This window comes from Paracoccus isoporae (assembly GCF_900101865.1).
Taxonomy (GTDB): domain Bacteria; phylum Pseudomonadota; class Alphaproteobacteria; order Rhodobacterales; family Rhodobacteraceae; genus Paracoccus; species Paracoccus isoporae.
In genome coordinates this window covers 1-53108 of sequence record NZ_FNAH01000011.1, presented here as the reverse complement: position 1 = coordinate 53108, position 53108 = coordinate 1, and the positions used below count along the sequence as shown (strand labels likewise).

General features: G+C 61.5%; 69 protein-coding genes (1 of these 69 running past the window's edge). 49 read left to right on the top strand and 20 right to left on the bottom strand.

What is annotated here, in order from left to right:
* The 13 genes from BLT73_RS14685 to BLT73_RS14625 form a co-directional block, all read left to right on the top strand.
* Positions 1 to 390 carry the 3' portion of a DUF411 domain-containing protein gene (locus BLT73_RS14685; RefSeq protein WP_090525103.1) on the top strand. Its footprint begins 108 nt before the window's first position, so the window shows 390 of its 498 coding nt (coding positions 109–498); the start codon falls outside the window, past its left edge; its stop codon occupies positions 388 to 390.
* A 4-nt stretch (positions 391 to 394) separates the two neighbouring features.
* On the top strand, positions 395 to 523 hold the full coding sequence (locus tag BLT73_RS17800; protein WP_274591164.1) for a hypothetical protein: 129 nt from the start codon (positions 395 to 397) through the stop codon (positions 521 to 523).
* Positions 520 to 1005: a c-type cytochrome gene (locus BLT73_RS14680; RefSeq protein ID WP_090525040.1), complete on the top strand. Its 486-nt coding sequence runs from the start codon at positions 520 to 522 to the stop codon at positions 1003 to 1005. Before BLT73_RS17800 ends, BLT73_RS14680 begins: the two co-directional genes overlap by 4 nt.
* A complete protein-coding gene (locus BLT73_RS14675) occupies positions 1002 to 1571 on the top strand; it encodes a DsbE family thiol:disulfide interchange protein (protein WP_027263677.1) in 570 nt (189 codons plus the stop codon). The genes BLT73_RS14680 and BLT73_RS14675 overlap by 4 nt, the downstream gene beginning before the upstream one ends.
* Positions 1568 to 2092 carry a TlpA family protein disulfide reductase gene (locus tag BLT73_RS14670; protein ID WP_027263678.1) on the top strand — a complete coding sequence of 175 codons (525 nt, stop codon included), beginning with the start codon at positions 1568 to 1570 and terminating at the stop codon, positions 2090 to 2092. Before BLT73_RS14675 ends, BLT73_RS14670 begins: the two co-directional genes overlap by 4 nt.
* Positions 2093 to 2404: 312 nt before the next feature.
* The gene (locus BLT73_RS14660; RefSeq protein ID WP_074837417.1) at positions 2405 to 2677 is read left to right on the top strand and encodes a hypothetical protein; all 273 of its coding nucleotides are present in this window, start codon (positions 2405 to 2407) and stop codon (positions 2675 to 2677) included.
* A 52-nt stretch (positions 2678 to 2729) separates the two neighbouring features.
* Complete coding sequence (locus BLT73_RS14655; RefSeq protein WP_090525038.1) at positions 2730 to 3494, top strand: DsbA family protein; 765 nt, start codon at positions 2730 to 2732, stop codon at positions 3492 to 3494.
* Entirely contained in the window at positions 3475 to 4116 is a 642-nt protein-coding gene (locus tag BLT73_RS14650; RefSeq protein ID WP_090525036.1) for an SCO family protein, read from the top strand. Before BLT73_RS14655 ends, BLT73_RS14650 begins: the two co-directional genes overlap by 20 nt.
* A 17-nt stretch (positions 4117 to 4133) precedes the next feature.
* Positions 4134 to 4577, top strand: coding sequence for a copper chaperone PCu(A)C (locus tag BLT73_RS14645; protein WP_048535557.1), 444 nt, complete (start codon positions 4134 to 4136; stop codon positions 4575 to 4577).
* Positions 4574 to 5134 (top strand): cytochrome-c oxidase, encoded by a 561-nt coding sequence (locus BLT73_RS14640; RefSeq protein WP_090525034.1) that lies wholly within the window; start codon positions 4574 to 4576, stop codon positions 5132 to 5134. Before BLT73_RS14645 ends, BLT73_RS14640 begins: the two co-directional genes overlap by 4 nt.
* A 20-nt stretch (positions 5135 to 5154) precedes the next feature.
* Positions 5155 to 5655 carry a hypothetical protein gene (locus BLT73_RS14635; protein WP_090525032.1) on the top strand — a complete coding sequence of 167 codons (501 nt, stop codon included), beginning with the start codon at positions 5155 to 5157 and terminating at the stop codon, positions 5653 to 5655.
* A complete protein-coding gene (locus BLT73_RS14630; protein ID WP_090525030.1) occupies positions 5649 to 6383 on the top strand; it encodes a cytochrome c biogenesis CcdA family protein in 735 nt (244 codons plus the stop codon). Before BLT73_RS14635 ends, BLT73_RS14630 begins: the two co-directional genes overlap by 7 nt.
* A gap of 193 nt (positions 6384 to 6576) precedes the next feature.
* Positions 6577 to 7242, top strand: coding sequence for a L,D-transpeptidase (locus BLT73_RS14625; protein WP_090525027.1), 666 nt, complete (start codon positions 6577 to 6579; stop codon positions 7240 to 7242).
* Between the two features lie 47 nt (positions 7243 to 7289).
* On the opposite strand, the gene BLT73_RS14620 is transcribed toward BLT73_RS14625, so the two are convergent.
* Complete coding sequence (locus BLT73_RS14620; RefSeq protein WP_012187176.1) at positions 7290 to 7562, bottom strand: hypothetical protein; 273 nt, start codon at positions 7560 to 7562, stop codon at positions 7290 to 7292.
* 192 nt (positions 7563 to 7754) lie between these two features.
* On the opposite strand from BLT73_RS14620, the gene BLT73_RS14615 reads away from it, so the two are divergent.
* Both BLT73_RS14615 and BLT73_RS14610 read left to right on the top strand, forming a co-directional pair.
* The gene (locus tag BLT73_RS14615; RefSeq protein ID WP_245727352.1) at positions 7755 to 10109 is read left to right on the top strand and encodes a heavy metal translocating P-type ATPase; all 2355 of its coding nucleotides are present in this window, start codon (positions 7755 to 7757) and stop codon (positions 10107 to 10109) included.
* 66 nt (positions 10110 to 10175) lie between these two features.
* A complete protein-coding gene (locus BLT73_RS14610) occupies positions 10176 to 10685 on the top strand; it encodes a L,D-transpeptidase family protein (RefSeq protein ID WP_037953501.1) in 510 nt (169 codons plus the stop codon).
* A gap of 3 nt (positions 10686 to 10688) precedes the next feature.
* Here the strand turns inward: BLT73_RS14610 and phnE are convergent, their stop codons facing one another.
* The 4 genes from phnE to BLT73_RS14590 are packed head-to-tail and all read right to left on the bottom strand — an operon-like array spanning position 10689 to position 14966.
* Entirely contained in the window at positions 10689 to 11447 is a 759-nt protein-coding gene (gene phnE / locus BLT73_RS14605) for a phosphonate ABC transporter, permease protein PhnE (protein WP_048535504.1), read from the bottom strand.
* Positions 11447 to 12229, bottom strand: a complete 783-nt coding sequence (locus BLT73_RS14600; RefSeq protein ID WP_067920024.1) for a phosphonate ABC transporter ATP-binding protein — start codon at positions 12227 to 12229, stop codon at positions 11447 to 11449. Before BLT73_RS14600 ends, phnE begins: the two co-directional genes overlap by 1 nt.
* A complete protein-coding gene (locus tag BLT73_RS14595; RefSeq protein ID WP_009824424.1) occupies positions 12226 to 13101 on the bottom strand; it encodes a phosphate/phosphite/phosphonate ABC transporter substrate-binding protein in 876 nt (291 codons plus the stop codon). The genes BLT73_RS14600 and BLT73_RS14595 overlap by 4 nt, the downstream gene beginning before the upstream one ends.
* Positions 13101 to 14966: a cytochrome c peroxidase gene (locus tag BLT73_RS14590; RefSeq protein WP_067920027.1), complete on the bottom strand. Its 1866-nt coding sequence runs from the start codon at positions 14964 to 14966 to the stop codon at positions 13101 to 13103. Before BLT73_RS14590 ends, BLT73_RS14595 begins: the two co-directional genes overlap by 1 nt.
* A 109-nt stretch (positions 14967 to 15075) precedes the next feature.
* On the opposite strand from BLT73_RS14590, the gene mntR reads away from it, so the two are divergent.
* Entirely contained in the window at positions 15076 to 15534 is a 459-nt protein-coding gene (gene mntR / locus BLT73_RS14585) for a manganese-binding transcriptional regulator MntR (protein ID WP_067920029.1), read from the top strand.
* Between the two features lie 261 nt (positions 15535 to 15795).
* Here mntR and lnt read toward each other — a convergent pair whose 3' ends face one another.
* The 10 genes from lnt to BLT73_RS14530 are packed head-to-tail and all read right to left on the bottom strand — an operon-like array spanning position 15796 to position 23248.
* Entirely contained in the window at positions 15796 to 17367 is a 1572-nt protein-coding gene (gene lnt, locus BLT73_RS14575) for an apolipoprotein N-acyltransferase (protein ID WP_090525019.1), read from the bottom strand.
* Positions 17364 to 17837, bottom strand: coding sequence for a signal peptidase II (lspA, locus tag BLT73_RS14570; RefSeq protein ID WP_048535494.1), 474 nt, complete (start codon positions 17835 to 17837; stop codon positions 17364 to 17366). Before lspA (BLT73_RS14570) ends, lnt begins: the two co-directional genes overlap by 4 nt.
* 4 nt (positions 17838 to 17841) lie before the next feature.
* A complete protein-coding gene (locus BLT73_RS14565) occupies positions 17842 to 18624 on the bottom strand; it encodes a ZIP family metal transporter (protein WP_090525017.1) in 783 nt (260 codons plus the stop codon).
* 22 nt (positions 18625 to 18646) lie between these two features.
* The gene (locus tag BLT73_RS14560) at positions 18647 to 19105 is read right to left on the bottom strand and encodes a DUF411 domain-containing protein (protein WP_050532589.1); all 459 of its coding nucleotides are present in this window, start codon (positions 19103 to 19105) and stop codon (positions 18647 to 18649) included.
* A gap of 3 nt (positions 19106 to 19108) precedes the next feature.
* Positions 19109 to 20482: a M23 family metallopeptidase gene (locus tag BLT73_RS14555; protein WP_090525015.1), complete on the bottom strand. Its 1374-nt coding sequence runs from the start codon at positions 20480 to 20482 to the stop codon at positions 19109 to 19111.
* Positions 20479 to 21105 carry an SCO family protein gene (locus tag BLT73_RS14550; RefSeq protein ID WP_067920035.1) on the bottom strand — a complete coding sequence of 209 codons (627 nt, stop codon included), beginning with the start codon at positions 21103 to 21105 and terminating at the stop codon, positions 20479 to 20481. The genes BLT73_RS14555 and BLT73_RS14550 overlap by 4 nt, the downstream gene beginning before the upstream one ends.
* Entirely contained in the window at positions 21105 to 21575 is a 471-nt protein-coding gene (locus BLT73_RS14545; protein WP_008327335.1) for a copper chaperone PCu(A)C, read from the bottom strand. Before BLT73_RS14545 ends, BLT73_RS14550 begins: the two co-directional genes overlap by 1 nt.
* Before the next feature lie 22 nt (positions 21576 to 21597).
* Positions 21598 to 22257 (bottom strand): DsbA family protein, encoded by a 660-nt coding sequence (locus BLT73_RS14540; RefSeq protein ID WP_090525012.1) that lies wholly within the window; start codon positions 22255 to 22257, stop codon positions 21598 to 21600.
* Complete coding sequence (locus BLT73_RS14535) at positions 22254 to 22676, bottom strand: disulfide bond formation protein B (RefSeq protein ID WP_046002647.1); 423 nt, start codon at positions 22674 to 22676, stop codon at positions 22254 to 22256. Before BLT73_RS14535 ends, BLT73_RS14540 begins: the two co-directional genes overlap by 4 nt.
* 5 nt (positions 22677 to 22681) lie before the next feature.
* Complete coding sequence (locus BLT73_RS14530; RefSeq protein ID WP_090525099.1) at positions 22682 to 23248, bottom strand: SCO family protein; 567 nt, start codon at positions 23246 to 23248, stop codon at positions 22682 to 22684.
* 213 nt (positions 23249 to 23461) lie between these two features.
* Between BLT73_RS14530 and BLT73_RS14525 the strand changes: the two genes are divergently transcribed.
* The 11 genes from BLT73_RS14525 to BLT73_RS14475 all read left to right on the top strand — a co-directional run bounded on the left by BLT73_RS14525 (position 23462) and on the right by BLT73_RS14475 (position 31337).
* Entirely contained in the window at positions 23462 to 23890 is a 429-nt protein-coding gene (locus tag BLT73_RS14525) for a MerR family transcriptional regulator (RefSeq protein WP_090525097.1), read from the top strand.
* A gap of 82 nt (positions 23891 to 23972) precedes the next feature.
* Positions 23973 to 24593 carry a cation efflux transmembrane domain-containing protein gene (locus BLT73_RS14520; protein WP_067920036.1) on the top strand — a complete coding sequence of 207 codons (621 nt, stop codon included), beginning with the start codon at positions 23973 to 23975 and terminating at the stop codon, positions 24591 to 24593.
* Between the two features lie 69 nt (positions 24594 to 24662).
* Positions 24663 to 25433 carry a transglutaminase-like domain-containing protein gene (locus BLT73_RS14515; protein ID WP_067920038.1) on the top strand — a complete coding sequence of 257 codons (771 nt, stop codon included), beginning with the start codon at positions 24663 to 24665 and terminating at the stop codon, positions 25431 to 25433.
* The gene (locus tag BLT73_RS14510; RefSeq protein ID WP_007803480.1) at positions 25423 to 26388 is read left to right on the top strand and encodes a cation diffusion facilitator family transporter; all 966 of its coding nucleotides are present in this window, start codon (positions 25423 to 25425) and stop codon (positions 26386 to 26388) included. Before BLT73_RS14515 ends, BLT73_RS14510 begins: the two co-directional genes overlap by 11 nt.
* The gene (locus BLT73_RS14505) at positions 26360 to 26722 is read left to right on the top strand and encodes a SpoIIAA family protein (protein WP_050532584.1); all 363 of its coding nucleotides are present in this window, start codon (positions 26360 to 26362) and stop codon (positions 26720 to 26722) included. Before BLT73_RS14510 ends, BLT73_RS14505 begins: the two co-directional genes overlap by 29 nt.
* Positions 26723 to 27024: 302 nt before the next feature.
* Complete coding sequence (locus tag BLT73_RS14500) at positions 27025 to 27720, top strand: hypothetical protein (RefSeq protein ID WP_236628310.1); 696 nt, start codon at positions 27025 to 27027, stop codon at positions 27718 to 27720.
* 313 nt (positions 27721 to 28033) lie between these two features.
* Positions 28034 to 28612 carry a DsbE family thiol:disulfide interchange protein gene (locus tag BLT73_RS14495; protein WP_236549773.1) on the top strand — a complete coding sequence of 193 codons (579 nt, stop codon included), beginning with the start codon at positions 28034 to 28036 and terminating at the stop codon, positions 28610 to 28612.
* A complete protein-coding gene (locus BLT73_RS14490) occupies positions 28609 to 29130 on the top strand; it encodes a TlpA family protein disulfide reductase (RefSeq protein WP_067631003.1) in 522 nt (173 codons plus the stop codon). Before BLT73_RS14495 ends, BLT73_RS14490 begins: the two co-directional genes overlap by 4 nt.
* Before the next feature lie 115 nt (positions 29131 to 29245).
* The gene (locus BLT73_RS14485; protein ID WP_348348220.1) at positions 29246 to 29947 is read left to right on the top strand and encodes a cytochrome c biogenesis CcdA family protein; all 702 of its coding nucleotides are present in this window, start codon (positions 29246 to 29248) and stop codon (positions 29945 to 29947) included.
* A gap of 4 nt (positions 29948 to 29951) precedes the next feature.
* Complete coding sequence (locus tag BLT73_RS17660) at positions 29952 to 30311, top strand: class I SAM-dependent methyltransferase (protein WP_245727350.1); 360 nt, start codon at positions 29952 to 29954, stop codon at positions 30309 to 30311.
* Positions 30312 to 30677: 366 nt separating this feature from the next.
* Complete coding sequence (locus BLT73_RS14475; protein WP_082849320.1) at positions 30678 to 31337, top strand: cation diffusion facilitator family transporter; 660 nt, start codon at positions 30678 to 30680, stop codon at positions 31335 to 31337.
* On the opposite strand, the gene BLT73_RS14470 is transcribed toward BLT73_RS14475, so the two are convergent.
* The 3 genes from BLT73_RS14470 to BLT73_RS14460 are packed head-to-tail and all read right to left on the bottom strand — an operon-like array spanning position 31321 to position 33923.
* The gene (locus tag BLT73_RS14470; RefSeq protein WP_067921147.1) at positions 31321 to 32568 is read right to left on the bottom strand and encodes a cytochrome P450; all 1248 of its coding nucleotides are present in this window, start codon (positions 32566 to 32568) and stop codon (positions 31321 to 31323) included. The genes BLT73_RS14475 and BLT73_RS14470 overlap by 17 nt on opposite strands.
* 3 nt (positions 32569 to 32571) lie before the next feature.
* A complete protein-coding gene (gene lspA, locus BLT73_RS14465; RefSeq protein WP_090525010.1) occupies positions 32572 to 33072 on the bottom strand; it encodes a signal peptidase II in 501 nt (166 codons plus the stop codon).
* Positions 33069 to 33923, bottom strand: coding sequence for a cation efflux transmembrane domain-containing protein (locus BLT73_RS14460; protein WP_036708216.1), 855 nt, complete (start codon positions 33921 to 33923; stop codon positions 33069 to 33071). Before BLT73_RS14460 ends, lspA (BLT73_RS14465) begins: the two co-directional genes overlap by 4 nt.
* Before the next feature lie 56 nt (positions 33924 to 33979).
* Here BLT73_RS14460 and BLT73_RS14455 point away from each other — a divergent pair, with 56 nt between their 5' ends.
* From BLT73_RS14455 to BLT73_RS14435, 5 genes are all read left to right on the top strand, one after another.
* Positions 33980 to 34324 carry an ArsR/SmtB family transcription factor gene (locus BLT73_RS14455; protein ID WP_090525009.1) on the top strand — a complete coding sequence of 115 codons (345 nt, stop codon included), beginning with the start codon at positions 33980 to 33982 and terminating at the stop codon, positions 34322 to 34324.
* Entirely contained in the window at positions 34257 to 34556 is a 300-nt protein-coding gene (locus tag BLT73_RS17820) for a DUF6691 family protein (protein ID WP_322630180.1), read from the top strand. Before BLT73_RS14455 ends, BLT73_RS17820 begins: the two co-directional genes overlap by 68 nt.
* Before the next feature lie 2 nt (positions 34557 to 34558).
* Positions 34559 to 35470 carry an MBL fold metallo-hydrolase gene (locus tag BLT73_RS14445; RefSeq protein ID WP_067921155.1) on the top strand — a complete coding sequence of 304 codons (912 nt, stop codon included), beginning with the start codon at positions 34559 to 34561 and terminating at the stop codon, positions 35468 to 35470.
* Positions 35471 to 35496: 26 nt separating this feature from the next.
* Entirely contained in the window at positions 35497 to 35871 is a 375-nt protein-coding gene (locus BLT73_RS14440; protein WP_067921159.1) for a rhodanese-like domain-containing protein, read from the top strand.
* A 192-nt stretch (positions 35872 to 36063) separates the two neighbouring features.
* Complete coding sequence (locus tag BLT73_RS14435; protein WP_090525006.1) at positions 36064 to 37476, top strand: multicopper oxidase family protein; 1413 nt, start codon at positions 36064 to 36066, stop codon at positions 37474 to 37476.
* Between the two features lie 679 nt (positions 37477 to 38155).
* On the opposite strand, the gene BLT73_RS14425 is transcribed toward BLT73_RS14435, so the two are convergent.
* Together BLT73_RS14425 and BLT73_RS14420 are read right to left on the bottom strand one after the other, a co-directional pair.
* Positions 38156 to 38413 carry a helix-turn-helix domain-containing protein gene (locus BLT73_RS14425; protein ID WP_040610014.1) on the bottom strand — a complete coding sequence of 86 codons (258 nt, stop codon included), beginning with the start codon at positions 38411 to 38413 and terminating at the stop codon, positions 38156 to 38158.
* Between the two features lie 124 nt (positions 38414 to 38537).
* Positions 38538 to 38789 carry a hypothetical protein gene (locus BLT73_RS14420; RefSeq protein ID WP_036562850.1) on the bottom strand — a complete coding sequence of 84 codons (252 nt, stop codon included), beginning with the start codon at positions 38787 to 38789 and terminating at the stop codon, positions 38538 to 38540.
* Between the two features lie 210 nt (positions 38790 to 38999).
* Here BLT73_RS14420 and BLT73_RS14415 point away from each other — a divergent pair, with 210 nt between their 5' ends.
* From BLT73_RS14415 to BLT73_RS14340, 17 genes are all read left to right on the top strand, one after another.
* Positions 39000 to 39368, top strand: coding sequence for a hypothetical protein (locus BLT73_RS14415; RefSeq protein ID WP_067923892.1), 369 nt, complete (start codon positions 39000 to 39002; stop codon positions 39366 to 39368).
* Positions 39369 to 39411: 43 nt separating this feature from the next.
* Positions 39412 to 40032, top strand: a complete 621-nt coding sequence (locus BLT73_RS14410) for a lytic transglycosylase domain-containing protein (protein WP_090525005.1) — start codon at positions 39412 to 39414, stop codon at positions 40030 to 40032.
* An 89-nt stretch (positions 40033 to 40121) separates the two neighbouring features.
* On the top strand, positions 40122 to 40424 hold the full coding sequence (locus BLT73_RS14405) for a TrbC/VirB2 family protein (RefSeq protein WP_067923895.1): 303 nt from the start codon (positions 40122 to 40124) through the stop codon (positions 40422 to 40424).
* Positions 40417 to 40695, top strand: coding sequence for a VirB3 family type IV secretion system protein (locus BLT73_RS14400; RefSeq protein ID WP_040104433.1), 279 nt, complete (start codon positions 40417 to 40419; stop codon positions 40693 to 40695). Before BLT73_RS14405 ends, BLT73_RS14400 begins: the two co-directional genes overlap by 8 nt.
* Positions 40685 to 43060 carry a VirB4 family type IV secretion/conjugal transfer ATPase gene (locus BLT73_RS14395; protein WP_090525004.1) on the top strand — a complete coding sequence of 792 codons (2376 nt, stop codon included), beginning with the start codon at positions 40685 to 40687 and terminating at the stop codon, positions 43058 to 43060. Before BLT73_RS14400 ends, BLT73_RS14395 begins: the two co-directional genes overlap by 11 nt.
* Positions 43057 to 43224, top strand: a complete 168-nt coding sequence (locus tag BLT73_RS17365; protein ID WP_176805116.1) for a hypothetical protein — start codon at positions 43057 to 43059, stop codon at positions 43222 to 43224. Before BLT73_RS14395 ends, BLT73_RS17365 begins: the two co-directional genes overlap by 4 nt.
* A gap of 55 nt (positions 43225 to 43279) precedes the next feature.
* Positions 43280 to 44368, top strand: a complete 1089-nt coding sequence (locus BLT73_RS14390; protein ID WP_090525002.1) for a lytic transglycosylase domain-containing protein — start codon at positions 43280 to 43282, stop codon at positions 44366 to 44368.
* Complete coding sequence (locus BLT73_RS14385) at positions 44368 to 45177, top strand: type IV secretion system protein (protein WP_090525096.1); 810 nt, start codon at positions 44368 to 44370, stop codon at positions 45175 to 45177. The genes BLT73_RS14390 and BLT73_RS14385 overlap by 1 nt, the downstream gene beginning before the upstream one ends.
* A 17-nt stretch (positions 45178 to 45194) precedes the next feature.
* The gene (locus BLT73_RS14380) at positions 45195 to 45848 is read left to right on the top strand and encodes a VirB8 family type IV secretion system protein (RefSeq protein ID WP_090525000.1); all 654 of its coding nucleotides are present in this window, start codon (positions 45195 to 45197) and stop codon (positions 45846 to 45848) included.
* Between the two features lie 2 nt (positions 45849 to 45850).
* Positions 45851 to 46546: a TrbG/VirB9 family P-type conjugative transfer protein gene (locus BLT73_RS14375; protein ID WP_090524998.1), complete on the top strand. Its 696-nt coding sequence runs from the start codon at positions 45851 to 45853 to the stop codon at positions 46544 to 46546.
* A complete protein-coding gene (locus BLT73_RS14370; protein ID WP_090524996.1) occupies positions 46543 to 47922 on the top strand; it encodes a TraB/TrbI/VirB10 family type IV secretion system protein in 1380 nt (459 codons plus the stop codon). The genes BLT73_RS14375 and BLT73_RS14370 overlap by 4 nt, the downstream gene beginning before the upstream one ends.
* 4 nt (positions 47923 to 47926) lie before the next feature.
* Entirely contained in the window at positions 47927 to 48913 is a 987-nt protein-coding gene (locus BLT73_RS14365) for an ATPase, T2SS/T4P/T4SS family (RefSeq protein ID WP_090524994.1), read from the top strand.
* Positions 48910 to 49104: a DUF4177 domain-containing protein gene (locus BLT73_RS14360; protein ID WP_012187154.1), complete on the top strand. Its 195-nt coding sequence runs from the start codon at positions 48910 to 48912 to the stop codon at positions 49102 to 49104. Before BLT73_RS14365 ends, BLT73_RS14360 begins: the two co-directional genes overlap by 4 nt.
* Entirely contained in the window at positions 49101 to 49511 is a 411-nt protein-coding gene (locus BLT73_RS14355) for a hypothetical protein (RefSeq protein WP_090524992.1), read from the top strand. Before BLT73_RS14360 ends, BLT73_RS14355 begins: the two co-directional genes overlap by 4 nt.
* 12 nt (positions 49512 to 49523) lie before the next feature.
* Entirely contained in the window at positions 49524 to 50600 is a 1077-nt protein-coding gene (locus BLT73_RS14350; RefSeq protein WP_090524990.1) for a TrbL/VirB6 family protein, read from the top strand.
* 160 nt (positions 50601 to 50760) lie between these two features.
* Positions 50761 to 52083: an XRE family transcriptional regulator gene (locus BLT73_RS14345; RefSeq protein ID WP_218132554.1), complete on the top strand. Its 1323-nt coding sequence runs from the start codon at positions 50761 to 50763 to the stop codon at positions 52081 to 52083.
* Positions 52052 to 53050, top strand: coding sequence for a beta family protein (locus BLT73_RS14340; protein WP_090524987.1), 999 nt, complete (start codon positions 52052 to 52054; stop codon positions 53048 to 53050). Before BLT73_RS14345 ends, BLT73_RS14340 begins: the two co-directional genes overlap by 32 nt.
* Positions 53051 to 53108: the final 58 nt, after the last annotated feature.

The following is a 53108-nucleotide window of genomic DNA, read 5'->3' as shown; positions in this document are numbered from 1 at the left end:
GCAAGTACCGACGTGTCAGACGGAACGAAGCAGATCACGATCTGGCGCGATCCGGGCTGCGGTTGCTGCGACACCTACGCCGATTACCTGGAAGAGAACGGTTATACGGTAACACGCATCGACGATCGGGAATTCGACAAGCGCTCGATCGAAGTCGGCGTTCCCGAACAGGGGCTCGGCTGTCATCTGGCCGAGATCGAAGGCTATTTTGTCAGTGGACTGGTGCCCTCGGAGATCCTGGAAAGGCTGGTCGCGGAGAAGCCCGACATCACCGGCATTACTTTGCCGGGCATGCCTGCGAACGCACCGGGCATGGCAAGAGTAAAGACCGGTACGCTCAAGACCTACGCCTTCGGCGAGGGCGGGATCGCCGTTTACTCCGATGAGTAACTGCATGGACATGATGAACGGCCCGATGATGGGTGTGATGATGTTCGGTGGAGGGCTATTGCTCCTGCTCGTCGCTGCGGTTCTGGTGCTCAGCCTCGTCGCACTCGTGAAATACCTCAGGAGTGCGACATGAGGCGGGCCGCAACAATCGGTGCCGCCATCGTCGCACTATCCGCGATCGGCTTTGCCGTCCTCGCGCAGTCGGAAAGTGACGAAGCTTCTGTGGATGGGCTGTCCTTCCTCGGTGAACCCGTGACTACTGCGGACATCGCAGCCGGCGAGACGCTCTACGCGAAGAATTGCGCGTCCTGTCATGGTGCCGAACTGGAAGGGCAGCCCGATTGGCGGCGGCGTCTAGACAATGGGCGCATGCCCGCTCCGCCACATGACGAAACCGGCCATACCTGGCACCATTCGGACCGGAACCTCTTTATCGTAACCAAGGGCGGCGTCGGTGCCGTCGTGCCCGGTTATGAAAGCGACATGCCGGCGTTTGAAGGCATCCTGACCGACGACGAGATTGCCGATGTTCTCTCTTACATCAAAAGCACCTGGCCGGATCGACAGCGCGAATTCCAGGCGGAAGTCTCTGTCAACGACAAGGGTGATTTATGAGCGCGGTCGAGGCCAATCGCCGTAAGGGTCGGCTTGTCACCGTGCTGCCAGTTGCGATCTTCGCCCTCATCGGCGCAGGTTTTTATTGGGGCCTGTTCAATGGCAACGACACTCTTCCTTCCCCACTTGTTGGCAAGGCGGTGCCTGAGTTCGACTTGCCGCCGATAGAGGGACGAACCGACGGTCTGTCGACCGCCGACCTCAAAGGGCAGGTGTCTATCGTGAACGTCTGGGCGTCCTGGTGCGTGCCGTGCCGGGTAGAGATGCCGTTGCTGAACGAACTGGCGGCGCAGGGTGAAGTCCCGATCTTCGGCATAAACTACAAGGACCGTCCCGAAGAGGCATTGGGCTTTCTCGATGAGCTTGGTGACCCTTACACCCGCATCGGCGCCGACCGGAACGGGCGCGTGTCCATCGATTGGGGCGTCTACGGCTTGCCCGAGACCTTCGTGATCGATGCCGAGGGCCGGATTGCCTACAAGCATATCGGCCCCTTCAACCGCAACTCTCTGGAGGAAAACATCCTTCCCGTGGTGCGGCGTCTTCAGGAAGGAGCGGGATCATGAAACGACGTGAATTGTTGACTGGCATGGCGGCGATTGGCGTCGCAAGGCCGGTTCAAGCTAGACCATTGATGCCGCTTCACGAAAAGCCGCGAGAGATGTTGTCGCCGCCCTTCGTGGACGGGGCGGGGCGCGATCTGACGCTGGCGGATTTCCGGGGCAGGGTGGTCCTACTGAACATCTGGGCAACCTGGTGTGTTCCCTGTCGTGAAGAGATGCCAACGCTCGACGCTTTGCAGGAAAAGCTGGGCGGGGACGATTTCCATGTCCTGCCACTCTCGATCGACCGCGCGGGAATGAAGGTGGTGCGCCGCTTCTACGAGGAAATCGGCATTCGCCATCTGGGAATGTACCTCGCCGACAGCACAAGGGCGATGCTGGCATTCGGTGTACTGGGCCTTCCCACCACGATCTTGATCGATCGCAACGGTTTCGAGCGCGGACGACTTGTGGGGCCGGCCGAATGGGACAGCCATGAAGTCATGGCCCAAATCCAGACCATCATCAACGAAAGGAGTGAATAGCCAATGTCCGAAACATCACCTTACACCGAAACGCCGGAGGCACGTCCGTGGCGGCCGCAATTGGGACGGCGAAGTCTGATTCTTGCGTCAATGGCGATCATTGGCGCCGGGCTTTACTTGAATTGGGGCTGGGTGACGGCCATCGGAGCCGCGCCGCTGATCCTGGCCGTGGCACCCTGCGCCGTGATGTGCGGGCTTGGCGTCTGCGTGATGTGCAAATCCAACTCATGCGAAAAAGTAACTCGGCCGCAGAGCCGAGCTTGTCGAGGGACTGAACCCGAAAAGCTCTAGAAAACCTGAAGGAGAAACTTAATGACACTTTTCAAGAACCTGAGCATGGCGACTGCCGTGTCCACACTTTTGGCCACCGGCGTGGTTGCCCAGGACAACACCGGTTTGTCCGGCCAGATGATGGACGGTGAGAGCGGCATGGCCGGCAACATAATGAACGCCGACATGGACGGCATGATGCCCATGATGAAGATGATGCAGAAAATGGGCCCGATGATGGAGGCCTGCACAGAGATGATGGAGGCAATGAACAACTCCGAGAATGGAGCCGCCACTTCGACCGACAAGGGCTGAACAGTTATCGCCGGAGGCTGATGCCCCCGGCGATAAGGCGCGGAAAATCGAGATGACATTCAAAACTACCCTTCACATGCTTGCAGTTTTGCTTTGGGCGCTGATTTCTGCGCCCGCGACTTCGCTAGCCCAGCAATCGACGCCGCTCGAGCAGGTTGAGCAAGAGGCCATCAAAGCCTTGATCCTGCAAACCATCCGCGAGAACCCGGAAGTTCTCGTGGATACGCTCCTGGCCTTCCAGGAAGAGGCTGAAGCGGCAGCTCAAGCCCAACAACGTGCTGCGATCCAGCGCGTTGGTGAACTGCTGCGGACGGACGCGAACACCGGCGTGATGGGCAATCCTGATGGCGACATCGTGCTTGTCGAATTCTTTGACTACAACTGCCCCTATTGCCGACGCGCGGCCCCGGTCCTTTTCGAATTGATCGAGGAGAACCCGGATTTGCGCATCATCATGAGGGAGTGGCCCATTCTCGGGCCAGACTCCAAACTGGCGGCTCGGGCGTCGCTGGCGGCAATAAAACAGAACAAGTTTGAAGCGTTTCACGAGGCTCTGATGGCGCAGCCTCGCGCCAATACCGTCTTCATAAGGCGGGCTGCTGAACAGGCGGGTCTGGATTACGACCAGTTGCAGGTGGACATGGCCGCGCCCGAAATCGACGCCCATATCGAAACGTCTCGAAACCTTGCGGGGCAGCTCGGGATATCCGGCACGCCGACGTTTCTGATCGGCGAGACGCTCGTTCCTGGATTGTTGGAAAAGGCCGATCTTCAGGCTTTGATTTCGGAGGCCGGAGATGTCGATGGAACCCAGTGAAACCTCTCCCAAGGCGCGGCTCTTGAGAACTATATTGTGGGGCACTGTAATTTTGGTCATCGCCGGGGTGGCGATATCTTGGGCCTTGGACATGTATCTCGGCAACGGATCGAAGACCGTCCGCTATTCGGGCGAGGCGGATATTCGATCCGAATTTTCACTCACGGATCATACCGGACAAGAGGTGACCCAAGCCGATTACACCTATCGCTGGCAACTTGTATTCTTCGGATTTACGAATTGTCCTGACATCTGCCCCACCACTCTGGCCTACATGGCCAGCGTCGTGGATCTGCTCGGCGAAGATGCGGACCAGGTGGCGCCGATCTTCATCACGGTCGATCCGGAACGCGACACAGTGCCGGTAATGGCTGAATATGTATCAGTCTTTCATCCGAGCCTGATCGGCCTGACCGGGACTGAAGCGCAGGTTGCCGAGGCCACCAGGAATTTCCGCACATGGTACGAGCGGACCGAGGACGATAGCGCGCCGGACGGTTATTTCATGGCGCATGCCGGACACATCTACCTCATGCAGCCCAGTGGCGAATTTGAGGCGGTCTATCAGGAAGGCGGCCAACCGCCGGAGGCGCTGGCGCAGGAAATCCGCAAAAAGTTATGAGTGAAGGAACTTACCAAATGAAGATCACCGCACTTGCAACCGTGTTAACACTCTGGCCGTTCTTCGCATCGGCCGATGTGACGATATCGGATGGTTGGGCCCGCGCGAGCATCCTCGCCTCCCGTCCGGCTGCGGCCTATCTCACGCTCACGAGCAATCAGAGTGATCAACTGGTCGCAATCACGACGCCGATCGCTGGGAACGTCACGATTCACGCCGTCGAGACCGACAACGATGGCATTAGCCGAATGGTTGAGGTCGACGGCTTGGACCTGCCCTCCGGAGAACCAGTAACCCTCGCGCCCGGCAGCATGCATCTGATGCTGATGGGCCTGTCGGAAAAACTCGAAGAAGGCACCGATTTGCCGTTGATCCTGACCTTCGCATCGGGTGCCCGAATGGAAATCAGCGTTCCGGTTCTCGGACCGGGCGCGATGAGGCCGCAGGAGCAACAGCCATGAAAGACATACTCCTGCTGACAGCCCTCGTCGCGGGCCTCCCGGCCTACGCAGATCATCCCGGCGACCGTCTTGACGAGGTGATGGCACAGAAAGAACCTGCTTTCACCGCCGTTGACCTCAACGAATTGCCTGCGTTGGGTCTGCTCGGCCCTGACGGAGAACCGTTGGACTTGGAAAGCCTCTCCGATCAGGTCGTCGTTCTTAGTTTCGTACCGTCCGACTGCGGACAGCCTTGTGCTGATCAACAGGCACTTCTTGGAAAGGTGAGGGGCGGAGTGAATTCATCTCCCATGCTGGACATGGTGACCTTCCTTGTGGTGACCGACGCCAGTGATCCGGTTCCCGGACCGATTGCCAAAAACGTGGTCATTGCTCGCGCACAAGAGCCAATAGAGAATCTGATCGATCAGTATCGCGCGATTGCGCCTGACCATCCCGAGGCTCCGCTTGTGCATGTTATCGCGCGCGGCAACCGCCATGCCGGGGTCTTTGCGGATTCCGCTTTCCGGCACATCAACATGATCCTGTACGTCAACGGCCTGACAAACGCGCATTAATCGAAGAACGGACCCCCAGCATGACAGCAAACACAGAAACCTTTGAGACAAGCGATACCGGATGGCTGTCCGTCATCCGCCGATACATCGTTTATACCGCCGTCGGGCAACTGATCTGGGAAATGGCACATATTCCCCTCTACACGATCTGGGTCGAAGGCTCCTGGGGAGAAATAGCTTTCGCGGTCGTGCATTGCACAGGCGGAGACCTGTTGATCGCCATGAGCACGCTCTTGCTCGCCCTGTTTCTCGTCGGAGGGCAAGCGTGGCCGTCGGAGCGCGCAGGGCGCGTCCTGCTTCTGACCGTGGCCCTGGGCGTCTCCTACACGATCTTCAGCGAGTGGCTGAACATCGTGATCCGGGCGGCCTGGGCGTATCGCGATATCATGCCGGTGGTCCCCGTCATCGATGCCGGTCTCACGCCCCTGCTGCAATGGATCATCGTCCCGACCCTGGCATATTGGGCTGCCACAAGAGTGCCCTTGCGCAAGCTTTTCAGCGGTGAACGTGAGTCATGGTAGATATCTCGCTTCTGGGACTCACCGCCGCCCTCTTGGCTGGTACAATATCGTTTCTGTCCCCCTGCGTGCTGCCTCTTGTGCCAGGTTATGTCTCCTACGTGGCCGGGCGCACAGCCGCTGAAGGCGGGGCGGCTGCGACCTCGCCGTCGCGCGCGGTCTGGCTGAGCCTGTGTTTTGTCCTCGGCTTCTCCACCATTTTCATGGGGCTTGGCGCATCCGCGACAGCATTGGGTCAGGCCCTGCTTCGGTGGCGGTATGAACTCAACCTCGTTGGGGGCGGCATCGTCATTCTCTTCGGGCTCTTTATGATCGGAGCCGCGCGTGTTTCGGTCATGGAACGCGACTTCCGATTCAATCTCAACATCCCCGGGGGCCAACCCGCTGCGTCCTATGTCCTCGGTCTTGCCTTCGGTTTCGGCTGGACTCCGTGCATCGGCCCGATCCTCGGCGCGATCCTGACAGCCAGTGCGGCGAGTGCCACGATGGGCGAAGGTATCATGCTGCTTGCCGTCTATTCCGCCGGCCTTGGAATACCGTTTCTGATCGTGGCCGGATTCACCGACCAGATCGCGGGACGGTTGCGGGCCATCGGCCGGGTTGGCCGCCGCCTCCACCAGCTTGCGGGCATAGTGATGATCTTGATGGGGCTGGCGATGATGACAGGGCAGTTGAGCGCGCTGTCATACTGGATGCTCGACGTATTTCCGGTTCTGGGACGGATCGGATAGCTCCATTAGTAGCAGCGTCTATTGATAACAGAAAATTTTCTTGAACCTCTAGTAGCTTTAGGAGTTAAGCCACCGACAAAGAACGGCACCATGGAGCAAGTTGCCAATAACGCCTCACTCCTTCCCGGGCGAACAACACTGCGTTCGGGGTAAGGTTCGGTTTGCCGTCCAATGCGTGAACGGAGCAATCTATATGCTGACAAGACGACATTTCATCCAGACGACCACCGCGCTGTTTTCGGCATCGATATCCAGCCCGCTCCTTGCAGACACGTGGCCTACCGATGCGCAGAAGGCAGCTTGGGACGCACAGGTTACACCTCCCGGCTACGACCCGGCCACGTCCAACCCTTGGGGCCTTCACCCTCGCTTCCTGCCACAGCGGGTCCTCGCGAAGGACGGACTTGTACCCGGTGATATCCATGTCGATGCTGTTGCGCACTATCTCTACCACATCGAAGAAGGCGGCACGGCGATGCGCTATGGCGTGGCGATCGCGCGCGGTAAACTTTACGAACCGGGCACCTATACGATCAAGCGCAAGGTCAGGTGGCCGCATTGGCAGCCGACACAAAACATGATCGACCGCGACCCAGAGCTCTACGCCGATATCGCTGACGGTATGGAACCCGGACCTGAAAACGCGCTCGGATCGCGAGCCCTCTATCTCTTCGTCGGCGACCGAGACACCTATCTAAGGATTCACGGGACACCGTATCCAAGAAGCATTGGCGGCCGTGCGAGTTCCGGCTGCGTCCGAATGGTCATGGCACACATCAATGATCTCTATCCCAACGTCGAGATTGGCTCGACGGCATTCCTGTACTCGGCGGAAGACAGCGTCACCCCGAGAAGTTGACTGGCGCATCATGTGTTACGCGTGGGCTTGACGCATCGATGGGCTGATCAGGACTGGCGCGAAGTGCAGATGGGGTTGCCACCTGCCGAGCGTAGCGGAACCAAGGTGTTTTCCACCGGACCGCTGTGTTCATACCAATAACAGCCATCCTCGGGACGAAGCCGCGCCGTGGTGAGATCCTGACCAGGCGCAGCAAGGGCAATGACGGCCTCGGGAACACTTCCCACTTCGTTGCGAGCGCCGCCGTCGTCCAGCGTTGGCACCGCGCAGCCAGCAAGCACCAATGTCGCTGCGATAATCGGCGCGTTTCGTTTCTGCATGTCTACCTCACTCATTCTGATCGCTTCGTACCGGCAAGCGTTGCTCCAACCGCGTCGTTTCAAGGGGGCGGCTAGCTTCAAGCCTCCGCAGGGCGCCTTTCTTGCTGGACGAATATCCACTTGTTGCCCTTGAAGCTCTAGTTACTGTAGGGGCTATGTCAATGTGGAATCAATGAATCCTGAGGTCAATCCATGTCTTCCGACGGCAACCGCAACGATCACGGCCATCCGGGTGATCAAGAGCATTCTGACCCAAGAGGCAACTCCTGTTGCGACGCCAGCAAGGACGTCGCGTCCACGGCGCCAGCGCCGTCTGGCGGAAGGAGCTTTCAGGTCTCCGGGCTCGATTGCGCCGAAGAGGTGGCGATCCTGAACCGGGTTGTCGGGCCGAAAGTGGGCGGAACCGAACACCTGGCATTCGACGTGATCAACGGGCGAATGACCATCCTCGATAGCGCCGAGAGGATACCAGACGACGAAGTCACGCAGTTGGTCGCAACGACCGGCATGAGCGCCAAGCCATGGGATGCCGACAACGCAGCAGAGGACCAGGCGGCGCATCTGGCACGTCAGAAGCGCTTTACCTCGTTGAGCGGCGGCTTCTGGGCGGCGGGATTCCTTTTTCACATTGTCGAGACCGGCATGGGCGGCGCGCTCGGGCTCTTTGCGGGCCATGGCGAGGTGCCTATGCCTATGGTGGAAGCAGGGATCTTCGCCGTCGCGATTCTTTTTGGCGTCTGGCTTGTCGCGCCCAAGGCCTGGTCTTCGGCGCGGAGGCTTAGCCCCGACATGAACCTGCTCATGGTGGTGGCCGTCGCGGGCGCCATCGGCCTCGGCGAGTTTTTTGAGGCCGCGACGGTCGCCTTCTTCTTCTCGCTTTCGCTTTATCTTGAGAGCTGGAGCGTGGGGCGGGCGCGTAATGCGGTTTCCGCGCTCCTCGATCTGGCGCCGCCAACGGCGCGGGTTCTTTACGACGACGGATCTGAATCCGACGTTCCGGCCGCGGCCGTGGCAGTCAATGCAAGGTTTATCGTGCGCGGCGGCGACCGGATCCCCCTCGACGGTGAGGTCGTGGACGGGGCAGGGGCCGTCGATCAGGCCCCAATTACTGGGGAAAGCGCGCTAGTGCCCAAGGAACCAGGCGACGAGGTCTATGCCGGCACGATCAACGGCGAGGGCACACTGACGGTGCGGGCGACGAAGGCCGCCTCGGACACGGTGCTCGCGAAAATCATTCGCATGGTGGGCGATGCCCATGCCCGCCGCGCGCCGGTCGAACAGTGGGTGGCCAAGTTCGCGCGCATCTACACACCCATCGTGATGGCTTTGGCGATCGCCATCGCGCTGGTGCCGCCACTGCTGCTCGGCGGCGCCTGGGACTACTGGTTCTACAATGCTCTGGTCCTTCTGGTCATCGCATGTCCTTGCGCGCTGGTCATTTCTACGCCGGTCTCCATCGTGGCAGCGCTGACCGCGTCGGCACGGGCGGGGGTGCTCATCAAGGGCGGCGCCTATGTCGAGGCGCCGGGGCGGACCACGGCACTGGCGATGGACAAGACCGGGACGATCACCATGGGCGAGCCTGAGGTGGCGGCGGTTCACCCACTGGTCGGCGTTTCCGCACGCGATCTCATGGCGCTGGCAGCAAGCCTGGAGGCGCGGTCTTCACACCCGCTGGCACGCGCCATCCTCTCGCGCGCCGAAGCCGATGGTGTTTCCGTGTCTGCCGCAGAGGACACCCGTACCGTGCCCGGGCGCGGTCTGGAAGGACGCGCCGACGGGCGCGCTATCTGGCTCGGCTCGGATCGCTTCGCCGAAGAGAAGGGGTTCGGCAATACCATTCCGGCGGATCTGCGGGATCGGATCGAAGGGGCAGGGAGCACCCTCGTTGCCGTGGGTGACGAGACCGGCGTGACCGGCGTACTGGAGCTTCGCGACCGCATCCGCCCAGATGCAAAGGGGATCGTTGCGCGTCTGCATGCGCAGGGTGTGAAGACCATCGTGATGTTGACGGGCGACAACGAACGCACCGCGCGCGCGGTGGCAGCCGAAGTCGGCATCGACGAGGTGCGCGCCGAACTTTTGCCAGAAGACAAGGTGACGGCCATTGAGGAACTCGTCGAAAGCCACGACATGGTGGCGATGATCGGCGACGGTGTGAATGACGCACCGGCCATGGCGCGGGCGCATTATGCCATCGCCATGGGCGCTGTCGGATCGGATGCCGCGATCGAGACGGCCGACATCGCGCTGATGACCGACGACATCGGCAAGGTACCCTGGCTTATCGGCCATTCGCGCCGTGCCATGACGATCATCCACCAGAATATCGGCATATCGCTGGCGACCAAGGCGCTGTTCGTCGGGCTGACCGCGTTCGGTATGGCCTCAATGTGGGGCGCCATTGCTGCGGATGTAGGCGTGTCTCTGCTGGTGGTCGCCAACGCACTTCGGCTCCTGAACGGCCATCAGGTTGAGGCCGGGCCTTCAGGCGGAGAACCGGTGGGCGAGCAGATGGCGAAAGGAGCACTGGCGCACGGTCATTGATCCGGCGGTTTCGGTAGAGTAACGTCTGACATCAACCAGACCTCGCAAAAGGGGCGTCGAGCAGTGATGAATACCAGAATTCCACGGCGGGTCTTGCTGTTGGGCGGATTGGCCACCTTCCTGTCTGGCTGTGCCAGCAAGTTCCGGTCCTACAACGGACCCGAAGTGACCCGGCTGCGTATATATAAGGCGCAGCGGCTGCTGGTTCTTGACGGAACGGATGATGTCTTGCGGACCTATCCCATCGGATTGGGCTTCGCGCCCGAAGGCCACAAGCAGTTCGAAGGAGACGGCCGCACGCCGGAGGGCTCCTATCTGATTGACCGGCGCAACCCGGACAGCCTCTTCCACCTCTCCATCGGCATTTCATTCCCGAACGAGGCCGATATCGCGTTTGCGAAGGCGCAAGGAAAATCGCCGGGCGGCGACATTTTCATCCACGGGGGGCCGCGCAAGGGGATCGACCCGATGAACAAGCGCGACTGGACCGCAGGCTGCATCTCCGTCACAGACCGGCAAATCGAGGATATCTACGCCATGGTCAGGGACGGAACCCCCATCGACATCTATGCCTGATCGTCAGGTGAAGCGACGGCGCAGCGCAACGTTGATGGCTTCGATGGCGATGACCATGACGACGACGGCAATCGTGACGCTGGCCGCCTTATCATACTGGAAAGAGCGCACGTAGGTCTGGATGTAAAAGCCGATCCCGCCCGCGCCGACAATGCCGAGGATCAGCGACTCGCGCAGGTTCAACTCGAACCGGAAAATCGTGTCGCGGGCGACGACCGGCGCCATCTGCGGCCAGATCGCGTATCTGAGCCGCACGAGCGGCCCGGCGCCCGCGCTTTCAAGTGCTGCGATCGGCGCGCGGGACACGCCGTCGATCGCCTCGGCATAGAACTTGGCGAGCATCCCCGTTGCATGAAAGGCGACCGCGATGATGCCGGGCAGCGGCCCGAGCCCGACAGCGCCCACCATGAGCATGGCCACGAGGATCAGCGGAATCGCCCGGATGAAGGCAAGCAGCGTTCGGATCGGCCGAAACACCGCGGGCGATACCATCGTCTCAGACGCGAGAATGCCGAGGGGAACGGACAGGATCACAGCACCGAGGGTGCCGAGGATCGCGATCCTCAGCGTTTCCGCGCTGCCCTTCTTGATCTCGGCCATCACCGTCGGGTCAGGCGGAAACATCCGGCCGAAGAAATCGGCGATCCGCGGGCCGGCCGACAGAAGTCGCGAGAACTCGACATCGGTCGTGGCGAAGGACCACAGGATCGCGGCTGCGATCAGACCGCTCGTCGCAATGCCGCCAAACCCGCGGAACGCCATCAGGACACCGCCCTGAGGCCGATACCGGGGATTGGCCCTACCTCCCGATAGAGCTCCGCCGTCGCATCATCGTTCAACTCGGAGGTCGGTACATCGAACACGATCCGCCCGTCCCGCATGCCGATGATGCGCTGCGCGAAACGCCGCGCCAGGTCGGGCTGGTGCGACGAAAACAGCGCCGTCGCGCCGCGCGTTCGCGCCGCCCCGGTCAGCAGCGCCAGGATCTCACATGCATGCGCGGGGTCGAGGTTGCTCACCGGTTCGTCGGCGAGGATTAGGCGCGGTTCCTGCGCCAGACACCGTGCGATGGCCACACGCTGCCGCTGCCCGCCGCTGAGGCTGTCGACCCTGCGTTCGGCAAGATCGGCAATTCCGCAATCGGCAAGTGCCGTGCGCGCAATCTCCAGATCATGTTTGGTCGGTGATCCCAACAGGGCCCGCAGCGGCGACATGCGCCCCAGGCGGCCATTCAGGACGTTGCGCAGAACCGAGGAACGCTCGACCAATGCAAACTCCTGAAACACGAAACCGGTATCCGGACGGCGCGCGCTCGGCGGCGGACGGTCGGGATCGAGCGGCGCACCCAGAACCGATACCCGCCCGCTCCAGCCTTGGAGCCTGCCGTCGAGCAGTGCCAGCAGGGTCGTCTTGCCCGCCCCGGACGGGCCGAGCAAAGCGACGCTCTCGCCCGCCGAAACCCGAAACGAGACCCGCTCCAGCGCCGGGAGGTCCGCGCCCGTATGGGCAAAACTCAGGTCGTCTACTTCGACAGCTGTGCTCATCGCAACAGCCCGTATTGCCGTGCCATATCGCGTACGCCGTCATAGGCGGCGCCGTCGGCCCTGACGTACCCATCCGGTCCATAAAAATAGCGCAGCTTGTTGCGGTGCTCCGGCTCGTTGAGCCGCAGCATTGCGTCGACAAAACGGTCCCGCAGAGCGGCATCGAGCCCCGGGCGAGCGATCACCAAATGGCTCGGGATCGGCGCGCTTTCCGCGATCCAGGTTACCTCTGCCTGTTGCTGCGGCGTCAGAAGCAGGTCGGCATACTGGCTGGCGCCTGCGGCATCGACCAGGCCTTCGGCCATCGCCTGCATCGCCTGCTGGTAGCCGCCCGCGAAGAAGACGCGGCCGAAGAATGCTTCCGCCTGTCCGGGGTCTTCGATCAGCCCGGCCTCCACGAATTCGGCGAGCGGATAGAGATAGCCGGATTCCGAGATCGGATCCGCGAATGCGATGTCGCGTCCGCGCAGGTCTGCGAGCGCGCCGATGCCGCTGTCGCGCCGCACGAAAATGCGGCCCGTATAACTCGGCGCGTCGCGGTAGACCTCGGACAGGAGCGGCACGGCACCGATCTCGGCCTCGGCCAGAACGAAGGGCAGGGCGCCCATGAAGGAGATATCCGCGTCGCCGTTGCGCAGCGCCTCGACCGCCGCTGCATGGTCGATGGTGACGAACCCCTCGACGGGGACGCCGATCTCCTCTGCCAGCCATCCGGTGATGGCCTCGATGTCCCCCAGAAGCTTGTCGGGGTTCTCTTGCGGGATGAAGGCAAGCCGCAGGGTTACGTCTTGCGCGGCGAGAGGTGTCGCCAGCGACACCGCGCCCGCGCCGACCAAGGTCAGTATCGTTCTACGGGTCAGATGGACCGGCATCAGAATGCCCTCTCTTCGATTGCGTCGGCTTCGGACTTGAACGCGGTCCAGCTTGCTTCAGCGGCCTCCCAGTCTTCCACGCGGACGGCGGCGCCGACCGCGGCCAGCCGCTCGGCCAGCGCATAGACCTCGGGCCGGGCGGGGAGGTTCGACATGGTGCTGGCGTCGGCCGAAAGGTCCGCAGCCACGGTGTCGGTCAGCAGCAGGATATGCTCTGCGTCCCGCCGCGGCAGTAGCGTATCGATTGTCGAGGCGAAGGTCGTCAGTTCGGCGAATGCCAGCCGGAAAGCGGTGTTCTCGGTGTCGAAGGCTTCATAGGGCTCGTCTGCCGCGCCAACGGTCTCGAGATAGGCGGTTAGGTCGGCGCGGTCTTCCTCGGTAAGCCCAAGCGATTTCGTCTCGTCGAACCAGTCCACGACGGCGGCCAGCGTCGGCAATGACCCGTCGTGGAAATAGGGGGCGGTATAGGCCGTGCCGAGCAGCGTGGGCGTGTCCAGCGCACCGGCGCGGGCCCCCTCGTAGCCCGGCGCGACGGAGCCGATGTCGTGGGCCTGCCGGTCGAGGAAGTTCGCGTCTGGCACGTGGCAACTGGCGCAGGACCGATCGCCGAGCCCGGCGAAGGGCGTATTGAAGATCTCCTCGCCGCGCCGGGCGGCCTCTTGGGTCGTGTCGGTCAGACGGCCATCAGTCGTCAGCATGGAATTCGGCAGGAAGTCGAACTCGAGCATGTAGGCGACGAGAGCGTCCAGCATGAAGGGCGTCGGTTCATTCCCGCCGAACTCGTTGACGATCACATTGCGGGTAAAATCGCGCAGGGAGGCGAAACGGCCATCGCGGCCGTAAGGACCGGTAAAACGCAAGCCGCGCAGGCTGGGAATGTCGAGCGGGTCGTCACGCCGGTCATTGAAGATCGGGTTGAAAAAGGCGCCGTCGACGTCGATCGCACCCGGCTGGTGGCTGGCGCCGGGGATGAAAAGCCGCTGGTTGACGTCCGAGCGGTTGTGACAGGTCGAGCAGGCGATCCCGAGATCCTGCGCCGGGCTTCCAAAGAGTTGCGCGCTGTCGAACAGCATGTCGCCGTAGGCCACCAGCGGCAGGTCGGTCTCGTCGATGCCCTGTTCCTCGAAGTTGAGCACGAGCAGCGGCAGCGGGTCCTGATCGAAGATGTCGGACCCAGGCGGCAGGCTTGGCGGTACCTCGATGGCCTTTCCGCTGAGCACAGCTGTTTCCGGCAGGGCGCTCAGCGTCCGGCGCGGAGCGAAACTGTCCAGGAGGTAGTTCTCCGCAAGATAGCCGGAGATGACTGCACGGGCGGCTTCCATCGTGTCGCGATCCGCAGATGTGGCGCCAGCGCCGAGAACACCAGCGGAACCTGTGCTGCTGTTGAGTTCCAGCCAGGCGAGGCCGATGCGTCTTGCAGCTTCGGGATCGGCCGCCGCGATACCATCCTCAAACGCACGGTAGAGTTCGCGTGCCGTCTGCACCGCCAGCTGTGCTGTCGCCGATTCTTCGGCCGCGAGAGCACGGTCCAAATTCTCCTCAATCCTGAGCGCGATGAGCCGCGTCGCCTCGGCGAATACCGCCTGCCGGTCTTCGCGCATCATCGCGTTCAGAAGACCGTCAGGCTCGATATCGCTTTTGCGGTCCAGCCACGCCAGCGCTCCGACAGAGAATTCCGAACCCCGGTAGGGTTCCGTCCAGGCGGTCTTGATGTCGTCCCAGGGCAGAGGCTCGAGATTTCCAAGAAAGAGCGTCAGCCGGTAGGCCGCTGCCTCGGGAAGCCAAGGCGCCTCCTTGGCCGGCGTCGCGGCGACAGGTCCGGACAGGAGGAGCGCGCTTGCGAGTGTGGCGAGCAGCGCTCTCATAATATTTCGCATCACCACGGCCTCCAAAGTACAAAGTTAGACATGGCTAACTTATCTACCCGAAGCAAACAAGTTGTCAATCCCGCTGTTTCGCTGCAAAGTCCCGAGTATGACAAAGCTACAATCACATGGGCGTGAGCCATTCGAAGCGGTCGACCGGGCTCCCGAGGCGCAGGCCGAGGGCTTTGCGACCGTGCGTCAGGCACATGAAAGCGAGATGGCGGAGGATTACGTCGAACTGATCGCGGAACTGATCGAGACGCGCGGGGAGGCCAGACCGGTCGAGATCGCCGAGCGGCTTGGCGTGAAGCCGCCGACCGTGACCAAGAACATCTCGCGGCTCAAGGCTGCTGGTCTGGTCCGGCGGGAGCCATACCGCGCGATATTCCTCACCGATGCCGGGCAGGACCTCGCGGAGATCTGTCGACGCCGCCACAGGGTCGTCGTCGCCTTTCTTCTGAGCCTGGGAATCGACGAAGAGACCGCGGAACGCGATGCGGAAGGGATCGAGCATCACGTCAGCGGGACGACATTGGAGGCGTTCGAGCGACGGCTCAATCAGAAATGAGCTCGCCTAGATGCACATTCGCGCGATTCTCTATCGGGACCTCGAGCTATCGGGTCTTCAAGCCGCTGACACGTTTGCGCAATTTCGAAGCTCGCTAGCCGAGAACCCGCGACAGCACGATGGTTGCAAACAGGGCGACAAGTCCGAAGGCGATCGCAGACACTACCGCATATTGGAGGATATCCAGGTGATTCCCCCTCCTCCGTCGTGCCAGATAGCCACCCCAGATCGCGCCTCCGATAGCGCTCACGATCACAAGCATCAGGATACCTCCGTTCCAAAATGCCGCGCATCGGGATCTCGTCCGAGCAAACTGGCCAGCCAGCCGAAGACCCAGCACCCAAAAACAAGAACCAACAAGGTCCAGTCGCCGAACCGCGCATAGGGCGTTGGAGTACGCGCGCCCGGCAGGCCGGCATCAATGGTGCCTGTTTCCCCGGTATCAAGACGCGCGACGACATTTCCATTGGCGTCGATGATCGCGGATATCCCAGTGTTGGCCGCCCGGACCACGGGAAGCCCCTCCTCGACCGCGCGCATCCGCGCGGAGGCGAGGTGCTGCTCGGGTCCGATGCTGGTTCCGAACCAGGCATCATTTGTGGCGTTGAATATCCAGTCGGGACGGAAAAGGTCATCGACCACGTGGCCCGGAAAGATGATCTCGTAACAGATCGCCACCGCGACCAGAGGCGCGCCAGGGATCGCCAGCGTGCGCGGCCCTGGTCCCGGCGTGAAATCGCCCAACCCTTCCGTCAGTCGTTCGATGGGCAGCCAGCCTCTCAGCGGCACATATTCGCCAAACGGAACGAGATGATGTTTTGCATATCCCGTCAGAATCTCACTGGTGCCATCGTATGCCTGAACCGTGTTGAAATATCTGGTTCCCCCATCGCCCTCCACTCGGTCAGGCGCACCTGTCAGTAGGATCCTGCCGTCTGGCAAAGCTGCAGATATCCGCGCGCGTGCCGCAGCATCTTCATCCAGAAAGCCGGGGAAGGCCGTTTCCGGCCAAAGCAGCACATCGAAACGTCCGGGTTGCGCGGACAAGCCCAGGTATTTTTCTAAGGCTCGCTGGCGGCTGCCCGGTACCCACTTCTCGACTTGTGGCACATTGCCTTGGACGATGCGCAAAGCAACGTCTGTCGGCGGCACGTCCTGCCCTGACCGAAGCGCACCGCCAACCCAGAGACCCGTCACAGCAACGGCGAAGAGCACGTGAACAGGCGCGCGTCTCTTTGGCGCCGCCACAGTCAACACACCTGGCAATATGCCGATGAAGACCGTGAGAAAGCCCAAACCGTAGCTGCCGACCCAGGCGGCGGGTTGGCGCAGGGCGGCATAGTCGACAAGGGCATAAGCGGCAAGGTTCCAGGGAAACCCCGTCAGGATATGACCCCGCAGCCACTCCGTGACCACCCAGCAGGTTGCAAACAGAAGGCCCGCCGCAATGCCGCCGAAAGCTCGGCGCTGCATGATGGCGGCAAAAAGCATCGCCGCCATGCCCGGGAAGATGGCGATTCCGGCGGACAGACCCGCGACCGCCGGGATCGCCAGTGCGCCGAAACGTTCGGCATCGACATAGAAGCTCTCGGCGATCCAGGAAATTCCAATCCCGAATTGGCCCAGTCCGAAAGCCCAACCGACAAGGAAAGCGCGCGAGGTTGAGATGTTCCGGAGAACGATAAAGAGCACTGAGAAGGCGACAGGGACCGCCATGAGCCAAGAAAACGGCGGAAGGGTCAAAACCGTCAATCCGCCGGCAACAAGGGCAAGACCCATGCACTGGAACAGGTTCGGGTCCTCACTAACGATCTGCGGCAAACCCGGCTTCATGAATCGGTCTGAAGTCGAGCGCCAACCCACGGCGCAATGAGCAGCAGCATCACGCCGCCAACCACAAAAACATCGGCCATGTTGAAGGCAGGCCAGTGCGCCGTCCCGATGTAGAAATCGAGGAAATCCGTCACCGCACGATAGCGCAGGCGGTCCAGAATATTGCCGAGAGCACCGCCGATGATCGCACCATAGGCAATGGCCTCGACCCGGCTGCTGGAACGGATCAGCATAGCCGCCAACCAGACGCAGATGCCAAGTGCCAATACGACAAGGCTCCACCACGGCGCACCGCCGAGAAGCCCGAAGGTCACCCCGTCATTGCGCAGGTAGATGAGATTGAAGCCGGGAAAGACCGATACGCCGGAACTAAGAACAGTCGCATTGGAAACAACGATTGCCTTCGTTGCCTGATCGACAAGAAAGGCGATCAGAGCAGCAAGCAGACCGACGAAGAGGCAAGATCTCATCCGCTTATCCCAGCCAGACGTCGAGGAACAACATGATCACAAGACCAACCGCGAGGCCGAGCGTCGCCCTGTTCTGATGTCCGGACCGGTGGGTTTCCGGAATGATCTCGTGGCTGATGACATAGAGCATCGCCCCTGCTGCGAAGGCGAGACCCCAAGGCAGCAGCGGTTGCGAGATGCCGATGATACCCGCGCCGATGAGCCCGCCGACGGGCTCGACGAGACCGGTCAGGGCGGCGATGCCCCAGGCGCGATACCTGGAATAGCCCTCGCCGAGCAACGAAACCGCCACCGCCAGACCTTCGGGGGCATTCTGTAATCCAATACCGATCGCAAGTGGCAACCCGCCCGACAAACCGTCAGCCCCGAACCCGACGCCGACGGCAAGCCCTTCGGGAAAATTGTGGATAGTGATCGCGATGATGAAAAGCCAGACGCGCCGCAGCGATGCGGCGTCGGGACCTTCCCGCCCCGTCTTGAAATGTTCATGCGGCAGCCGTTCGTTCATCAGAGCGACCGCGCCCATGCCAAGCAGGATCGCAACACATACGATGGCCGCCGGGAGAGCACCGTTGTCGAACTGTCCTTCAGCTGCGTCGAGAGCCGGGATGATCAGCGAGAAGAACGAAGCCGCGAGCATGACACCCGCCGCGAAGCCAAGCAGCAGATCGCGCGTGGCCCGGGACGGGATGCGCCCAAAAAGAACGGGGACCGCCCCGACCGCGGTCAGCGATCCGGCGGCCAGGCTTCCAAGAAAGCCAAGCGCTATGGGGGAGAGGGGTTCCAATTGTTAAGGTTCTGCCGCGAGTTCAGTCAGGAGCCGAGTAGCTGGTGTAGACCTCGGTCGATCCGTCTTCGTGGATCAGGAAGACATCGTAAGCCTCCCGGTCGTCCTCCGGTCCCATGCCGGGCGACCCGTAGGGCATTCCCGGCACCGCCAGGCCTACCGCGTCTGGCCGGTCCTCCAGCAGGCGTTGGATGTCAGCCGCCGGCACGTGGCCCTCGATCACATAGCCGTCGACCAGAGCAGTATGGCAGGACACCATGCGCTGCGGCACGCCATTGTCGAGTTTGAAGCGCACAAGAGATCCTCCGAACATGTCCTCGCCCATCGGCGCGAAGCCATTCTCCTCGAGGTGCTTCATCCAGGACAGGCAACAGCCGCAGCCGTTTGTCTTCCGGACGTCGATCTGAATCGTCTCTGCGACGGCCTGCGCCGCGGGAAGCAAGGCAAATGCGATGGCAAGGGCGGGAGTAAATCGTTTCATGGATCAAAGCCTTTCGGTTGTCGTCTGTGCAAATTCGCTGGCGAGCCTCTCAGCAAGAAGTGAACGCGCCTCACGCAGTCGCTCAAGCGCGGCCGTGTCGTCCGCTTCACGCTCGGCCGCCTCTGCCAATCGGTCGTCAGAGAGAGGGTCGGTTGGGCGACCGTCCACCAGCACTTCGTAATGTAGGTTGGGGCCTGTCGCGGTACCCGTCGCACCGACCCGCCCGATCATATCTCCGGCCATCACGCGTTGCCCTTGTGTGAGCCCGTCCGGTACGGCGCTCAGATGCGCATAGCGCGTCAGGGTGTCGGAGCCATGAGCGATCTCGACGACCCGGCCATACCCACCGCGTCGGCCGATGAAGCGAACGCGGCCCGGCGCCGTCGCCTGTACCGGCGTGCCGCGCGCCGCCGCGAAGTCGACCCCTGTGTGCATCCGTACATTGCCGTAGACCGGATGGGTGCGGCGCCCGAACACAGAACTCAGCCGTGCACCTTCGACCGGTTGCGCAAACACGCGCAGGACTTCTCCGTCGACATAGATCGTCGCTTGGCCGCTGCCGTCGTTCGGCCAGACGATTTCATAGACCGAGCCATCGATATCCAGTGCGGCAAAGGCAAGCTCGGGCTGACCAATCCTCTTATTCCCGTCTCGGGCCTCGCGCCAAAGGAGGCGCATCGTCTCGCCACCCGCAAGATCACGACGGAAATCCACGGTGCCGCCCAGCATCTGCGCCAGGTCCACCGCAAAACGGGCGGGGATGTCTGCCGTGTCTAGGGCGGCGAAAATCGAGCTCTCGATCACCGCCTCGCCAGCGAAAGTCACCAATTCGGGATCCGGCTCCAACACGCGGGCGGCAAGCTGTTCGCCGAAGACCGCCTCTATCCGGACACCGTCATCGACGGCTAGTTCTACACGACGCGGGTTGTCGTCCGTTGTGGAAACCACGGTAATGATGTGACCCGGACGCAGACGGCGCAGATCGTATTCCGCGCCAATCGCCAAGGCGATTTCGGCGCGATCCGAAGCATCCAGCCCCGCATCGGAAAGGACCGCATCAAGCGTCTCGCCCGACGCAATCTCGCGCGACCAGGTGACCAGCTGGGGCTCGATAGATGGCAAGGAGGTATCAGCGGGGGAAACGGTCAGGAGGGGCCGGGGTCTGAACTCGAATGCGATATCTGCCTGGGCGAGTGTAGGGCGGACCGAATTGGTTTCGGTAATCCGAGGCGGCGCAAGCGGATCGGGAGTCCAGAGGGTCGCTTCAGCAATCGCAGGGGGCACCGGTTCTTTGGACAGAACGCCAGAGATGGCGATGGCGGTCACCGAAAATGCGCCTGCGACCGCAACGGCCGCCAAGACAATTCTTATCTTCATGTTGCCCCCTCTACGTCTTCTGTCAGTGCGCGCCGGATCTTCGGCACCGCGAATTCTCTTGGCTCGTGATAGTCGATCATGGTGACGAGCTCACCCTCGGCATCGAACAGGAATACGCCTGCCGTATGGTTCATCGTATAGCCGCCGCCCTCAGTCGGGACGCGCTCAAATGAGGCACGAAACCCTTCTGCAGCGCGGGCAATCTGGTCTTCCGGCCCCGTCCAACCACGAATGACCGGATGAAAATAGCCGACATATTCGGCCATGGCCTCGACCGTGTCCCGCTCCGGGTCGACCGTGATGAAGACCACGTTCATCTCTGATGCTTCGTCGCCCAGTTCCTCAAGCCAGCCGGAAATATCCGATAGGGTCGTCGGGCAGACGTCCGGGCAGTAGGTGAACCCGAAAAACACCATTGTCGGACGACCGATCAGGTTGCCAGGCCCTACCTCATTTTCCTCGTGGTCGGTCAGCCGGAACTCCATCGCCGATAGGGGCAGGGGCCGCTGCCCTTTTGGTTCAGGCGCACCGGGCCCGTCCACCCGCCACCAGCCCACGAAGAGCGTCAGGCCAAGAACGCCGGCACCGGCTGCGCCGTATAGAAGGAGCTGCCGACGTTGCATCAGCCCTCCGGTCCACGCGCGGCGATTCCGAGGATTGGGACCTCGACCGTCACCTTGCCGCCATCCGAGAAGGTCAGTGTCAGCGGGAAATTCTCGCCTTCGGTCATCGGCTCTTGCAGCTTCATGAGCATGGCGTGCAACCCGCCCGGCTCCAATGCCACGCTTTGGCCGGGCTCAATCGTGATCTCGCCTGCAGGTGCCATGGAACTGACGCCATCGGAGTTGGTTTTCGACTCATGGATCTCGGGCATCATTGCCAGCGGTGTCGCAAGTCCGGTCAGCGTAACGGCGTCTTCACCCGTGTTGCGCACGGTCATATAGGCGGCACCTGGCCTGTTGACGCCGATCGAGGCGCGGGACCACGCATTCTCGACCACGACATCCTCCGAACCGGCCAGTGCGGGGGCCGACAGCCCTGCAACCGTCAAAAGCACGGCCAATGCATTGGTATATCTCAACTTCTTCACCACTCGTTTCTCCTGCCTCCGCAAATCAGCTTTGGCTTGCCGCAACTTCCACTGCCACCAGCCTCCGCAATTCGGCCTCACCGAACGGATCGAGAGGCTTGCCGTTCACGAAGAACGTGGGCGTTTGGCGGACCCCGACTGTCTCGACATCGGCGCGGTCCTGGTTGAGCACCGCCACAACACCGGGGGCCAGCAACTGTGTCCGGGCAGCTTCGACATCCAGACCTCCGCTTGCTGCAATCTCAAGGATCAATCCGGGTGCCGGGGTCCCGTGAGACGCCCATCTGGGCTGCTCTCGCAAGACTGCCTCGAGCACAGGTTCAAACACGTCCTGCATGCGCGCCGCCTCGAGCACACGGATCGCTTCTACCGACGCCTCGCCGTGAAAAGGCGTATAGCGGATTACAACGCGCACCGCGTCTCCGTGCTCCGCCATGATATCCTCGACGACCGGATAGAAAGCGCGGCATGCCTCGCAGGCCGGGTCGAAGAATTCAACGATGGTTACGGGCGCATCCTCGGGCCCGAGGATCGGGGAATAGGGTCGGATCAGCGCGTTGGCCATTTCAGGGTCGATGGGATCGGACGCGGCAATCGGGTCGGGGCGGGTGGCATACCAGGCGGCCCCGCCGAAACCGGCGACCCCGAGCGCGAGAACGGACAGGATGAGGCCGCGTCGTTTCATTCTTGTGCTTCCTTCAGTGAGAGAGCCGACAGCAGCCCGATCACCACGAAGGCGACGAGCGCCATCAGAGGAATCGGAATGCCGAAGACCAGTTGATTGTCGTCAGTACAGGATGGGCCTGTCGCCGTGCAGGGCTGGATGCGTTCGGGGATCAGCTCGACATAGAGGCCGAGGTGCCAGAGCGCTATGGCGGCGCCCCCGATTGCCAGCGCGATCCCGTAGCGACCCACGCGCCGATCCTGCCACCACAGCCCGAGCCCGAGGACGATGGCCAAGGGAAACATGAAGGCACGCTGAAACCAGCAAAGCACGCAAGGTGTCTGCCCCAGAACCTCGCCGATGAAGAGCACTGCAAGCGACGCGGTGAGCGCGATGATCCAGGCCAGCCCGAGGGCCGTCTCTCCGGAAAGTCGGGTCATGACGATCAGATCCTCTCTCTCAGATCGGCGAGGATCTCTTCGGCGGGCGTGCCGTAGGGCCAGGAGGCCGCGAAGCCTGCTTGCGTGTCGAAAAGGAAAAGATGCGACGTGTGACCCATCGTGTATCCGCCCGGCGCAGTCGCCTGCTCGATCCGTTCATAGAATATCGGAAAAGTTTCGGATGTCGCGGCGATCTGCTCCGGTGTACCGGTAAGCCCGATGATCCCTGCGTCGAACATGGGCACGTACTCCGCTAAAGCCGTCGGCGTATCTCGCTCGGGATCGATCGTTATGAAAATCGGCTGAACCACTGCCGCCTCATCGCCCAGGCCCTCCATCACGGCCGCGACTTCGGACAGTGTTGTCGGACAGACGTCAGGGCAATTGGTGAAGCCAAAGAAGACCAGCATCCAGCGCCCTGCGAAATCTTCGTCCGTTTGGACAATGCCGCGATGATCGGTCAGTTCGAAATCAGCAAGAAACGGTGGTTCATTCTCGGCTCGGGCAAGGTCGGCACGGTAGTCGGACCATAGCAACAGCCAGATGAAAACGAACGCCGCCGCGCCCGCCAACACCCACAATACCTTCTGAAGACCTGAAAGCCTCACGCCGCTCCGCCCGAACTTGATTCTATATTTTGTGTGCGTTTACATCCTCTAGCTACTGTAGGTTCAAGCGTGATTGTCACCGATCGGCCAACAATCACCTATCTGTGAAACTCAGGTGAAGCTTGTGATGCGCACCGCATAAAGCTACACCCACTGTAGGTAATGTGGGGAGCGGAAATGCTGACGATTGGGACTCTGGCGAAGAAGACCGGAACAAAAGTGCAGACCATCCGGTATTACGAGCAGATCGGACTTATGCCTGAGCCCGGCAGGACCGAGGGGGGCCAACGACGCTATGGCGACGCCGAACTCGACCGCTTGTCATTCGTCCGGCACGCTCGGCAACTGGGCTTCTCGTTGGACGCGATCCGTGAGCTCCTCGATCTCAGCGATCATCCGGGAAAGTCCTGTGCAGAGGCGGATGCAATCGCCCGTCGGCAACTCAAACAGGTCGAGCAACGATTGGCGCGGCTCGAGGCGCTGCGGACGGAATTGAAGCGGATGATGCATGAGTGCAGCGGCGGACAGACTTCTGATTGCCGTGTGCTCGAGGTACTGCGCGACCATTCCGAATGCCTGACCGACCATGAAGAGATCGGCGCCTGAGCAATCTCGACGACCTTTGATCGGAACGCAAAAAGCCCGGTGTTAGTTACTCATTGGCAATTCACTAATTTGGATACCCGGCATGGCGGAGCAGAGAAACGCAACGGAAAGACGCACACTCTGGATCGTGCTGGGTCTTAACATCGGGCTGGCAATCGCTTTCTTCGCCTCGGGCGCATTCGGCGATTCAAGCGCGCTTATCGCCAATGGCCTCGACAATCTGTCGGACAGTTTCGTCTACGCGATCAGCCTCTTCGCGCTGTCCCGCTCCGCCAAGTGGAAGCGCGGAGCGGCGAACGTTTCGGGCGGCCTGCTGATCCTCTTCGCCCTTGGAATCCTGTATGACGCCTGGCGCCGCTACGTCGGCGGATCGGATCCTCTTGGCACGATCATGATTGTCATGGCGCTGGTAGCGGCGGCCATCAACGCACTTTGCGTCTGGCTGTTGGCACGGCTTCGCGATCCGGACGTGAACATCCGAGCGGCGAATACGTTCAGCTGGAACGACTTCGCGGCCAATCTCGGAATCGTCGTCGCAGGCGGGCTCGTAGCCTGGCTCGGAACGAATTGGCCGGACCTTGTCGTGGGCGTGATTGTCGCCGGCATCGCGGCCTGGGGTGGCGTCGGAATCCTGAGAGACGCGCATGGTGAACACCACAAGGCGGTGCACAATGACGATCAGGTAACCAAGGACTCGGCCTGAAATCGGGGCTTGAAGCTACAGTGACTGTAGCAACTACATATTCTCGTGAACGATTCGAGGAGATATCCCGTGAACCCCGCCGACCCTCATTTGGCCAAAACCCGGCTGCTGGATTTTGACGCGACCTCAATTGCAAAACTGATCGAGGAGCGCGGCTGGGCAGACCTTCCCAGCGACGACCGAATTGGGGCCATCTACGATTTCGTCAGGAACAAGATTACCTTCGGCTACAACCGCGCCGACGACATTCCGGCGTCCGAGGTCCTCGCAGATGGCCACGGGCAGTGCAACACCAAGGGCACGCTCCTCATGGCCCTGCTGCGTGGCGTGGGAGTTCGCTGCCGACTGCACGGGTTCACAATCCACAAGGCGCTTCAGAGAGGCGTCGTTCCGGAACTCGTCTATCCCCTCGCGCCGTCCGAAATCCTCCACTCCTGGGTAGAGGTGGACTTGGGCGACGGATGGGTCAATCTTGAAGGCTTCATCCTGGACGCGCCTTTCCTGCAGACGCTGCAGCAGAAATTCCGCGAGACGGATAGTCTGTGCGGCTACGGGGTTGGAACGGAGTGTCTGAGCGCCCCGCCTGTCACTTGGTCCGGCAATGATACCTACATCCAGAAAACCGGTATTGTTCGCGATCTTGGAACCTTCAACGCACCCGACGATTTTTACTCAAAGCACCGCCAGAACTTCGGATTTGTGCGCGACTTGCTCTATCGCCACGTCATCCGTCACTGGATGAATGCCAGGGTTCGCCGCATCCGCCGCGGAATCTTGCCGCCGGTCCCCGGATTCGATCGGCCGAACCACCGCCATGAGGAGACGAACCGTGCCGCATGATCACGGCCACGCCCACATCGATCCTCAATCCGGTGATCGTCGCGTCTCCATCGCCATCTGGGCCAACGGCCTCCTGACGGTCGCGCAGATCGTCGGCGGGATCCTTTCCGGCAGCCTCGCGCTGATCGCGGATGCCCTCCACAATTTCTCGGACATGGCGTCGCTGGTGATCGCCTTCTTCGCGCGTAAGATCGCTCGCCGCCCGGCGGACAAGCGCATGACCTTCGGCTATGGGCGGGTAGAAATCGTCGCAGCGCTCATCAACTACACGACACTTATCCTGATCGGCTTCTACCTGATCTACGAGGGTGGCATGCGCATGATCGACCCACCAGAGGTACAGGGCTGGACGGTGGTGATCCTGGGCGGTGTGGCACTGGTCGTCGACACGTTGACGGCGCTGCTCACCTATTCGATGCAGAAAGGCAGCGTGAACATCCGTGCGCTCTTCCTGCACAACCTATCGGACGCTTTGGCCTCCGTGGCGGTCATCATCGGCGGCTCGCTCATCCTCCTCTACAACATGCGGTGGGTCGACCCGGCGATCACCATCGGCATCGCTCTCTACATCCTCTACCTCGCATTTACCGAGATCGGCGGTCCGATTCGGACGCTGATGCTCGGCAGTCCACCGGACATCGATAATGAAACCGTCGTTCAGGCGATGCGGGGTGTGGATGGTGTCGCGGACGTTCATCACGTGCATCTGTGGCAGATGCAGGAGCACGAGGCGGCTCTGGACTGCCACGTCGTGCTGACAGCGGACGGCTGGGGTCAAATCGAAAAGATCAAGGCCGCGATCAAGGACCGGCTGAAGGACGATTTCAGCATCGGTCATTCGAGTCTGGAATTTGAGCACGAAGACCGCGCACACGAAAACGCTGACCTTTACGGTCACGGCAAACCGGAAAAAGAGGAGGAAAACCATGTTCACCGAGACACTGACAGCTCATGACGACACGATTGGCCTCGCCTGCGAGGGCAAGCTCAGCGAAAGCGACCTGAAACGGATGCACGCCCTGCTTCATGAGCGCCTGCAAGAGACAAGTAAGCCCGGCCTGGTTCTCGATCTCACGAGGTTCGAAGGCTACGATGGGCCGTCCGCTCTGCTCGAAGATCTGAAAATCGACACAGCCCATAGGAATGACTTCCGCCGCGTCGCTGTGGTGGGCGAAGGGGCTTTGTTGGAGTGGGGAACCAGGTTCGCCGACGTGCTGACCACGGCAGAACTCCGTCAGTTCGACCCGGCGGAAATGAAGGCGGCAATCGCCTGGGCAAGTGAAAGGTAGAGTAGCTTTCAATCAGATGCCTTCGCAGAAGACAGCATCTGTTCGAAACCATAAACAAAAGAGCTACAGCAGTTGCGAGACCCAAGAGCAATCCGAAAGTTCTGAACATGGTCGCTCCTTTCGCAAAGGAGTAACTTTGGTACGGTGGCACTGCCCTTGCCGGGGCATTATCAAATCGTAATGTTTTAGCGGCTCAGGGCGCCAGTTGGTTAACATAAACTTCATTATGCGTATTTATACTTAGTGTTGCGGTAGTATATTATCGTATATATGCTGGACTCCTCTCACGGAGGTTCCGCAGCATGCACTATCTGATCAAGAAGCTCCTCCCCTCGGTTGCAGTCGCTTTCACCGTGACTGGTCTTTCGCTACCAATGTCCGCCCGAGCGCAGACATACCCGATCGACTGCGCGATCCTCTTGTGTCTGTCTGGCGGCTGGCCCGCTTCCGTCCCTTGCGCCCGAGCTCGCGCCGAATTCATCAGGCGTATCACGCCTTGGCCAGTGGAACCGCCGCTGCAAATCTGGCGCTGTCCCATGGGCGCCTCCTATGAGGGCGATCGGCCACCAAACAACGCTGGCCGTATCTTTGAAGCCTTGTACTGGCCCGACAGCCGTCGACCGCTCCAATCCTTGCCAAGAGACAAATTCGTTCCCGCCGACCAGGCCCTCCGGCTCGTTCAAGATCGGGCGGACATCGATATCAGCGGACCTGAGTTCAATTTCGTACGATCCATCCGTGTCTTTGATGTTCGTTACGCGCGGCAATACGAAGCAGGAAGCGAAGGAGACTGCGAACGCTACGCCACTGTAGTCCTCGGCACTTATGGAACCCAAGGCGATTTCTCATGGCAGCGATCTTCTATAACTGCCCTGCCTGAGGCCCATGTGGGACTTGAACGTTGGGGCCAGAATTGCCCGGGTATCTATCACCGATCTGTCTTCGTCGATTGGCGTGACTATGATGGCAACTACGACTTCGAACAGGTGAACTACTAGCGCTGGCAAAGACAGCTTTGCCATCATGCTGCGAGAATTTGAGCGTGCTGAGTTGCTCAAATACCGGCTCTTCGCTGCTTTCGGTGCGCATGTCCGGAGAGCGGACGAAGGGGCCGTTCAGAGGTCTGAATTCAACGGCCTCTTCAGATACCGACCTTTCACTGATTTCTTACGAATCTAAACAGTAAGTATGGCTCGGGTCTGCGAAGCCGCGGCCAAGCCTCCCCCATCGTTCGGCATTGTGATCGGCGACGGTTTGCTTCATATCAGCGGTTGCTGATACCTTATTCCTTCCAAGCATTGATGGCAGGCTATGAGTTCGAAGGATAACCAAGAAAAGCGGCGCCGGAGCGGACGGCCGCTCATGATTTTGCCTATTCTTCTGTTTGGGTTGCTGGGCGTAGTCTTCTACTGGGGCCTCTGGAACAACGACGACCGGTTGCCCTCGACGCTGATCGGAAGACCAATCCCGGAATTCGCGCTCCCGCCCATCGAAGGGCGGCAGGACGGCCTAGCCTCGGCGAACCTGCAAGACCAGGTTTCTCTCGTCAACGTCTGGGCGTCGTGGTGCGTCCCCTGCCGCACGGAGAACCCGCTTCTCGTCGATCTTGCCGAAGCGGGCACCGTTCCGATCTACGGTATCAACTACAAGGACGATGCCGAGGAGGCGCTGGGTTTCCTCGAAGAGCTCGGCGATCCCTTCACCCGCATCGGCGCGGACCGATCAGGCCGCGTTGCGATAGACTGGGGCGTCTATGGAGTGCCGGAAACATACATAATCGACGCCGAGGGGCGCATTGCATACAAGCATGTCGGCCCCTTTGATCAGGCCTCGCTTGAGGAGGACATTCTGCCGGTCGTGCGCCGGTTGCAGGCTGAGAGCGACCCGTGAGGCGACGTGACGTCCTTGCCGGAGTCTTGGCGCTTGCGGCAAGCCCTGCCTCCGCCCGACCACCGATCCCTAATCACGGGACTCCGCGTGATCTCCTGTCGCCGCCTTTCGTGGATGGAGATGGACGGGATCTGACGCTGGCGGACTTCGAGGGACGTGTCGTGCTTCTGAACATTTGGGCGACTTGGTGCCCGCCTTGTCGCGAGGAGATGCCGACGCTCGACGCGCTGCAAGCGCGCCTCGGCGGATCGGATTTTCATGTTCTGCCGCTGTCGATCGATCGGGCCGGTCTCGAACCTGTGCGCCGCTTCTACCGAGAGACCGGCATTCGCAACCTCGATCTCTATATCGCGGAGGATACGCGCGCGATGCTGGCCTTGGCCGTGGTGGGTCTGCCGACAACGATTCTGATCGACCGCATTGGGCGCGAGCGGGGGCGCCTCGCAGGCCCGGCCGAATGGAACAGCCCCGAAGCCGTTGCGCAGATAAGCGCTCTTATTGACGAACGTAAGCAATAGGACATGGAAAAGCACGACGACCGCGCCAGCCGTTCCGCTCCGTGCGCACACGTGGTGGCGGTCTACCGATCAGTTTGGAGATGTGGATTTGATTGAACTTTCCGTTCTTGGACTAATGGCGGCATTGCTGGCCGGTGCCGTTTCCTTTCTGTCGCCCTGCGTGCTGCCGCTCGTGCCCGGCTACGTATCCTACGTTGCCGGACGTACGGTCACCGGCAGTGCAGCGCCTTCGAAGGGGCGGGCCGTCTGGCTCAGCTTCTGTTTCGTCCTTGGCTTCTCCACGATATTCATCGCGCTTGGGGCCTCTGCCACCGCGCTCGGTCAGACGCTGCTGCAGTGGCGCTACGAACTCAACCTCGTCGGCGGCGCGATCGTGATCCTGTTCGGTCTGTTCATGATCGGGGCAGCGCGCCTGTCGGCCATGGAGCGCGACCTGCGTTTCCATCTCGACCTGCCGGGCGGGCAACCGGTCGCCTCCTACGTGCTCGGACTCGCCTTCGGTTTCGGCTGGACACCGTGCATCGGGCCGATCCTCGGTGCCATCCTAACCGCCAGCGCGACAAGCGCGACGATTGGCGAGGGCGTCGCATTGCTTGCCGTCTACTCGGCCGGCCTTGGGATCCCGTTTCTGGTCGTCGCGGGGTTCACCGACAGTATTGCCGGCAGGCTGCGCGGCATCGGTCGTTGGGGTCGCCGCCTGCATCAGGCTGCGGGCGGCGTCATGATCCTGATGGGCCTGGCGATGATGACCGGGCGGTTGAGCGCACTGGCCTACTGGCTGCTGGACACCTTCCCTGTCCTTGCGCGGATCGGGTGAACAGATGCGACTGTACGAGAAACATATCCTCCCTCGGCTGACGCATCTGGCGATGGGCCAGGATCAACTTCTTCCCTACCGGCGCCGCGCCATCTCCGGGCTGCATGGGCGTGTGCTGGAGATCGGAATCGGCTCGGGCCTGAACATTGCGCTCTACCCCGAGGCCGTGCGCCAGATCATCGGTATTGATCCGTCGCCCGAACTCCTCTCTCGGGCCGCGCAAACCTCCCATGGACTGATGCCCGCGGCCGAGATGATCGAGGGCGTGGCCGAAGCATTGCCGCTCGAAGATCGCAGCGTCGATTGCGTCGTCGCCACCTGGACACTCTGCAGCGTTTCGGAACCGGAGAAGGCTCTCGCCTAGATCCGGCGCGTTCTCAAGCCGGATGGCGTCTTCCGCTTCGTCGAGCATGGCCTGGCGCCCGGACCCCGTATCCGGCGCTGGCAACGCTGGCTGACGCCTGTCTGGAAACACTGCGCCGGGAACTGCCATCTTGACCGCCCGACGGCCGACTTGATCGAGACAAGCGGCTTCCGCATGGAGCGGCTCAACACCGGTTACGCGACAGGTCCGAAGCCCTTGGTTTTCATGTATGAGGGACAAGCTCGCCTCTACTGAGGAAGCTTGGAAACAGGACAATCTCGGCTTTCGATCCGTGGCGCAACTGATGGCAAGGTAGCCAATTCTCGCCTCGAACTTTCGCCGAAAATTTTGCGGTGATGAGGTGTTATGAGCAGTCATCAAGATAACCGGCAGGCCAATCTGACGCGCGGCATCCGGGTCGAGATCGCCAGCCTCGTCTACAACATCATCGAGGTCGTCGTATCCGTCACCGTGGGACTTCTGACCGGCAGCGCAGCGCTGGTGAGTTGGGGCCTCGACAGTACGGTCGAGGCCACCTCGGCTGCGACTCTGATCTGGCGCTTGAAGAGTGAGGTGGACGGTGCCGACAAGCGCACGGTCCTGCACCGCAAGAAGGTCGCGCTCTACGTGGTTGCCTGTGCCTTCTGGATCGTCGTCGCGGCGATCCTCTACGAGGCGGTCTCCGCCTTCATTTCGCAGAAGGCGCCGGGCTTCAACTGGTGGGGTATCGCGATTCTGGGTGCTTCGCTCGTGGCCAACCCGTTCCTCGCCTGGGGCAAGTATCGCTACGGCAAGCGGCTCGATGCGCCCGCCCTGAAGTACGATGCCAAGGACACCATGATCTGCCAGTATCAGACGATCGTGGTGTTGGCCGGGATCGGTCTGACGCAATGGATGGGCTGGTGGTGGGCCGACCCGGTGGCGGCGCTTCTGATCGTGCCCTACGTTGCATGGGAGGCGTTCGAGGCCACGAAGGATGCGCGGTCGGTCGATCCGGACGAGGGCGAAGCTACTGCCGAGGCCTGACGTTACGCATGATGAACCGAGATTTGGGCATGGGCGGCAGTTCTCCGGTTTCCAGATCCAGATCCTGATCCGGCACTTCGTAGTCGATGGCGTTCACGAAGAAACTGCAAAACGCCTTCATCTGGCTGATCGCGATCCACTCGCCCGGACAACGGTGGTTCCTGTGGTGATCGCCACCGCCCTGCGGAATGAACTCGTAGGGAGTGACCTCCCGATCGTGAAACCGCTCGGGCCGGAACTCTTGCGGCGCGTCCCACGAACGAGCGTCGGTATTCGTGCCGTAGAGGTCGAGCAGAACCCTGTACCCTTTGGGAAAGCGATATCCGCGCCACTCGAAATCGCTCTTCACCCGTGCCGCAACCGCGGGAAAGAACGGATACAGACGGCGGACCTCTTGCACGAAAGGTTCGAGCTGTCCCTCGTCGTCCTTCAGCTTTTGCCGCCACTCGGGATGCCGATGTAAAGCATGCGCCGCCTGAACTATGAACACGGATACCGCGACGGTCGGGCGCAGGACATTCAACAGCTCTACGGCGGCCACCCTGGGGGTCAACAACTCCCCATCGAGATCGCGCCATGTCGCGATGATATGAAGGGCACTTTCCTGCGTCGGCTGAAGCTCACCATCGCGGACCTGTTGGATTAGCCGTGCTGCCCATTTTTCCAGGCGGTGGCGCGCCAGACGCGCGCGCCAGTGTTTGGGGCCAAGGGCCCCGGCGTCCTGAAAAAGCGCTGTAAGCTGCGCCGTTCGGGTCGCCACCTCAGCTTCATTAAGCGGCACCCCGGCCCAGGCGCAGGCAGCTCTTGTGAGCATTTCGCGCACTTCGTCATAGAGGACGACCTCGTTCCTCGCCTCCCAGTCCGGCGCATAGTTGTCCAACATGTGAAGCGACGTGCCCTTAAGCGCGGCGATCCGCTCGGTCCCCATGAGTGACATGAACATCTTCTTGCGGTGCTGGTGGGCAGCGCCGTCCAATCCCTGAACGCCGCCTTCTCCCAGCAGGGACTTCTGTATGCGGCCTGGCATCGAGCCTGCGCGGATCAGCCGGTCTTCCCGATAGAAGGCTTCTGCCGCCGCCGCGCCGGTCATGCAGATCGTCTCTTGAAGGAGGATGCGGGTTTCGAACAGGTCTGTGTCGAGTGCGCGGCAGGTCTCCGAAATGAACCCATATGGGTTGCGCAGCAGGGCAAGTGTGCTGTCAAAGCCTTTCGCAGATGGTATGCCGAACATGGGTTACACCCCCGTTGTGTTTTCCTTGCGTTGACCCTGACCAGGCTTGTCCGTCGCAGAGCGGAAGCTGTCCCAGAACAGTAGGGCCGCGCCGCAGAAAATCGCCACATCCGCAAGATTGAAGGACGGCCAGTGGTATGTTCCGTAATGGAAATCCAGAAAGTCTGGGACGGCCTGATAACGCAGCCGGTCGAGGACATTGCCGAGTGCGCCGCCGATGATCAGACCGAGAGCGGCAGCCGTCAGCCTGTCCGGCGCGCGCCACAACCAGATCAGCAGCCATAACACGATCACGCCAGCAAGCGCGATGAGACCCCACCAAGGCACGATCCCGCCCAGCATACCGAAGCTGACTCCATCGTTCAGAACCCGCACGAGATTGAGAAAGGGTAGAACCTCGACGCCGCGCTCAAGCGCCGGTGTGTTCAGCGCAAGCGCCTTGGTACCCTGATCGAGGCCGAACGCCGCGATCGCGCAGAGCCCGCCCAGAACGCGGCTGTTCATGCCGCTGCCTTCAGATCGGCCCGCGCATCGCGAATGATCGCCCAGGACGAGTGCAGGAACAGTCCGGCGATGCCGAAGGCGACGATGAGGTCCGGCCAGGCGCTGCCCAGCCACGCCACGAGACCGGCGGCAACGACAACCGCCGCATTGCCGATGGCGTCGTTGCGCGAGAATAGCCAGACGGCCCGCATGTTCGCGTCGCCCTTGCGGAACCGCAGCAGCGGCAGAACGGAGATGACGTTGACGACAAGGGCGATCATGCCAAGCAGGCCCATTAGACCTGCATCCGGCGTCGTCCGTTCGAAGACTCGCACGATGGTCGTGCCGAGGACGCCAAGGCCGAGCAGGCCGAGGAAGATGCCTTGGATCAAGGCCGACCGTGCCCGCCAGGCGAGGCTCCAGCCGATGGCCAGCAGGCCAAGGAAGGTGATCGCGCCGTCGCCGATGAAATCGAGCGCATCGGCCTTCACGGCCTGCGATCCGGAAATGAAACCGCCGATCATTTCGAGGACCCCGTATCCCACGTTCAGGATCACGACGATCCAGAGGGCACGGCGGTAGGCCGGGTCCTGATGGGCGGGATTCGGCGGAATGTCTTCATCGCCCTCGATCCGGTCGAAGCCATAGCCTGTCACCGCGACTGCCTTTTCGATGTCCGGCAGGCGCACTTCGGGTGCAGTCAGTGTCATGATGTGCGTCGCGGCCGACACTTTCACATCGCCGGGCGCGACCCCGGCTGCCTGTGCCGCCCGCTCGATCTGCGCGGCATCCTTGGCGCAATCCATACCGGAAACCCGGTAACGGACGGGCGGGACATCTGCCGTCGATCCGGCATTTTCGGTGTTGGCCATGGTCGCGCTATTCCTGCTAGGATGAATCGAAGAACAACATATCAGCGAGGAGTGATATGGCGCAATTGGTCGATGACCGCAAGAGCGCAACCATCGAGCGACGGGCGAAGCTGTTCCGCGGCTTCGCGGACCCGAGCCGCCTGGCCATCCTCGGTGCACTTTGCAACGAGCCATTGGCCGTTCACGAGATCGTCGAGCGGACCGAACTATCGCAACCCAACGTCTCCAACCATCTGAGGTGCCTGCTGGACTGCGGGCTTGTCGCCAGCGACCGCGAAGGGCGCTTCATCCGTTACCGTATCAGCAACCCGCGCATCACGGTCCTTCTGAACGATGTGGACGCACTTCTCGACGTGGTCGCAGTGGGTGTTGAGGCGTGTGACAATTATCGTGAGGCGTAAAAGGTCGCAGTTTGATCTGCCGGACAGCACCGCCATAGACGCGCCGCTTCTGACCGGCGCGGCCATCTTCGGCATGGGCTGGGGCCTAGGCGGCTTCTGTCCGGGACCCGCTTGGACATCGCTGTTGATTGGATCGTCAGGCATCCTCATTTTCCTGCCCGCCATGCTGGTCGGGATCGTCCTCGCCGGTTTCGCCAAATCATCTTCCTCATTCGCAAGCAAAGGAGCGTAAATGTGGCCGAACTGAACGAGCCCATCGTCCGCCAATCCGCATCGACTGGGCCGAACAGCCCCGATGTCTGGGGCATCTACGAGCCCGACACCGGGTCGATCCAATATATCTGCGCCGATCCCGCGACGAAGAAGGCCGCACTGATCGACGTGGTGCTGAACTTCGATCCGGCGCGTTTCGCGACCGATACGCGCAGCATGGAGCAGGTGCTGGGCCTTGTGGAGAAGCACGGCCTGACGGTGGAATGGGTACTCGATACGCATCCCCACGCCGATCATATGATGGCGTCGTCGCACCTCAAGAAACGGACCGGTGCTGCAAACGCCATCGGTGAAAAGGTCCGCGACATCGCCGAACTCTGGCGCGACTACTACAACACGCCGGACGCCTTCGACCCCCACCGCGACTTCGACCGCCTGTTCGCGGACGGGGATACCTTCCGCATCGGCGATCTGGACGTTCGGGTGATGCTGTCCCCGGGGCATACGCTTGGGTCGATCACCTATGTCTGCGGCGATGCGGCCTTCGTGCACGACACGCTGATGCAGCCCGACAGCGGCACGTCCCGTGCCGATTTTCCCGGTGGCACCACCGAGGATTTGTGGAACTCGATCCAGGTGATCCTGTCTCTGCCCAAGGATACGCGGCTTTTCGTCGGTCATGACTATGGGTCCGAGGATCGCGACAGGCCGGAATGGGAAGCCTCAGTTGCCACCCACAAAGCCAAGAATGTCCATGTCAAGGACGGCACCGACAAGGCCGACTACATCCAGACCCGCGAGGATCGGGATGCCACACTGGACCTGCCGGACCGGATGCTCGCAGCACTTCAGGTCAACCTGCGTGCGGGGCAATTGCCCGAAGCCGAAAGCAACGGTGCGCACTACCTGAAAATGCCCGTCAACAAGTTCTGAAAGGAGAAAGGATCGTGAACAAGTCCATGAAAGACCTCGTCGCGGACGCAAGATCGCGCGTCGATGGAATCGCTCCCGCTGACGCGCACAGAGCGATGGCGCAGGGAGATGTCATCCTCGACGTGCGTGAAACGGCAGAGCTGAAGAGCGACGGCGCAATCGAAGGCGCGATCCACATCCCGCGCGGGTTGGTCGAAGCACAGGCCGATCCCGAGACCGGCAAGGCGAACGAGGCTTTGGCCGCGAAACGCGATGGCACGGGCCGTGTTCACGTTCTCTGTGCGTCCGGCGCACGCGCGGCCCTTGCCGCCGACAGCCTGCGCCAGATGGGCTATGACACCGCTGTAATCGAAGGGGGTCTGGCGGGCTGGAAAGACGCGGGTCTCCCGCTTCGGGCCTAACACCGGTGCGAGCGCTATCGCGATATTTGCTCGGCCTCGGTTGGGACGATGCAACCCTTCCAATGACGGAGTATCACTGTGAGACGCCGAAAGTTCCTTAGCCTAGCCGCAGCCTCGCTCGCAACCCCAGCACTTAATATCAGCCGGGCATGGGCCGCCGAACCCGGCGCGCCTTTGCCGATACCGGAGGTTATGGAGATCGGCCCCGGCGCAGGCAACACACTCGATGCGATACGCGGAACACGCGAGTTCACCGGAGGCGCGACGTCGGAGACCTGGGGCTACTCCCAGGATTACCTCGGACCGCTGCTGCGGTTCCGGCGCGGGCGCACCGCAAACATAAGTGTCATGAACCGTCTCGATGAACCGATCACTGCTCACTGGCACGGCATGCACGTGCCGGGCTATCTCGACGGTGGGCCGCAACTTGCTTTCGGCCCGGGCGAGACCTGGGCGCCGGAATTACCGGTCGATCACCCGGCGGCAACGCTGTTTTATCACAGCCATGTTCACGGGCGAACAGGCCCGCAGGTATATCGCGGGTTGGCGGGCATGATTGTCATCGACGACCCCGAGATCGACGATCCACTGCCGCACGACTATGGCGTGAACGATTTTCCACTCATCGTGCAGGATCGACGCTTCGATCGGTCAGGCCGCATGACCTATAGTCTTGGCATGATGGATCGGATGCATGGGTTCCAGGGGGACCAGATCCTCGTCAACGGTGTGATCCGTCCCAAGCTTACAGTTCCGGCGGGTCTGGTACGCCTGCGTATCCTGAACGCGTCGAATGCGCGCGTGTATGATTTCCGTTTCACCGACGGCAGGCAATTCCACCAGGTCGCGAGTGACGGCGGCCTTCTGGCCCGCCCTCTTGCCATGGCCAGCCTGCAACTCGACGGTGCCGAACGGGCCGAGATCGTGGTCGAATTCTCGGACCGGTCACCTGTTTCTCTTGTCTCGCGCGACATCGGGATGAATGGCGTGATGAACGGGGGCATGATGGGTGACAGGGGCGGCTCCATGATGATGGGCGATAGAGGCATGATGGGCGACCGCGGCATGATGGGGATGGATGGAAACAGTGGTGCGCCGCTCGAGATCATGTCGTTTGATGTAGGCGAAGCTGCGCCCGCCGGCCCCACCCGCCTGCCCACCTCGCTGCCTTCGGATGCGCCCGCACTCGGCGATCCGGTCCGCAGGCGCAATTTCACCCTCAACATGCACACCGGGGGCATGATGCGCGGCGGCATGATGGGTGGCGGCGGCCAGACGATGGGGATCAACGGTGCACCTTACGTCATGGATCGCATTGATGAGACCGTCCGCGCAGGCGAAACCGAGCTTTGGCGCATTAATGCCGACATGATGATGCGGCACACCTTCCACGTTCACGGGACTTCCTTTCGGGTCGTGAGTCAGAACGGGCGGCCGGTCGACTCGGCGCAGATCGGTTGGAAAGATGTTGTCCGTGTGCAGGGTCCGACCGAAATCTTGCTGAGGTTCGACAAGCTGGCTTCGGAAGAGACACCATTCATGTATCACTGCCACATCCTCGAACACGAGGATGCGGGCATGATGGGGCAGTTTACGGTCACATAACAGGACCCCACCCGCTCGACACCGGGCGTCGTCAAGAGCTTACGTCTTCTTGCGGCGTTCTATCAGGTGCCGGTGTCGCCTTGTTGAAACGCATTACGGAGTATGTCTAGACCCGAACGGAGAACACCTCGCTAAGCTGCGGGTCCGCCGAAGCGGCCGTTCAGTCGCTCGGCAGCATTCGTCAAAAAGGGCTCCTTCGAGACCTTCGCTGCCATCTGCTCCAATGACCGGTACGCTCGCAGACCCTTTCCATCAATATGAACTGGCGGCTGCCTGAGAAGCCTATCCACTGTCACTTTTTCGAATCCGCATGAGCGCATCGAAGTCGATTTCTTGCTTCTGTTCGTCACTTATATCCGGCCGGGTTTCCGATACCGGCTGGGGCCCTTGGACGTCCCACATCACCGCATGTGAGCCTGTACTCCAGCGATAAACCCAACCAACAACACTGCACCCATCGGTCCCGATCAGATTGGCGATCGCGACGCCCTCACCCCTATCATCGTTCACTGTTTACTGACTTCCTGCACTGTGGCGCTGCGAATTGCGGCGTGGGGTTGCAGAGCGTTCACTACGACCGCGCGCCGGGCTTCTTTGATGTTGGCTAACTGGTCCTCGAGGAGGGAATGATCATCAGACCGGGAAAATGGGTTTCCGTGTTCTCAACAATTCATTGGCTTCAAATCCTGTGGTCGGGCTCCGTGGCGGCTTCAACGATCGCCAGAAGCTGGAACGGATCAAAGCCGATGGCACGCGCCAAAACGACCAGTTCGACAACGTCGACCCGGCGCTGACCGCTTTCAAGACGGGCAATAAGGGATTGGTGGCATCTGAGCCTATCCGCCAAGTCTTTCTGGCCGAGGCCCGCTTTGATGCGCGCGTCGACCAACGCCTGGCAGAGTGCCACTTGCCCTTTGCTTCTGATTGTCTTTGCCACGCGTCACATACCTTTTGTGACGTCGCTAGCGGATGAAATCTATTATCTAAAAAGTAGATATATGAGGGTGTTATCGGCGTCTGGTTTCCATGGGCTGCAAGTCTGATGCTCCCGAGGTTGCCCATCAATCCCCTACCAATTGTAGAAATCGGCCATAGTCCTCGCTGACTTCGCGCGCTTCCTCGAAAGCGCGGGCGCGTTCACCGTCGAGGCAACGGAAGTAGCTCTGGATATCCTGAATGTAATCTTCGAAATCGCCACGGATGATGTCCGCATAGTCCCGCGCCGCCTGCGAATCGCTTGGCAGGAAGGGACGGGCCGGGGCGAAGCAGGATTCCGCCAAAACCGGCCCGGGAACGCAGATTAGAAGGACCATAGCTTGCAATGGGAGCAGGCATGTCAACCTTGGGTTTCTCAAACCTGTTATCTCCTTGATCGCAGACACTGGCCGTGACTAGTGTTTGCGTGACCAAACTACAGCTAAAGCACGATAATACATCTTGCGGTTGATAATATACTATCGTAACTCTGGGCTTCAAGTGGGAATGCCTGGGGTCGCGCCATTGGAGAAAGCGTGAGCCGGGCCATGAACTGGGACATCGAAGCACCAAATGTGGTTACGGAAGCCAGGTTCCGCGAACTCGTGGAAAGCGGCTATAGCGCAGAAATCCTGTGCCAGGAGTCGGCTCATAAGAAAGGCCCCAGCTATTACGGGGTCTGGATCATGCGCGTTGTCTCTGACGAGGGCGTGGAAAAGCTCCTCGTCACCGCCCGCACGCGGACGACCTACAACGATATCAAGATCCGCGAGTTCAAGACGATCTCCGGCGTGGTGTCATTCTTCATTGGCCTTGGCTTTGCGCATGTCGACCTGCCGCTTGAGGCGGGGACAAGCCGTACGCACAAATTCGCCCCGCCAGACAAAGCCCCATCAGACAAGGGCACTGGCAACTAACCTCGTCTGTCTCTGGCTGGTCGCCGCCCCAGCCTCTGCACAGATGGTCCTGGTCATGGATAGCGACGGCTCTCTGACCCCATCCCGGTCTCAGAGCGGTTTTGCCCAGAACTACAATGACGGCGTTGGTCAGGGATCGGCGTCCGATGGTTTGGCTATCCTTGGTGAGACGGAAGCAGCGCCCAAACCTGACGCGCTGAGGTTTGCGGCACTCGCCCAGCCAGCACCCCTGCCCCGCGCAGACGTTCTCTTGGGCATCGAGGCAACAGCCCTGCGTTATGCCGGCCATCCCGGTTTGCGCCGCGCGGGACTGTCCGTCACGGATTGGCTGGCTCTCTATCGGGCCAATATCGAGGTTGAGAGCGCCTACCGGCAGGATGCGATTTCAAGTGCAGGTGCTATTGGCCTTGGTCAATTGATGCCTGCGACGGCTCGTGATCTGGGCGTTGACCCGCGTGACCCCCAACAGAACCTCGACGGCTCTGCCCGTTACCTCGCGATGATGCTGGAACGCTTCGGCGATCCGCATCTGGCGCTGGCGGCCTACAACGCGGGGCCGGACGTCGTGCGCCAGCACGGTGGCATTCCCCCCTACCGAGAAACCCAGAACCACGTGGCCCGCGTCATGGCCGTCGTGGCCCGATTGGAAGGATCAAATTCATGATGTCCCAACCTTTTTGGAAATCATTCCTCAAAACACTTATCGGCAATGTCACGAGAGCGCGCAGCGCGGCAGTGCATTGGCGATACCGAATTTTCCAAACAAGTTGGGTTTCAAACCTCTTTATCGCCTCGTTGGCGCTCTTCCTGCTCGTCGCAGAACCGGCCCTCGCACAAAGCATTGATCTCTCCCCGATCCAAAGCCTGTTGCAGGGCATCGTCGATGCCCTGACCGGCCCGCTTGGGGTCGTCATTGCCACGCTCGCCGTTCTGGGAGTTTTCCTGAGCTGGTTCTTCAACATCATTGATCTGCGCCAGGCGCTCTGGGTCCTGGTCGGCATCGCCGGTGTCGCGGCTGCCCCGACGATCGTTGCTGCGGTCTTTGCCGGTGGCTGAACGCGCGCCCCTCTTTCTTGGGCTCGTGCGCCCGCCGAAGCTTCTGGGCCTGCCCATCATGTATGCGATGGTCTGGCTCTTCGGTTCGGTGCTCTTGTTCGTCTGGGTCCAGCACATCGCGGTGCTGGGTTTCGCCGCCCTGCTCTATCCGGTGCTTTGGAAGGCCGCGGATTGGGACCCGCGTTTCATCGACGTAATGATGACGGCCCTGCAGGAGACACCGCCCACGCGCAACAGGTCCATCCATGGCGGGGACAGCTATGCCCCGTGATGACGCCCGTGATGCTGCGCTCGATGCCCGCACAATGACGCCAGACTGGTATGCGCGCGAGACCCGCCTCGCGCATATGCTGCCCTATGTGAGCCTCGTCGACGACCAGACCGTGCGGACCCGGGTGAACGAACTCTTCCGCTGCATCCGGCTCGAGGGGATCAACAGCTACACGACCGACGATGCCTATCTCGACAAGGTGACGGCGCTCTTTGCCCGCATCGTCGCGCAGCTCGGGCCGGAATTCAGCTATTACGTCCACAAGGTCTCCAAGGCCATCAAACCTGATCTCGACCCGATCCGTGAGGACAGCTTCGCAGGCGAGGTTGACCGGCGCTGGCGCGCGAAACTCGAGACCAGCGGGCTGCGCGACAAGACGCTGACGCTCACCGTCATTCACCGCCCACCCCCGAAAAGCCTCCTGCCGTTCCTCAGCCGCAGCGCGCCGGACCGGCTGAGAGAGGAGACCCGCAAACGCCTGCAGCGCCTGGGCGAGGCCGTGAACGTCTTCCTGTCCGGCCTCGCAGAGCTCAAACCGCGCCTGCTGTCGGCTGCATCGGGGGAATTGGTGGGGTTTCTGGGCGCGCTCAACACGGGCACCGAGCTGCCGCTCTACCCGGCCAACACCTACGGCTTTTTGTCCTTCAACGTCGCCAATACCCGCGTGACGTTTCACGGCGACCATTTCGAGCTTTCCGAGGGCGTCGTGGGGCATCGCTACGGCAAGAGTTTCACCATCGGGGAATACTCGGAAGGCACCTCCTGCACCATGTTCGACATGCTGAACCTACCGGTCGACATGATCGTCACCCATTCCTTCACCCCGATCAATTCGAACCTCATGGCGGGCCGCATCAAACGGCAAAAGCGCCAGATGCAGGCCAGCCAAGACGCGGCCCTCTCGCTCCTAGAAGCCCTCGATATCGCCGCCGATGATCTCGAGGCCAAGCGCCAAAGCTTCGGCGAACACCATATGGTCGTGACGCTTTTCTGCGAAACGCTCGAAGAGCTGCAGACGCTCAGCGCCGAAATCGTGAACGCCGCCGCGACCGAAGGCGTGAAGATGATCGGTGAGCGGGTCGCCGCAAAGGCCCATTACCTCAGCCAGCATCCCGGCAACCAGCCCAAGCGCGTGCGTGCCAGCGCCGTCACCAATCGCAACTTCGCGGATTTTGCGGCCTTTCACCGGACACAGCTCGGCAAACCCGCCGCGAAAACCCCATGGGGCCGGGTCGTAACTTATTTGCCCACGCCGGAGCAGAGCGCCTACCGGTTTTCCTATCACGAGCAGGGCTCGCCCGACAAAGAACCGACCAGCGGCCATACCCTGATCATGGGACGACCCGGGTCGGGCAAATCGGTGCTGTCCGCCTTCCTGATGACCCAGGCCCGTCGCGCAGGGGCGCGGATCTTCGTCTTCGATTACCGTCTTGGCATGGAGATGGCGGTGCGCGCCAATGGCGGGCGCTACGCCTCCCTGAACGCCGGCCAGCCCACGGGTCTAAACCCGCTCTGGACAGAGACCGATGCGCGCGGCACCGCCTGGCTCTCGGATTGGCTCACAACCCTGCTCTACCGCGCCGACAAGCCCCTGACCCCGGCGCAGACCAACCGCATCCAGGAGGTCGTGCGCCAGAATGCCCAGGCCACCAATCCGGCCCTGCGGAACTGGCGGGATTTCGCATCGCTTTTTGTGTCTACGGATGACGGCGGCGATCTGCACCAGCGCCTGCTCGAGTGGACCGAAGACGGCCGCTACGGCTGGATCTTCGGGCAGAGCCTCGAGGACACGTTCTCGCTCAAGGGCGATGTCGTGGGCTTCGATCTGACCGGCATTCTAGACAGCGAGGCCGACAAGGAACGGATGGCGGTCCTGTCCTATCTTTTCCGCCGGGTCGAGCGCGAGATCGAGGACCGCCGCCCCACCATCATCGTGATCGACGAGGCCTGGAAGGCGCTCGACAACGCATATTTCGCCGAACGGTTGTCGAACTGGCTCGTGACTGCGCGCAAGCAGAACACCGTCGCCGTGATGATGACGCAATATGCCAGCCAGCTTGAGCGCACCCGGACCGGCAAGACCATCGTCGAAGCCGTTCCGACGCAGATCCTGCTGCCCAATATCCGCGCGCAGCCTGCGGACTACGCCATGCTGAACCTCACGGAGAAGGAGCTCGACGTCCTTCTCAACACGGGCAGCAACAGCCGCCTCGCACTGATCCGCGACGATCAGGGCTCGATCGTCGGCGATGCCGATCTGAGCGCCCTTGGGCCCAGTCTCACGATCCTTGGCGGCATGGAAAAGGGCGAAGCGCTTGTTGGCGCCGATTACCGCGACCGCCCAGATTTTTGGAGGCTTTCATGATCCGTAATCTTATCGCTTTGGCTGCGCTCGGCGCGCTGGCCTCCTGCACACAGTATCGGGAGCCGCAGGCCAATTGCTTTTCCTTTCTCGCCTCGACGGCAGCGACATCCCAAGATTGCCACTTCGCACCGCTCGGCGCGCCGGAGGGCGACGTTGAAGTCTAGCCTGCCTCATATCCTGGCACTTTGCCTGCTGCCCGGTCTCGCCTTGTCTCAAGGCGTGCCGACCAATGACAGTGGGCTGACCGCGCGTGACATCGTCGAGACTGGCGATCGCAAGGCTGACTTGGCCGTTCAGGCGGACAAGCTCGCCGTGCGCGAACTCATTGCCGAGATCGAACGGGAGCAGCTGGAAACCCTGCAACGCATCCTCGATGCCCAGACCAGCTTCGGCGGTCAGGGCTTGCCGGCTATGGTCTCGGGGCTGGAAAGCGGCAGCGGGGATCCGGCCCGGTCAGTCGAGGCGGTCTATGGCAATGCCGACATCGACCCCAATCCCGGCGGTGCGCAGATGTTCGGGGATGCGTCTGAGAACATCGAGCAGCTCATCATCCGGGTCGCCCAGGAGACCAGCGGCTTTGCGGGTGTTGGCCGCGCAGGGCTCTCCCCCGTCCAATGGCGCGCGCTGCTGCAAGCGCTGATCTGGCAGGAAAGCCGTTTCACCATCGGTGCACGGTCTCCCGTCGGCGCCTATGGCCTCACCCAGATCATGCCGGGCACCGCCAGCGATCTCGGCATCAACCCAGAATACTATGACAGCCCCTATCTGCAGGTGCATGGCGGCGCGCGCTATCTCGCGACCCAGCTCAACACATTCGATGGCAACATCATCAACGCCCTCGCGGCCTATAACGCCGGACCTGGCCGGGTTTTCGAGTATGGCGGCGTTCCGCCCTTTCGCGAGACCCAGCACTACGTCCAGGTGATCCCCGAACGCTATAACCTCTATTTGACCCGTATCGGCGGGATCGAAGCGCTTGGCACGATCGACCCCGCGCTTCTGGCCAATGCCAACCTCTCGCTCACGGGTCATGGGGCGGCCTTTTATGGCAATAACTCACCCGCCGCGATCAGGCAAGCCGCCCTGCGTATTGCGGAAATCGTCGAACGGATTTCCGAAACCGAGGACGTGCAGGAGAGCGTCGCACTCAACACCTATGCCCGCGCCGAACTGGTGCGTCTCGTGGCCTCCCGCATCCGGTTTCAGGCCGCCCGCACCCGCGTACTTTCCGCCGAAGAGCTGGCCCAGGCCAGCGCCCGCATGGCCGAAGGCGCGTTCATGGATTTTACGATCAGGGAGATTGAATGATGGGACATCTGCTCTTGAGGACAGCTTTGGCCACGACACTTGGGGTTGGTCTGCATCTTGGCGCCCTATCCCCTGCCCTCGCGCAAGGCGTGCCCGTCGTCGATACCCAGAACATCGCGCAAAACATCCAGCAGCTCCGGCAGATGATCGAGGACGAGATTCTGCAAAACGAGCAGTTGACGCAGCTACGCGAACAGCTTGCCACGCTCACGGACCAACTCGCGGAGCTGCAACGAACCTACGAGGCCCTCACCCGCCTTGCCGAACTGCCGGAGATCATCCGCACCGAGATGGAAGACGAACTCAATGGCCTGCTCGACCAGGAGTTCGGGGATATCCTCGCCACGATTGAGGCGATCAAGACAGGGGATTTCTCGGGCCTGTCCGGTTCTGGCGCAGGCGAAATCGAAACCCAGATGGACCGGGTGCTGGCCGATCTCGGCTTTGACGAGGCCACCCTCTCGGAAATGGCCACGAGCGGCAATCCCGGGGCCAACCGCGTGGCGACGCAGGCCACAACCGGCGCGCTCGTCTCAGCCGCCGCCCAGAACAGCTATGAAGATGCCGGCCAGTCGCTCGAGCGGGTAGACCGCCTTGTCGGGCTGATCGACGACATGGAAGAGCTCAAGCAAAGCGTCGATCTAAACACGCGCGTGACAGCTGAATTGGCCATCGCCCTCGTGGCGATGTGGCAACTGGAAGCAATTCAAACCGTGGGCGATGGCACGGGCGGCGTGATTGATGCCGCCACCATCGCCGAAGAGCAGCGCTTCATGGATTTCACCTTGCCGGACCTGCGGGCCGAGTGATCGCGGGGGCATGACGGGTGGCGAATGAACAGGAAATCATCGAGGAAGAACTGGTCTATGGCGCGCTGCGCCGCGAACGGCTCTGGCAACGCCTTGGCCTGATGGGCCTTGTCTTCGGCATCATCGGCTGTCTGAGCGCAGCAGCAGTCGCGATCCTCGATGTCGACCCGCCCCCCGTCGTTGTCCCCTATGATCCCGCCACCGGCTTTGCACTCCCCGAAGCCTCGGTGGGCGCCTCCTCGGTGACCGCCAACCAGGCGATCATCGAGGCGGAGGTCTTCCGCTATGTGACCGACCGGGAGGTCTATAACCAGCTCGATAACGATCTGCGCATCCGCAGCGTCCTGCGCCGCTCGGACGGGGCCGCCGAGAGCGGGCTGCGCCAGATATGGAACAGCGCAAATGAAAACTATCCGCCGACCGTCTATGGCCCCAATGCCCGGCTCGACGTGGAAATCCTGAGCATCAGTCGCATCGGATCCAACCGCGCCACCGTGCGCTTGCGCAAGCGGCTGACCTCCATCAACGGCACCCAGACCGGGCTCTTCACCGCCACGCTTCTCTTCGAGTTCCGTCCCGAGACCCGCAGGTCCATCGATGAGGTCTGGACCAACCCGTTTGGGTTCACTGTGCTCGAATATTCCATCCGCTCCGACAGATTGGAGAACTGACGTTGTTGTTTATAAGATCGCTTATTTTTGTCATTGCCCTGTTGCCCGGCCTCGCCTCTGCCGAAGCCATCCCGCGTGGCGGTCCCAACGACAGCCGGGTGCGCTTGGCCACCTACCAGGAGGGTCAGGTCTACCGTCTCAGCGTGTCGCTCACCCATGTGACCACCATCGAGTTTGGCGAAGGCGAAAGCATCCGTTCGATCATTGCGGGCGACACGGAAGGCTTCGAGATCGACGGCGTGCCAGGCGGGCAAGCCTTCGCGATCAAGCCTGTGGCGCGCGGGGTGCATACCAATGTGACCGTCTACACGAACAGGCGCAGCTACTATTTCAACGTCCAGGAGGTCCGCAGCCCAACGTTCTACGTGGTGCAGTTCCGCTATCCGGAGGACGATGCGCGCCCGACCCGGGCCATCGCCGCCCAAGCGCCGAACTACAACTACGGTGCCAGCGCGCGCACCGAGTTCACGCCAACCCGCATCTGGGATGACGGGACGTTCACGTATTTCGCGTTTCCAAGAAACGCACCTGTGCCCGCGATCTTCCGCTACGCGGGCGGCCGCGAGCGCACGGTCAACACGCAAACTCCTGAAGACGGCGTGATCCGCGTCAGCGGCGTGAACCGCCAATGGGTCCTGCGACTGGGCGAAGAGGTGGTCTGCATCGAGGCGATCCCGCCCGCGGAGGCCACCTCATGAGCGATACCGGGAACACCGAGCTGGAAAAACGCCTCGCCGCCCTTGAGAAAGGCAGTGCCCGCGCCCCCACGGCGGCGCAGCGCCGGTCGCCCCTTCTCGCGCTGATCGTGGTCCTCGTCATCGGCGCGGGTGGTGCCCTGCTTTATCTCCTCTCACAGCCCGACGAAGAGGAAGCCTTGCCGACGGCCACTCCGGACGTCTTCCAAAACGAAGGGGATGGCTTTGGCGCTATCGAGACCTTGCCCCCGCCCGAGCCCGAGGTTGTGTTCGTCGGACCAGACCCCGTTGAGCCCAATGCCGAACTTCTGGCGCAGATCACCGCCCTGCAGGCCCAGATCGAGGAGTTGCGCAACGCCCCCGAACCGGTCGTCGAGGAAGACACCGCCGCCGCAGAGGCGATCGACGCGCTGACCGCTCAGATCGCGGCGCTGCAAGCTGCCTCGGAAGCCGCACAGCAACGATTTCAGGACGAACTGACAGCGCGGGATCGAAGTCTTGAGCAACTCCGCATGGATCTGGAATTGGCCCAACTCGAGGCCAGCCGACCCCAGCCCGCCCCAGCGGGCCCCACGGAAGATGAGCTGCGCGCACGCGAAGAAGAGCGACTGCGCCGCGAGGAAGAAGCCCGGCGCATGGCCGAGCTGGAGCGCCGCGCCGCGGAGGAACGCGCCTTCCAGGAGCGGCGCATCGCCTCCCCCACCATCGCGTTTGGCGGCACGTCCGGAGCGAATGAAACGGCTCTGACCGAACGCACTTTTGGCGAGGTGACGGATTTCGTGCTGAACGGGGCGCTGCCCTCTACCGTGACGCAGGCCGAGGTGATCGCCAATCCCTCCAACACGATTCTACAGGGCACCATGATCCAGGCCGTCATGGAAACTGCCCTTGACAGCTCCCTGCCCGGCCAGACCCGTGCCGTGGTGTCCGAGGATGTCTACAGCGTCGATGGCGCGCGCCTCTTGATCCCCCGCGGATCCCGCCTCATCGGGCGCTACCGCGCCGGCGTCGATATCGCGCAGCGCCGCGTCACGATTGCCTGGGACCGGATCATCCTGCCCGACAACCAGACCGTCCAGATCAGTTCATTCGGGGGTGATGAACTGGGCCGTTCTGGCGTCACGGGTTTCGTGGACACACGCTTCGCCGAGCGTTTCGGGTCGGCCGCCTTGATCTCGCTGATTTCCGCGGCACCAAGTGCCGCCGCCTCCGAGGTCCAGGATGAGACTGCCGCCGACGTTCTCGAAGACGTTGGCGATGATCTGGCAGATGCCACGGACAGCGTCATAGGCGATTACCTCTCCATCGGCCCCGTCATCTATGTCGACCAGGGCGCGCGCGTCACTGTCATGGTCGACCGCGATCTGGAGATATTCTGAGCCCATGTCGCTGAGCTATCTTGAAACCTCGCTCGACCGGATCGACGCCGCCGCCCGCGACGATGTCATCGAGATTTGCATCAATCCAGACGGGACCTGCTGGGGCGAATTCCAGGGTGATCACTTCATGCGCGCGCTGGACCAGAGGCTGACGGGCGTTCAGGTCAGGGACCTCGGCAACCAGATCGCCTCCTCGGCCAATACCACGATGAGCAAGGACCGCCCCATCGTCTCGGTCTCGATCACCTATAAGGGGCGCCCGATCCGCGCACAGGTCATCACCCCGCCCGCCGTGCTCTCGGCCATGTCGATCAGCCTGCGGTTCTTCTCAAGCCTGCCACTCGAGGGCATTGCGCTCGATTTCCTCTACGGAAAGGAGCGAAAGCTCGAAGACCTGCGCGTGGAAAAGAAGCGCGCCTTGCGCGCCGTCGTGGCCGCGGGCGTGATCGATGATGCGCTGGCATTTTGCGTCGAGAACAAGCTCAACATGATCGTCTCGGGCGGCACCTCCACCGGCAAGACCGTGGCCGCGCGCAAGATCCTCGCCCATGTGCCGGCCGAGGAACGCATCGTTACCATCGAGGAAGCGGCCGAGCTTCTGCCGACCCAGCCCAATGCCGTGACCCTCATCGCCAATCGCGACGCAGAATTCCAGACCGCCGATGTGCTTCTCACCGCCACGCTGCGCATGCGCCCCGACCGGATCATCCTGGGCGAGGTGCGTGGCAAGGAGGCCATGACCTTTCTGGAAGCCATCAACACCGGCCATGGCGGCTCCATGACCACGTTGCATGCCGAAACCCCGCAACTGGCCGTGCAGCGGCTTGCGATCGCAGCACTCAAAACCGAAATCCCGATGACCTATGCCGACATGATCCAGTACATCGAGAACTCCATCGACGTGATCATCCAGGCCGGCCGCCATGACGGCAAACGCGGCATCACAGAATTCTACCTCCCCGGCGCAACTGAGATTGGAACTTCTCCATGAAGACGTTTGAATACAATATCCTGTCCTTTCCCATGACCCGCAAGACCAGCCTCTCCGACATGCAGGCCAGCCTGAACGAGAAGGGCGCAGACGGGTGGGAGGTGGTGTCGATCAGCACTTCGGAATTCGCCAATATCGGGCACACCGTTTTCCTGAAGCGTGAGACCACACCAGCCGGAGCCACGGCATGAGGCAGGCGCAGCACCTCGCCTTGGCCGCGCTGGCCCTAAGCCTGACGCCTACCTTCGCCGTTGCCGAGCGCAACCTGGTGCCGACCCTCGAGCGCAGTTTCAACGTCTGTCCAGACCGGCCCGCTGAACCCGTGTGGATGCAGGAGATCCCCCTGCGCCAAGCCTATCAGCGCGTGTTGGTTCAAGACATCTACCGCGCCCAGAACCTCGAGCGGATTGTCGAGACCGTCAGCTGCGCCTGCGAAATCCGGTTCCCGTCCTGGGACGCTGCCGAAGCGGTGTTTCGTGAGCGCCACGCGAGCGACGAACGATGGGAGATGCTGCGAGCCTCGGACGCCAACAACCGCCGCGCCAACGCCGCCCGCCCTGCAGCGAAAGCAATCTGCGACGCCGCAGGCAATTGGTAAGGCGGGGCCGCGATGAGCGTTGTCACCTATTTCGTTGAAACCTCCCAAGCCTATCTCGACACCGCCGCTGAGACACAGTTTGGTGCGGTTGCAGCAACGGTCGGCACGCTCCTGGTTTTGGGGACAACGCTGGTGGTGATCCTCGTCGGCATCAACATGATCTATCAATATCGGGCCATGGATGGGCACACAGCCTTCTGGCTCGCGGTCAAGATCGGGCTCATCGGGATATTCGCGACCAATTGGATGCAGTTCAACGCGTTCTCGTCTGCCATTCTCTATGGGATCGACAGTATCGCGGGCGCGCTGGTGGCCTCGGTCGGCGGCGGCAGTCCGGGGCCCTCGGGAACTTTCGCTGAAGAATTCGACCGGCTGATCGCGGAGCTTGGCGACTATCTGAACGCTGCCGGGTCCGAGCTGAACTGGATGGCTGGCGCCATGCTCGACATCGTCGGTGTGCTTCTGCTCTCGATCCTTGGCGGACTGGCCACCTTCATCCTCGTGGCCTCCCGACTGATGATCGCGCTTCTGATCGGGATCGCCCCGGTGATGATTTTCCTCACCCTCTTCGAAGTGACCAAGGACTATTTCGCGCGCTGGCTTTCGGCGTTGGTTTCCTTCGCGCTCTACCCCATCGTCGTCGCAGGCGTGTTCGCAACGATCACTGGCGTCTCTTCCGCTCTGATCGGAGAGCTTGGCGACCCGGAAGGGGCCTCAAATATAGGCGCGCTCATCCCCTTCTTCATGATGGTCCTCATGGCCAAGGGCTTCATTGTCGCCACGCCATTCATCGTCCGCGCAATCTCCGGCAACATCATGATGCCAGCGCTCTCCGGCGGCCTCGGTGGCGGGTATAGCTTTGCCCGCGCCGCCATGGGCAGCCAGCAGGCCTACAACCGCTACCTAATCGGAGGCGCAAGCGGCGCAGAATACGCAGCACTCAGGGCGCGGCAGTTCTTCGGGGTGCAGCAGATGCCTGTCAGGCAAGGGATGGGGCAGACGGGTCAAGCAAGTGGCTCAGTGTCATCGGGAGCCGGGTCTCAAATGCTGGCGCAACTGGCACGCTTGGGAAGGCTGGGGCGACGATGAGTTTCGATTACCAGCCTTTATTGCCACCACGGATTGCTGCAGGGCAGGTCGCTTAATGACGATCGTAACTCGCATTCAGCGCTCAAAAAAGGCGTTGAACCCAACTTATCGGTTGTGTACTTGAGCACAACAGAAAAGTTGTGTAAAAAGAGGCATGGCGATGAATGGAATCACCCTTAACGAGAAGGAGGCGCGGGAAACACGCGCCCGTATATCTCGTCTAACCGAGGCACTGAACTCGGAGCACGCAATGAAGCCGGTTGTTGCCGGCTTGCCGCCTGAGGTGGTTTCTCAAGTCTCGCGCATGATGAAGGCCGAGCGCGAGCGCTTGACCCACGCGGTTGAGGCATACGAAGAGGCCAAGGACACCCAACGCCCCACCGCTCTAAAGGCACTCGTAAATCGTGACCTTGGGCTGATGCTTATTGTGGCGAGGATCGCCAACGGCTTCTCTCAGAAGGACCTGGCATGGCGCCTCGGCGTGAAGGAGCAACAGGTCCAGCGGTGGGAAGCTGAGCGATATGGGCAGATCAGCCTCAAGAATTACCATCGCGTGGCGGCGCTGCTCGGTGTGCGTCCGTGGGCAGACATGTCCGACCAACCGGAACTCCGCGGGCTGGACAAGGTCATCGACGGGGTGTCGAAAGCCGAAATCAAGAAAACCCTCAAGCATGGACGCGAAAACAGCTGGTTCGCCGAGGACTTCACCGAGGCCGAACTTCGTCGCTACATCGCCGAGAACCGGATCGACTTTGGAAGTCCTGGACTTCTGAGAACTGGCCTGAACGTTGTGGATCACACCGAAGACGTCATGCTCCACGCTTGGCGCGCCAGGGTCACAGCAAGGGCGCGCGAGGCATTCGCGGGGGTCGAGGACGTTCACGAGCCGCTTGAACTCAAGTGGATGCCCGACCTGGTCCGGCTGAGCAAAGAGCCCCATGGGCCACTTCTGGCAGTAGAAGTGCTTGCCAGCCAAGGTATTGTGTTGATCGTGGAGCCGCAGGTGCCCGGCCTAAAGATCGACGGCGCTGCGTTCATCGTGGACGGAAGGCCGGTCATCGGAATGACTTTGCGGACCGACACGGTGGACAACTTTTGGTTCACGCTGATGCACGAACTTGCCCATGTTACGCTTCACTTCTCCACTGGGCTGGCCGTAGGCTTCTACGATCAGACGGACCAAGAGACATCGGTCGATGAACAGGAGGAGGAAGCCAACCGCTTCGCTTCCAACTTGCTCATCCCGGAAGAACGTTGGCGGCGCTCTACCGCCCGAATTGCGAAGTCGGCTGCGGTCATCGAGCGTTTCGCTAACGAGCTAGGTATCCATCCGGCGATTGTGTTCGGGCGGATACGCAAGGAGCGGGGCGAGTGGTCCCTGTTCACAAATAAGATCGGGAGGAACACCGTGAAGAAACTGTTTGTGGGCGAAGCCCAGAAAGGAAAGAGTGATGCTCCCATACTACCCGGCCCTAAGGGCTAAGCCCGGCGAGTTCGCGGCCTGCGGCAGGCTGGCCCCCCGTTATCAGGGGTACGTTTGCCCGCGCTTCGTGGTGCCGCCTCCCACTGAGTCCGACCCCGAAAAGGGGCGCGTACCCACGCTGGACGAAATCGCCCACATAATGGGGGAGCGCCTCGGAAAGAGCTGGCCCCACCGGCGTGCGTTCCTCGACCCGCAACTGGCGGCGGCGGCCCTCGGCGACGAAGGAGTGGCTACGCTCTTCCGCATCGCCAGGGCGGTAAACTTCCGCCTGCTTCCAGTCCTGACGATCGCCGATCTGACCAACCCGGCCCGCCAGGCGCTCATTCGGGACGGCGACGTCAGGACGGGTATCTACATGGACTTCGAGGAGGTTGATCCGGCTGCCTTGGTCGAGGCGGTGAAGAAGGCGGGCCTCCGGCCGGAACACTGCGTCCTCTTCGTGGATTTCACCGGAGCCCCCCTCGGTGCCGACTTCGCGCCTGCTATCGGCGAAATTTTCGATCAATTGGACGGCGCGGCGCGGTGGAGCAAGATCGTCTATCAAGCGTCAGCGTACCCGGACAAGCTGCCGGTCGGTGCCAACGAACGCACGTTAATCGCCAGGGCAGAGTGGACCACCTTCCAGGCGGCACTCAAGGAGACAGGCGTCCAACCGGACCGACTGGCCTACGGTGACTTTGGCGCGGATTGCGGGCGAATGATGTTTCCTAAGGGGAAGGGCGGCGGAAGGCCAAGGCCGCATCTGCGCTACACCGGCAAGTCCCACACCTTGGTGATAAGGGGCAGCGACTCGGGAACCTTCACGCCGACGATGCGCGACGTCTGCAAGCAGATCATCGAGAGCAAGGAGTACAGCGGCAGGAGTTTCTCCCCCGCGGACGACCGTATCTGGCGAAACGCGAAGGGACTGACTGATACCTGCGGCGACGCGGTAATCCTCCCCATGGTTAAGGGGATGCGGAAGTAGAATTTTCTCGGCAGACTCGATGAGGAGATTCTGATGAAGAAGACGAGATTTACCGAGG

What these genes read in the sequence shown, in the direction of transcription:
- BLT73_RS17800 (WP_274591164.1), top strand. Translation starts at nt 395, where the DNA reads ATGGACATGATGAACGGCCCGATGATGGGTGTGATGATGTTCGGTGGA.
- BLT73_RS14680 (WP_090525040.1), top strand. Translation starts at nt 520, where the DNA reads ATGAGGCGGGCCGCAACAATCGGTGCCGCCATCGTCGCACTATCCGCG.
- BLT73_RS14675 (WP_027263677.1), top strand. Translation starts at nt 1,002, where the DNA reads ATGAGCGCGGTCGAGGCCAATCGCCGTAAGGGTCGGCTTGTCACCGTG.
- BLT73_RS14670 (WP_027263678.1), top strand. Translation starts at nt 1,568, where the DNA reads ATGAAACGACGTGAATTGTTGACTGGCATGGCGGCGATTGGCGTCGCA.
- BLT73_RS14660 (WP_074837417.1), top strand. Translation starts at nt 2,405, where the DNA reads ATGACACTTTTCAAGAACCTGAGCATGGCGACTGCCGTGTCCACACTT.
- BLT73_RS14655 (WP_090525038.1), top strand. Translation starts at nt 2,730, where the DNA reads ATGACATTCAAAACTACCCTTCACATGCTTGCAGTTTTGCTTTGGGCG.
- BLT73_RS14650 (WP_090525036.1), top strand. Translation starts at nt 3,475, where the DNA reads ATGTCGATGGAACCCAGTGAAACCTCTCCCAAGGCGCGGCTCTTGAGA.
- BLT73_RS14645 (WP_048535557.1), top strand. Translation starts at nt 4,134, where the DNA reads ATGAAGATCACCGCACTTGCAACCGTGTTAACACTCTGGCCGTTCTTC.
- BLT73_RS14640 (WP_090525034.1), top strand. Translation starts at nt 4,574, where the DNA reads ATGAAAGACATACTCCTGCTGACAGCCCTCGTCGCGGGCCTCCCGGCC.
- BLT73_RS14635 (WP_090525032.1), top strand. Translation starts at nt 5,155, where the DNA reads ATGACAGCAAACACAGAAACCTTTGAGACAAGCGATACCGGATGGCTG.
- BLT73_RS14630 (WP_090525030.1), top strand. Translation starts at nt 5,649, where the DNA reads ATGGTAGATATCTCGCTTCTGGGACTCACCGCCGCCCTCTTGGCTGGT.
- BLT73_RS14625 (WP_090525027.1), top strand. Translation starts at nt 6,577, where the DNA reads ATGCTGACAAGACGACATTTCATCCAGACGACCACCGCGCTGTTTTCG.
- BLT73_RS14620 (WP_012187176.1), bottom strand. Translation starts at nt 7,562, where the DNA reads ATGCAGAAACGAAACGCGCCGATTATCGCAGCGACATTGGTGCTTGCT.
- BLT73_RS14615 (WP_245727352.1), top strand. Translation starts at nt 7,755, where the DNA reads ATGTCTTCCGACGGCAACCGCAACGATCACGGCCATCCGGGTGATCAA.
- BLT73_RS14610 (WP_037953501.1), top strand. Translation starts at nt 10,176, where the DNA reads ATGAATACCAGAATTCCACGGCGGGTCTTGCTGTTGGGCGGATTGGCC.
- phnE (WP_048535504.1), bottom strand. Translation starts at nt 11,447, where the DNA reads ATGGCGTTCCGCGGGTTTGGCGGCATTGCGACGAGCGGTCTGATCGCA.
- BLT73_RS14600 (WP_067920024.1), bottom strand. Translation starts at nt 12,229, where the DNA reads ATGAGCACAGCTGTCGAAGTAGACGACCTGAGTTTTGCCCATACGGGC.
- BLT73_RS14595 (WP_009824424.1), bottom strand. Translation starts at nt 13,101, where the DNA reads ATGCCGGTCCATCTGACCCGTAGAACGATACTGACCTTGGTCGGCGCG.
- BLT73_RS14590 (WP_067920027.1), bottom strand. Translation starts at nt 14,966, where the DNA reads ATGAGAGCGCTGCTCGCCACACTCGCAAGCGCGCTCCTCCTGTCCGGA.
- mntR (WP_067920029.1), top strand. Translation starts at nt 15,076, where the DNA reads ATGACAAAGCTACAATCACATGGGCGTGAGCCATTCGAAGCGGTCGAC.
- lnt (WP_090525019.1), bottom strand. Translation starts at nt 17,367, where the DNA reads ATGAAGCCGGGTTTGCCGCAGATCGTTAGTGAGGACCCGAACCTGTTC.
- lspA (WP_048535494.1), bottom strand. Translation starts at nt 17,837, where the DNA reads ATGAGATCTTGCCTCTTCGTCGGTCTGCTTGCTGCTCTGATCGCCTTT.
- BLT73_RS14560 (WP_050532589.1), bottom strand. Translation starts at nt 19,105, where the DNA reads ATGAAACGATTTACTCCCGCCCTTGCCATCGCATTTGCCTTGCTTCCC.
- BLT73_RS14555 (WP_090525015.1), bottom strand. Translation starts at nt 20,482, where the DNA reads ATGAAGATAAGAATTGTCTTGGCGGCCGTTGCGGTCGCAGGCGCATTT.
- BLT73_RS14550 (WP_067920035.1), bottom strand. Translation starts at nt 21,105, where the DNA reads ATGCAACGTCGGCAGCTCCTTCTATACGGCGCAGCCGGTGCCGGCGTT.
- BLT73_RS14540 (WP_090525012.1), bottom strand. Translation starts at nt 22,257, where the DNA reads ATGAAACGACGCGGCCTCATCCTGTCCGTTCTCGCGCTCGGGGTCGCC.
- BLT73_RS14535 (WP_046002647.1), bottom strand. Translation starts at nt 22,676, where the DNA reads ATGACCCGACTTTCCGGAGAGACGGCCCTCGGGCTGGCCTGGATCATC.
- BLT73_RS14525 (WP_090525097.1), top strand. Translation starts at nt 23,462, where the DNA reads ATGCTGACGATTGGGACTCTGGCGAAGAAGACCGGAACAAAAGTGCAG.
- BLT73_RS14520 (WP_067920036.1), top strand. Translation starts at nt 23,973, where the DNA reads ATGGCGGAGCAGAGAAACGCAACGGAAAGACGCACACTCTGGATCGTG.
- BLT73_RS14505 (WP_050532584.1), top strand. Translation starts at nt 26,360, where the DNA reads ATGTTCACCGAGACACTGACAGCTCATGACGACACGATTGGCCTCGCC.
- BLT73_RS14500 (WP_236628310.1), top strand. Translation starts at nt 27,025, where the DNA reads ATGCACTATCTGATCAAGAAGCTCCTCCCCTCGGTTGCAGTCGCTTTC.
- BLT73_RS14495 (WP_236549773.1), top strand. Translation starts at nt 28,034, where the DNA reads ATGAGTTCGAAGGATAACCAAGAAAAGCGGCGCCGGAGCGGACGGCCG.
- BLT73_RS14485 (WP_348348220.1), top strand. Translation starts at nt 29,246, where the DNA reads ATGGCGGCATTGCTGGCCGGTGCCGTTTCCTTTCTGTCGCCCTGCGTG.
- BLT73_RS17660 (WP_245727350.1), top strand. Translation starts at nt 29,952, where the DNA reads ATGCGACTGTACGAGAAACATATCCTCCCTCGGCTGACGCATCTGGCG.
- BLT73_RS14475 (WP_082849320.1), top strand. Translation starts at nt 30,678, where the DNA reads ATGAGCAGTCATCAAGATAACCGGCAGGCCAATCTGACGCGCGGCATC.
- BLT73_RS14470 (WP_067921147.1), bottom strand. Translation starts at nt 32,568, where the DNA reads ATGTTCGGCATACCATCTGCGAAAGGCTTTGACAGCACACTTGCCCTG.
- lspA (WP_090525010.1), bottom strand. Translation starts at nt 33,072, where the DNA reads ATGAACAGCCGCGTTCTGGGCGGGCTCTGCGCGATCGCGGCGTTCGGC.
- BLT73_RS14460 (WP_036708216.1), bottom strand. Translation starts at nt 33,923, where the DNA reads ATGGCCAACACCGAAAATGCCGGATCGACGGCAGATGTCCCGCCCGTC.
- BLT73_RS14455 (WP_090525009.1), top strand. Translation starts at nt 33,980, where the DNA reads ATGGCGCAATTGGTCGATGACCGCAAGAGCGCAACCATCGAGCGACGG.
- BLT73_RS17820 (WP_322630180.1), top strand. Translation starts at nt 34,257, where the DNA reads ATGTGGACGCACTTCTCGACGTGGTCGCAGTGGGTGTTGAGGCGTGTG.
- BLT73_RS14440 (WP_067921159.1), top strand. Translation starts at nt 35,497, where the DNA reads ATGAAAGACCTCGTCGCGGACGCAAGATCGCGCGTCGATGGAATCGCT.
- BLT73_RS14435 (WP_090525006.1), top strand. Translation starts at nt 36,064, where the DNA reads ATGGAGATCGGCCCCGGCGCAGGCAACACACTCGATGCGATACGCGGA.
- BLT73_RS14420 (WP_036562850.1), bottom strand. Translation starts at nt 38,789, where the DNA reads ATGGTCCTTCTAATCTGCGTTCCCGGGCCGGTTTTGGCGGAATCCTGC.
- BLT73_RS14415 (WP_067923892.1), top strand. Translation starts at nt 39,000, where the DNA reads ATGAACTGGGACATCGAAGCACCAAATGTGGTTACGGAAGCCAGGTTC.
- BLT73_RS14410 (WP_090525005.1), top strand. Translation starts at nt 39,412, where the DNA reads ATGGTCCTGGTCATGGATAGCGACGGCTCTCTGACCCCATCCCGGTCT.
- BLT73_RS14395 (WP_090525004.1), top strand. Translation starts at nt 40,685, where the DNA reads ATGCCCCGTGATGACGCCCGTGATGCTGCGCTCGATGCCCGCACAATG.
- BLT73_RS17365 (WP_176805116.1), top strand. Translation starts at nt 43,057, where the DNA reads ATGATCCGTAATCTTATCGCTTTGGCTGCGCTCGGCGCGCTGGCCTCC.
- BLT73_RS14385 (WP_090525096.1), top strand. Translation starts at nt 44,368, where the DNA reads ATGGGACATCTGCTCTTGAGGACAGCTTTGGCCACGACACTTGGGGTT.
- BLT73_RS14370 (WP_090524996.1), top strand. Translation starts at nt 46,543, where the DNA reads ATGAGCGATACCGGGAACACCGAGCTGGAAAAACGCCTCGCCGCCCTT.
- BLT73_RS14365 (WP_090524994.1), top strand. Translation starts at nt 47,927, where the DNA reads ATGTCGCTGAGCTATCTTGAAACCTCGCTCGACCGGATCGACGCCGCC.
- BLT73_RS14360 (WP_012187154.1), top strand. Translation starts at nt 48,910, where the DNA reads ATGAAGACGTTTGAATACAATATCCTGTCCTTTCCCATGACCCGCAAG.
- BLT73_RS14355 (WP_090524992.1), top strand. Translation starts at nt 49,101, where the DNA reads ATGAGGCAGGCGCAGCACCTCGCCTTGGCCGCGCTGGCCCTAAGCCTG.
- BLT73_RS14350 (WP_090524990.1), top strand. Translation starts at nt 49,524, where the DNA reads ATGAGCGTTGTCACCTATTTCGTTGAAACCTCCCAAGCCTATCTCGAC.
- BLT73_RS14345 (WP_218132554.1), top strand. Translation starts at nt 50,761, where the DNA reads ATGAATGGAATCACCCTTAACGAGAAGGAGGCGCGGGAAACACGCGCC.
- BLT73_RS14340 (WP_090524987.1), top strand. Translation starts at nt 52,052, where the DNA reads ATGCTCCCATACTACCCGGCCCTAAGGGCTAAGCCCGGCGAGTTCGCG.